The 56,452-nt window shown below is 59.0% G+C and carries 55 protein-coding genes, 1 tRNA gene and 1 pseudogene (2 of these 57 only partly in view); 43 read left to right on the plus strand and 14 right to left on the minus strand.

What is annotated here, in order from left to right; translation table 11 throughout:
- The 11 genes from DFR38_RS14355 to DFR38_RS14405 all read left to right on the plus strand — a co-directional run.
- On the plus strand, positions 1-1,050 hold the 3' portion of the coding sequence (locus DFR38_RS14355) for a glycosyltransferase family protein (RefSeq protein ID WP_082693227.1). The gene continues 261 nt to the left of window position 1, outside the view; only the last 1,050 of its 1,311 coding nucleotides appear in the window; its start codon lies beyond the left edge, outside the window; it ends in the stop codon at positions 1,048-1,050.
- Positions 1,051-1,122: 72 nt separating this feature from the next.
- On the plus strand, positions 1,123-5,010 hold the full coding sequence (locus tag DFR38_RS14360) for a glycosyltransferase (RefSeq protein ID WP_239688489.1): 3,888 nt from the start codon (positions 1,123-1,125) through the stop codon (positions 5,008-5,010).
- A 102-nt stretch (positions 5,011-5,112) separates the two neighbouring features.
- Positions 5,113-5,961 carry a flagellin N-terminal helical domain-containing protein gene (locus DFR38_RS14365; protein WP_059284349.1) on the plus strand — a complete coding sequence of 283 codons (849 nt, stop codon included), beginning with the start codon at positions 5,113-5,115 and terminating at the stop codon, positions 5,959-5,961.
- 78 nt (positions 5,962-6,039) lie between these two features.
- Positions 6,040-6,465: a flagellar protein FlaG gene (locus DFR38_RS14370; protein WP_059284350.1), complete on the plus strand. Its 426-nt coding sequence runs from the start codon at positions 6,040-6,042 to the stop codon at positions 6,463-6,465.
- A 37-nt stretch (positions 6,466-6,502) separates the two neighbouring features.
- On the plus strand, positions 6,503-7,861 hold the full coding sequence (gene fliD, locus DFR38_RS14375) for a flagellar filament capping protein FliD (RefSeq protein ID WP_059284351.1): 1,359 nt from the start codon (positions 6,503-6,505) through the stop codon (positions 7,859-7,861).
- A gap of 24 nt (positions 7,862-7,885) precedes the next feature.
- Positions 7,886-8,314, plus strand: a complete 429-nt coding sequence (gene fliS, locus DFR38_RS14380; RefSeq protein WP_059284352.1) for a flagellar export chaperone FliS — start codon at positions 7,886-7,888, stop codon at positions 8,312-8,314.
- 32 nt (positions 8,315-8,346) lie between these two features.
- A complete protein-coding gene (locus tag DFR38_RS14385) occupies positions 8,347-8,664 on the plus strand; it encodes a hypothetical protein (RefSeq protein ID WP_059284353.1) in 318 nt (105 codons plus the stop codon).
- A 65-nt stretch (positions 8,665-8,729) separates the two neighbouring features.
- A complete protein-coding gene (locus tag DFR38_RS14390; RefSeq protein ID WP_110313561.1) occupies positions 8,730-9,086 on the plus strand; it encodes a DUF2802 domain-containing protein in 357 nt (118 codons plus the stop codon).
- A complete protein-coding gene (fliK, locus tag DFR38_RS14395) occupies positions 9,083-10,129 on the plus strand; it encodes a flagellar hook-length control protein FliK (RefSeq protein WP_059284355.1) in 1,047 nt (348 codons plus the stop codon). The genes DFR38_RS14390 and fliK overlap by 4 nt, the downstream gene beginning before the upstream one ends.
- The gene (locus DFR38_RS14400; RefSeq protein ID WP_059284356.1) at positions 10,107-10,448 is read left to right on the plus strand and encodes an EscU/YscU/HrcU family type III secretion system export apparatus switch protein; all 342 of its coding nucleotides are present in this window, start codon (positions 10,107-10,109) and stop codon (positions 10,446-10,448) included. The genes fliK and DFR38_RS14400 overlap by 23 nt, the downstream gene beginning before the upstream one ends.
- A 106-nt stretch (positions 10,449-10,554) precedes the next feature.
- A complete protein-coding gene (locus tag DFR38_RS14405; protein ID WP_059284357.1) occupies positions 10,555-11,421 on the plus strand; it encodes an NAD(P)-dependent oxidoreductase in 867 nt (288 codons plus the stop codon).
- 239 nt (positions 11,422-11,660) lie between these two features.
- On the opposite strand, the gene DFR38_RS14410 is transcribed toward DFR38_RS14405, so the two are convergent.
- Entirely contained in the window at positions 11,661-11,951 is a 291-nt protein-coding gene (locus DFR38_RS14410) for a DUF1272 domain-containing protein (protein ID WP_059284358.1), read from the minus strand.
- 267 nt (positions 11,952-12,218) lie between these two features.
- On the opposite strand from DFR38_RS14410, the gene DFR38_RS14415 reads away from it, so the two are divergent.
- A complete protein-coding gene (locus DFR38_RS14415; RefSeq protein ID WP_110313562.1) occupies positions 12,219-12,458 on the plus strand; it encodes a hypothetical protein in 240 nt (79 codons plus the stop codon).
- On the opposite strand, the gene DFR38_RS14420 is transcribed toward DFR38_RS14415, so the two are convergent.
- The 3 genes from DFR38_RS14420 to DFR38_RS14430 all read right to left on the minus strand — a co-directional run bounded on the left by DFR38_RS14420 (position 12,442) and on the right by DFR38_RS14430 (position 14,885).
- The gene (locus tag DFR38_RS14420; RefSeq protein ID WP_146215985.1) at positions 12,442-12,951 is read right to left on the minus strand and encodes a hypothetical protein; all 510 of its coding nucleotides are present in this window, start codon (positions 12,949-12,951) and stop codon (positions 12,442-12,444) included. The genes DFR38_RS14415 and DFR38_RS14420 overlap by 17 nt on opposite strands.
- 216 nt (positions 12,952-13,167) lie before the next feature.
- A complete protein-coding gene (locus tag DFR38_RS14425) occupies positions 13,168-13,800 on the minus strand; it encodes a hypothetical protein (RefSeq protein WP_110313563.1) in 633 nt (210 codons plus the stop codon).
- A 218-nt stretch (positions 13,801-14,018) separates the two neighbouring features.
- Positions 14,019-14,885 carry a YicC/YloC family endoribonuclease gene (locus DFR38_RS14430; protein WP_059284362.1) on the minus strand — a complete coding sequence of 289 codons (867 nt, stop codon included), beginning with the start codon at positions 14,883-14,885 and terminating at the stop codon, positions 14,019-14,021.
- Between the two features lie 100 nt (positions 14,886-14,985).
- Between DFR38_RS14430 and DFR38_RS14435 the strand changes: the two genes are divergently transcribed.
- From DFR38_RS14435 to rph, 3 genes are all read left to right on the plus strand, one after another.
- Entirely contained in the window at positions 14,986-15,954 is a 969-nt protein-coding gene (locus DFR38_RS14435) for a serine/threonine-protein kinase (protein ID WP_059284363.1), read from the plus strand.
- Positions 15,955-15,964: 10 nt separating this feature from the next.
- Positions 15,965-16,858 carry a PP2C family protein-serine/threonine phosphatase gene (locus DFR38_RS14440; protein ID WP_059284364.1) on the plus strand — a complete coding sequence of 298 codons (894 nt, stop codon included), beginning with the start codon at positions 15,965-15,967 and terminating at the stop codon, positions 16,856-16,858.
- 117 nt (positions 16,859-16,975) lie between these two features.
- Entirely contained in the window at positions 16,976-17,692 is a 717-nt protein-coding gene (gene rph, locus DFR38_RS14445; RefSeq protein WP_059284365.1) for a ribonuclease PH, read from the plus strand.
- Between the two features lie 54 nt (positions 17,693-17,746).
- On the opposite strand, the gene DFR38_RS14450 is transcribed toward rph, so the two are convergent.
- From DFR38_RS14450 to rstA, 4 genes are all read right to left on the minus strand, one after another.
- Complete coding sequence (locus DFR38_RS14450; RefSeq protein WP_059285892.1) at positions 17,747-18,556, minus strand: trypsin-like serine peptidase; 810 nt, start codon at positions 18,554-18,556, stop codon at positions 17,747-17,749.
- 88 nt (positions 18,557-18,644) lie between these two features.
- The gene (locus DFR38_RS21445; protein ID WP_211310768.1) at positions 18,645-19,628 is read right to left on the minus strand and encodes a hypothetical protein; all 984 of its coding nucleotides are present in this window, start codon (positions 19,626-19,628) and stop codon (positions 18,645-18,647) included.
- Between the two features lie 138 nt (positions 19,629-19,766).
- Complete coding sequence (gene rstB, locus DFR38_RS14460; RefSeq protein ID WP_059285894.1) at positions 19,767-21,038, minus strand: two-component system sensor histidine kinase RstB; 1,272 nt, start codon at positions 21,036-21,038, stop codon at positions 19,767-19,769.
- A 2-nt stretch (positions 21,039-21,040) separates the two neighbouring features.
- Complete coding sequence (gene rstA / locus DFR38_RS14465) at positions 21,041-21,757, minus strand: two-component system response regulator RstA (RefSeq protein ID WP_059285895.1); 717 nt, start codon at positions 21,755-21,757, stop codon at positions 21,041-21,043.
- A 307-nt stretch (positions 21,758-22,064) separates the two neighbouring features.
- Here rstA and DFR38_RS21890 point away from each other — a divergent pair.
- From DFR38_RS21890 to cyoE, 7 genes and pseudogenes are all read left to right on the plus strand, one after another.
- A pseudogene (locus tag DFR38_RS21890) lies at positions 22,065-23,144 on the plus strand (FIST signal transduction protein); the annotation flags it as partial.
- On the plus strand, positions 23,127-23,957 hold the full coding sequence (locus DFR38_RS21895) for a methyl-accepting chemotaxis protein (protein ID WP_370540986.1): 831 nt from the start codon (positions 23,127-23,129) through the stop codon (positions 23,955-23,957). The pseudogene DFR38_RS21890 and the gene DFR38_RS21895, both read left to right, overlap by 18 nt.
- 722 nt (positions 23,958-24,679) lie before the next feature.
- Positions 24,680-25,570, plus strand: coding sequence for a ubiquinol oxidase subunit II (gene cyoA, locus DFR38_RS14475; RefSeq protein WP_239688636.1), 891 nt, complete (start codon positions 24,680-24,682; stop codon positions 25,568-25,570).
- A 3-nt stretch (positions 25,571-25,573) separates the two neighbouring features.
- Complete coding sequence (cyoB, locus tag DFR38_RS14480) at positions 25,574-27,616, plus strand: cytochrome o ubiquinol oxidase subunit I (protein WP_059285897.1); 2,043 nt, start codon at positions 25,574-25,576, stop codon at positions 27,614-27,616.
- Positions 27,617-27,630: 14 nt separating this feature from the next.
- Positions 27,631-28,242, plus strand: a complete 612-nt coding sequence (gene cyoC / locus DFR38_RS14485) for a cytochrome o ubiquinol oxidase subunit III (protein ID WP_059285898.1) — start codon at positions 27,631-27,633, stop codon at positions 28,240-28,242.
- Complete coding sequence (cyoD, locus tag DFR38_RS14490) at positions 28,242-28,565, plus strand: cytochrome o ubiquinol oxidase subunit IV (protein WP_059285899.1); 324 nt, start codon at positions 28,242-28,244, stop codon at positions 28,563-28,565. The genes cyoC and cyoD overlap by 1 nt, the downstream gene beginning before the upstream one ends.
- Positions 28,566-28,576: 11 nt before the next feature.
- Positions 28,577-29,461, plus strand: coding sequence for a heme o synthase (gene cyoE, locus DFR38_RS14495; RefSeq protein WP_059285900.1), 885 nt, complete (start codon positions 28,577-28,579; stop codon positions 29,459-29,461).
- Between the two features lie 112 nt (positions 29,462-29,573).
- On the opposite strand, the gene DFR38_RS14500 is transcribed toward cyoE, so the two are convergent.
- Positions 29,574-30,482 (minus strand): LysR family transcriptional regulator, encoded by a 909-nt coding sequence (locus DFR38_RS14500; RefSeq protein ID WP_059285901.1) that lies wholly within the window; start codon positions 30,480-30,482, stop codon positions 29,574-29,576.
- Positions 30,483-30,578: 96 nt separating this feature from the next.
- Here DFR38_RS14500 and DFR38_RS14505 point away from each other — a divergent pair, with 96 nt between their 5' ends.
- The 11 genes from DFR38_RS14505 to recG all read left to right on the plus strand — a co-directional run bounded on the left by DFR38_RS14505 (position 30,579) and on the right by recG (position 43,253).
- Positions 30,579-32,078, plus strand: coding sequence for an NADH-quinone oxidoreductase subunit L (locus DFR38_RS14505; RefSeq protein ID WP_110313565.1), 1,500 nt, complete (start codon positions 30,579-30,581; stop codon positions 32,076-32,078).
- Positions 32,071-34,443 (plus strand): YbcC family protein, encoded by a 2,373-nt coding sequence (locus tag DFR38_RS14510; RefSeq protein WP_110313566.1) that lies wholly within the window; start codon positions 32,071-32,073, stop codon positions 34,441-34,443. The genes DFR38_RS14505 and DFR38_RS14510 overlap by 8 nt, the downstream gene beginning before the upstream one ends.
- A gap of 147 nt (positions 34,444-34,590) precedes the next feature.
- Entirely contained in the window at positions 34,591-35,577 is a 987-nt protein-coding gene (locus tag DFR38_RS14515; protein WP_110313567.1) for an L-threonylcarbamoyladenylate synthase, read from the plus strand.
- A gap of 302 nt (positions 35,578-35,879) precedes the next feature.
- A complete protein-coding gene (gene dusA / locus DFR38_RS14520) occupies positions 35,880-36,863 on the plus strand; it encodes a tRNA dihydrouridine(20/20a) synthase DusA (protein ID WP_425320052.1) in 984 nt (327 codons plus the stop codon).
- Positions 36,864-36,945: 82 nt separating this feature from the next.
- On the plus strand, positions 36,946-37,539 hold the full coding sequence (gene rdgB / locus DFR38_RS14525) for an RdgB/HAM1 family non-canonical purine NTP pyrophosphatase (RefSeq protein ID WP_059286102.1): 594 nt from the start codon (positions 36,946-36,948) through the stop codon (positions 37,537-37,539).
- On the plus strand, positions 37,536-38,777 hold the full coding sequence (gene hemW / locus DFR38_RS14530) for a radical SAM family heme chaperone HemW (protein ID WP_059286101.1): 1,242 nt from the start codon (positions 37,536-37,538) through the stop codon (positions 38,775-38,777). The genes rdgB and hemW overlap by 4 nt, the downstream gene beginning before the upstream one ends.
- Positions 38,778-39,161, plus strand: coding sequence for a RidA family protein (locus DFR38_RS14535; RefSeq protein WP_059286100.1), 384 nt, complete (start codon positions 38,778-38,780; stop codon positions 39,159-39,161).
- Positions 39,162-39,304: 143 nt separating this feature from the next.
- Positions 39,305-39,742, plus strand: coding sequence for a DUF4124 domain-containing protein (locus tag DFR38_RS14540; protein WP_158527742.1), 438 nt, complete (start codon positions 39,305-39,307; stop codon positions 39,740-39,742).
- Positions 39,743-39,754: 12 nt separating this feature from the next.
- Complete coding sequence (locus DFR38_RS14545; RefSeq protein ID WP_110313569.1) at positions 39,755-40,591, plus strand: PhzF family phenazine biosynthesis protein; 837 nt, start codon at positions 39,755-39,757, stop codon at positions 40,589-40,591.
- 100 nt (positions 40,592-40,691) lie between these two features.
- The gene (locus tag DFR38_RS14550) at positions 40,692-41,129 is read left to right on the plus strand and encodes a DUF2147 domain-containing protein (protein ID WP_059284812.1); all 438 of its coding nucleotides are present in this window, start codon (positions 40,692-40,694) and stop codon (positions 41,127-41,129) included.
- A 75-nt stretch (positions 41,130-41,204) separates the two neighbouring features.
- Positions 41,205-43,253 carry an ATP-dependent DNA helicase RecG gene (gene recG / locus DFR38_RS14555; protein WP_110313570.1) on the plus strand — a complete coding sequence of 683 codons (2,049 nt, stop codon included), beginning with the start codon at positions 41,205-41,207 and terminating at the stop codon, positions 43,251-43,253.
- Positions 43,254-43,581: 328 nt separating this feature from the next.
- Here recG and DFR38_RS14560 read toward each other — a convergent pair whose 3' ends face one another.
- The 5 genes from DFR38_RS14560 to pstS all read right to left on the minus strand — a co-directional run bounded on the left by DFR38_RS14560 (position 43,582) and on the right by pstS (position 49,122).
- A complete protein-coding gene (locus DFR38_RS14560; protein WP_059284813.1) occupies positions 43,582-45,042 on the minus strand; it encodes an inorganic phosphate transporter in 1,461 nt (486 codons plus the stop codon).
- Positions 45,043-45,301: 259 nt separating this feature from the next.
- The gene (gene pstB / locus DFR38_RS14565; protein WP_059284814.1) at positions 45,302-46,066 is read right to left on the minus strand and encodes a phosphate ABC transporter ATP-binding protein PstB; all 765 of its coding nucleotides are present in this window, start codon (positions 46,064-46,066) and stop codon (positions 45,302-45,304) included.
- 12 nt (positions 46,067-46,078) lie between these two features.
- Positions 46,079-46,990, minus strand: a complete 912-nt coding sequence (gene pstA, locus DFR38_RS14570) for a phosphate ABC transporter permease PstA (protein WP_059284815.1) — start codon at positions 46,988-46,990, stop codon at positions 46,079-46,081.
- A gap of 15 nt (positions 46,991-47,005) precedes the next feature.
- Entirely contained in the window at positions 47,006-47,968 is a 963-nt protein-coding gene (gene pstC / locus DFR38_RS14575; protein WP_059284816.1) for a phosphate ABC transporter permease subunit PstC, read from the minus strand.
- A 113-nt stretch (positions 47,969-48,081) separates the two neighbouring features.
- Positions 48,082-49,122: a phosphate ABC transporter substrate-binding protein PstS gene (pstS, locus tag DFR38_RS14580; RefSeq protein WP_059284817.1), complete on the minus strand. Its 1,041-nt coding sequence runs from the start codon at positions 49,120-49,122 to the stop codon at positions 48,082-48,084.
- A 165-nt stretch (positions 49,123-49,287) separates the two neighbouring features.
- Between pstS and tpiA the strand changes: the two genes are divergently transcribed.
- The 10 genes from tpiA to nuoG form a co-directional block, all read left to right on the plus strand.
- On the plus strand, positions 49,288-50,034 hold the full coding sequence (tpiA, locus tag DFR38_RS14585; protein ID WP_082693286.1) for a triose-phosphate isomerase: 747 nt from the start codon (positions 49,288-49,290) through the stop codon (positions 50,032-50,034).
- A gap of 1 nt (position 50,035) precedes the next feature.
- Entirely contained in the window at positions 50,036-50,386 is a 351-nt protein-coding gene (gene secG / locus DFR38_RS14590; protein ID WP_059284818.1) for a preprotein translocase subunit SecG, read from the plus strand.
- 17 nt (positions 50,387-50,403) lie between these two features.
- Positions 50,404-50,489: transfer RNA gene (locus DFR38_RS14595), tRNA-Leu, on the plus strand.
- Between the two features lie 91 nt (positions 50,490-50,580).
- The gene (locus DFR38_RS14600; protein WP_059284819.1) at positions 50,581-50,937 is read left to right on the plus strand and encodes an NADH-quinone oxidoreductase subunit A; all 357 of its coding nucleotides are present in this window, start codon (positions 50,581-50,583) and stop codon (positions 50,935-50,937) included.
- Positions 50,928-51,404: a NuoB/complex I 20 kDa subunit family protein gene (locus tag DFR38_RS14605; protein ID WP_045847651.1), complete on the plus strand. Its 477-nt coding sequence runs from the start codon at positions 50,928-50,930 to the stop codon at positions 51,402-51,404. The genes DFR38_RS14600 and DFR38_RS14605 overlap by 10 nt, the downstream gene beginning before the upstream one ends.
- 11 nt (positions 51,405-51,415) lie before the next feature.
- The gene (locus DFR38_RS14610) at positions 51,416-52,012 is read left to right on the plus strand and encodes an NADH-quinone oxidoreductase subunit C (RefSeq protein ID WP_059284820.1); all 597 of its coding nucleotides are present in this window, start codon (positions 51,416-51,418) and stop codon (positions 52,010-52,012) included.
- The gene (locus DFR38_RS14615) at positions 52,005-53,258 is read left to right on the plus strand and encodes an NADH-quinone oxidoreductase subunit D (protein WP_059284821.1); all 1,254 of its coding nucleotides are present in this window, start codon (positions 52,005-52,007) and stop codon (positions 53,256-53,258) included. The genes DFR38_RS14610 and DFR38_RS14615 overlap by 8 nt, the downstream gene beginning before the upstream one ends.
- Positions 53,258-53,758, plus strand: a complete 501-nt coding sequence (nuoE, locus tag DFR38_RS14620) for an NADH-quinone oxidoreductase subunit NuoE (protein WP_059284822.1) — start codon at positions 53,258-53,260, stop codon at positions 53,756-53,758. Before DFR38_RS14615 ends, nuoE begins: the two co-directional genes overlap by 1 nt.
- On the plus strand, positions 53,758-55,053 hold the full coding sequence (nuoF, locus tag DFR38_RS14625) for an NADH-quinone oxidoreductase subunit NuoF (protein WP_059284823.1): 1,296 nt from the start codon (positions 53,758-53,760) through the stop codon (positions 55,051-55,053). The genes nuoE and nuoF overlap by 1 nt, the downstream gene beginning before the upstream one ends.
- A 3-nt stretch (positions 55,054-55,056) precedes the next feature.
- A protein-coding gene (nuoG, locus tag DFR38_RS14630) for an NADH-quinone oxidoreductase subunit NuoG (RefSeq protein ID WP_059284824.1) crosses the window boundary here: on the plus strand, positions 55,057-56,452 show its 5' portion. It continues 959 nt past the right edge of the window; only the first 1,396 of its 2,355 coding nucleotides appear in the window; it begins with the start codon at positions 55,057-55,059; the stop codon falls past the right edge of the window.

Consider the following 56,452-nt stretch of genomic DNA (forward strand, 5'->3'; position numbering starts at 1 on the left):
GAGATTAATAAGACCAGGAATCAGAGCGGTATTATTCCTTCTGAGGTCATCCATATTGGGTGGATACATGATTCCTGGTACATTGATGATAGAAGCGGAGATAAGAAATCACATTGTTATGACCAAAATTTTGGTGGCAGTGAAATAACCTATTTTTTACTCAATCCTGAGTATTTTGCGTTGGAATCGCGTCTTGGTGGGCTTTTATCATGGTCCTTGCTTAAGACAGGTGTCGATATTGATCAATATTATCCATGTGACACAATTACTAATGAGTCCGCAGCTAGTATCTGTGGCTATATACCTGAGCCATTGAGTGTCTATGATGAATTTCTCGGAATGAGTGTACTGTCTTGTTCTGGCAAGTCGCCGGTCACGGCAGGTTATCTTATTGATCGGCTGATGAATTATTACAAGGTGTCAGTTGCTAAGCACTCCGTACGAGATGTGTATCATTTTATAACTACTGAATTGAATCAGAAGCTTGGTTTGAATGTTGATGATGATTTTGTGATTAAACATTTTGGTAACCATTGGTTATTATTATTGATGGATACTGAGCTGCCAAGAATGAATGATAGATTTGCAGTGGCTGAGGGGGTTGTATCGGCAGGCTTGCAGCTGTCGATTTATGGTCCTGGGCAGTGGGAAAGGTGGCCTAAATTTAAGCCGTTTTATAAAAGAAATCTTTGCTGGTCAAGTGAGTTGGCCGATGTGTATCGAGCTACCCGTTTTAATATACATAATGGTGCGCTAGGTATGCATTCTCGGGTTCTTGATATCATGGCCTGTTCAGGGGTGGTTTTTGTCAATAAGAACTCGCATGGTAATGTAGATGATATTGAGTCAAATTTCACGGCAGGAATTGACTATATTGAGTATGAAATGGAATCCATTTCCGATGATTTGTCATTTTGGATCGGTCGAGAAAAGCAGCTGGTTGAGGTGGGTCGCAGTGCGCTGGAAAAGGTTCGTACAGGTCATCAATGGAAACATCGTGCACTTCAAATATTAACTGATATAAACGAATTGCGTCACATTGTGATGTGAAACTGATCAATTTTTATATCTGGTATATGTTTTATATATTTTTAACCCTTTAAATTTTTAGGTGGGTTGTTTATGAATCAGGGTAAGCTTCAGCATCATCTACTTGATGTAATTAACAAAAAGCCTAGGGTTTGCATCCTCACTCGTGATGGATTGGATGCAGCTTGCTTTCGTTTGCGATTGGGCGATGTATTGCAGATGATGAGCCCTGTGTTCGAAACATTTTTCTACAAAAATTCTGCACAGCTGATGCCGAATGGACAATTTCCATTCGAAAATGATGAAGAGCTTATTGCTTTTACGGATATGTTTGTCGTGCAGAGGGCATTTCCTTCGCCAGCGTACAAGCCTTTGCTGCAGAAGATTGTGGATTCTGGCAAGCCAATTATTTATGAGGTGGATGATTGGTTGATAGGTATGCCGGAGAGTCATCCGATGTATGAAGAGTTTAATACTCTTTTCCCTGTTGTTGAATGGTTGTTACCGCATTGCGCAGCAATTATTACGGCTACGGAGGCTTTGGCAAAAAAATTTGCAAAATATAATAATAATATATCGGTTGTGCCTAACCGGTTGGCTAGAGCACGCTTGCCTGCTGTAGTAAATAGAAATAATGATGTTGTTACAATTGGTTTTGCTGGAACGGGCACTCACAAAAAAGATCTGGAAAGCATTTCAAAGGCGTTAATGCGTATTTATTATGAATACGCAGGGCAGGTGCGGTTTGTATTCTGGGGCGATGTTCCTGAGGCAATGGTTGGGAAGAAGGGGGCAAGTCACATCGCCCAGTTTTTGCCGTATTCGGATTATCTTCCTCAACTATCAAACCTGAAGATTGACATTGGCATTGCCCCATTGCGTCAAGGCGATTTTAACGAAGGCAAGTCAGACCTGAAGTGGATGGAGTACACCGTCGCAGGAGCTGCGGCAGTGGTGGCAGATGTTCCTGCGTACAGCTGGCTGAAAGGAACTGGCTTGGCAACCGTCTGCGATGATGATACTGAATCTTGGTTTACTGCTATTTCGTCATTGATTGAGGACGAAGCGCTTCGCATGAGGCAAGTGGATTTGTCTCGTGAGCATATCATGAGATATCGTCTTCTCGATGATGCCATGCCGGCTATTTTCAGCATTTGGAATTCAGCTTTGCCACCTTTATTGCGCCGTTCACAACCTGCGGCTTGGGGTAAAGTCAATATTGCGCCATTGACTGGGTGTGACTTGAACGAGATTCATCGTTATCGTCTTTGGTTAAAGAAGTATAATTTCCGCGAGATACATGTTGAGCAATTGGCAGAGAGAATGATGATAGATTGGCCCAAGCAGCCAGTTTTTAATATTCTATGCATTGCTCAGGCGCATGACCTGCATCGTTTGGCGGAAAGTTTCGAAAATATGCAGAGCCAGTTATACCCACACTGGCGCCTCATTGTTATTTCGGATACACCTCAGCCGGATGCCATATTTGAAAACAATAATCAATTAGGCTGGTTGCAGATAGAGAGTGTTGAAGATCATGAGTTGTTAATTTCTGCAGTAAATGGGGTGATAGCTGATATTCCTGCAGACTGGTGTTTTTTGCTTTCTTCGGGTTTTCGTTTACAACCTCAGGCCTTGTTGAAGTTTGGTGAAGCTGCAGCTGCTAACTTATCAGCGAAAGCGATCTACTGTGACCATGATGTCGTATCCCCAATGGGAGAGCGCTTCCTTCCAAAATTCTTACCTGATTTTTCGCCAGAATATTTGCTTTCAATGGATTACATCGGAAGTGCGGTTGCCTTCTCGGTTCCTGATTTGGCACGTATTGGTGGCTTTAGAGCTTTTCCTGATGCTTATCAGTATGACGTTTTGCTCCGCTTGATGGGTACTAACGATGCTAATACCGTCGTCCACATCGATGACATGCTGCTTTCCCTGCCATGGCAGCAAGCTGCAAATCGACCGTTGGCTGCTGCATCACGCCTTGTAGCCCTTCAGGATCATGCAAGCATCCATGGCATAAATGCTGAAGTCACGGAGGGTTTGGTCCCAGGTACTTATCATTTCGAATATAAATTGTCTGGTAACCCATCTCTTAGTGTAATTATCCCGACTAAGGACAAGTTGGAGTTTCTGGTTCCGTGTGTGGATAGTCTGTTCAATAAAACAGGGTATCAAAATTTTGAACTCATTTTGGTCGATAACCAATCTGAGGATGAAGAGTCACATGAGTATTATGCTTCTCTTTTGCAGCGCTATCCAGGGCGTGTAAAACTGATCGAGTATAACCAGAGTTTTAATTTCTCTGAGCAGTGTAATCGTGGTGTTGAAGCGGCTTGTGGTGAGTATATCTTGCTGCTTAATAATGATACGGAAATCATTTTTGATAACTGGCTTGAGCGTCTGCTTGCTATTGCGCAGCAGCCTGGCGTTGGTGCAGTCGGTGCCCGTCTTTTGTACCCCGAAGTAGGGAAGATACAGCATGCAGGCATTTTGCTTGGCGTTCCTGGTTCCATGCATGGGGTAGCCGATCATGTATTTGAAGGCACGGATTTCAGTGATGGTGGCTATTTGAATCGTGCACTCACGATGCAAAATTATTCTGCGCTTACTGCAGCCTGCTTGTTGGTTAATAAGCAAGATTATCTTGCTGTCGGTGGGATGGATGCTGAAAAGCTTAAGGTTTTCTTTAATGATGTCGACTTGTGCTTGAAGCTCAAGGAAAAAGGGTTGCGCAATGTTTACAACCCCTTTGTTGTCCTATATCACCATCATGGCAAAAGTATTTGTCGTACGACTAGTGATCCACGTGTATTGCTGGAGGCTGCGGTACGTGAGCGCGATGAGCGTGAAACGATACTGCAGCGCTGGTTGCCCATGATGGCACATGATCCCGCTTATAACCGACATCTATCTCTGCGTGAAAGGAAGATGGAAGTTGAGGTGAGCCGAATTGTGTCCTGGGATAAAAAAATACATGGGCGCAAGCGTGTGTTGGGTCTGCCTGTTGTCGGGGGAAGCGGTGAGTATCGTCTTAGCCAGCCTCTTTCTGCTTTGCAGCAAGCAGGCAAGCTGGATGGTGAAATTGTGCAACCTTCACATGGCATCCTTTCGATTGCGGAGATGGCTCGCATCTCTCCTGATACCCTGTTGCTACATACGGGTATAAATGATGCCATTTATGAGGCATTGCAGGCTTATCGACAATTTTTGCCTGGGATGCGTTTTGTGTTTGGTATCGACGACTTGATTGGAGCAACTCCCGAGAAGAGCAATTTGCATGATCATTGGAAGCGCTACTTTCCTGATGCCAAGCAACGGTTGCGCAAGGTATTGAAACTGTTTGATAGCTTGATCGTATCAACAGAGCCGCTGGCTGAATTTACCAAGACCATGATCGATGATCGTCGAGTCATCCCTAATCGCTTAAGCAGGGCAAAGTGGGGTGGATTGCAGTCTTCTCGTCGCAGCGGTGCCAAACCTCGTGTAGGTTGGGTTGGTGCCTCTCAGCACCGTGGAGACCTAGAGTTGCTGTTGTCTGTCATACAGGAAACTGCTGCCGAAGTGGATTGGGTTTTCATGGGGATGTGTTTGCCGCAGTTTCGCCCGTATGTGGCCGAGGTGCATCATGCGGTTCCGTTTGAGCAGTATCCTGCCGCAGTGGCGCGGCTGAACCTTGATCTTGCCGTGGCTCCTCTCGAAATTAATGCCTTCAATGTGGCTAAAAGCAACTTGAGACTGCTGGAGTACGGTGCCATGGCTTGGCCGGTGGTGTGTTCAGATATCTTCCCCTATCAGACCAATGACGCACCTGTCTGCCGGGTGCCGAACAATCCCGCTGCTTGGGTCAGCGCGATACGTGAACGTGTGCATGACCTTGATGCGGCTGCTCAAGAAGGGGATGCCTTGCGACGGTGGGTGGAGCGTGATTACTGGCTGGAAGACCATCTGGAGGATTGGTTTGCCGCCTTGAGTGGCTAGTTGTCAAAAAAAAGCAGGCAGGGGGCTAAAGTTCGCAAACCGGGTGACGATAACTAGTCAAGGTCAGCAACTTCGCCCCCGAATGCTCTAAGGAGAATCATCATGGCACTTACCGTCAACACCAATATTGCGTCGCTCACCGCGCAGAACAACCTGAGCAACTCCAGCACCTCGCTGAATTTGTCCTTGCAACGCCTGTCCTCCGGTCTGCGCGTAAACAGTGCCAAGGATGATGCTGCCGGTCTGGCCATTTCCCAGACCCTTACCTCGGCCATTCGCGGTAACAACCAGGCCATCCGTAACGCCAATGACGGTATTTCCGTGGGCCAGACGGCTGAAGGCGCGCTGGGCCAGATTGCCAACAACCTGCAGCGTATCCGTGAAATTGCCACCCAGTCTGCCAACGGCTCGGTCAGCGACACTAACCGTTCGCAGCTGCAAAAAGAAGTGGACCAGCTGACCCAGGAAATTTCGCGTATCGTTCAAACGACTCAGTTTAACGGTACGTCTTTGCTGTCAGGTGGCTCTACACTGACTTTCCAGGTGGGTTCGTCCGGTGACGCTTCTAACCAAGTTTCCATCTCGTCAACCGATCTGACATCGGCCGGTACGCTGAATGCTTATAATTCGTCGCTGACGAATACGGGCACGATTGATGTTACTTCGCAAGCAAAGGCGTCCGGCGTATTGTCCGCGCTTGATGCTGATATCTCGGAAGTATCGAATATCCGTTCCACCTTCGGTGCGGTACAAAACCGTTTTGACGCTGTGGTGGCCAACCTGCAAAACTATGTCACCAACCTGACTGCCGCCAACAGCCGTATTGTTGACGTAGACTTCGCTGCGGAAACGGCTAACCTGACCAAGAACCAGATTCTGCAACAGGCTGGTACTTCCATCCTGAAACAGGCCAACTCGCTGTCGCAGTCGGCACTGACTCTGCTGCAGTAAGCTACACTGAAGCCATAAGCTGAAGAATCGGCCTCGGTTGGCATGCTAACCGGGGCCGTCTGCACAGGAGTAGTTGCCATGCAAATATCATCAACGAATGGTCCGGTCCTGCCTTTGGCGACCACCCCGACGGCGCGTCAGCAAAATCAGCTGATCCAGGGTAATACTGCTGATGCCACGGCAAGTTCGGTTCTGCCCAACTCGACAGCAGGCGTGACGGCGGTGGGGCAAAGCCAGGCACAAAATGCTTCCAGTGACGGAACTCAGCAAAAGAAACCCGATCCACAAGAGCTGCAGAATTCGGTCAAACAGCTGAATGATGTAGCCAAGCTTTATTCCAGTCAGTTAGAGTTCTCTGTCGATAAAGACACCAATATTCAGGTCGTCAAGGTGGTCGATCAGGAAACCAAGAAAGTGATCCGCCAGATCCCTTCGGAAGATGCCATTCGTATCGCCAAGGCAATCGGCGACTTCAAGGGTTTGCTGCTCAAGGACAAAGCCTGACGCCGATAGTATTCAGTATCCAAGGAGGTAGTGCCCAATGGCTTCCATCACGACTAGTGTCGGCTCGCTGGATGTACAGTCTATTGTCAGCCAGTTGATGACCATCGAGCAGCAGCCTCTGCAAGCCAGCCAGCAACGTTCCAGCAAATACAATACCCAACTGAGCTCGATCGGCCAGATCAGCTCGGCCCTGTCCGCCTTGCAGACGGCCTCCGGCAAGATCTCGACCGGTGCATTCCTGCAGCAATTCAAGGCCAGCTCCACGGATACCAGTATTGCCAATGTCACCACCACCACCGGTGGCGTGGCCGGCAGTTATACGCTCAACGTGACCCAGCTGGCCAAACCCCGCCAGCTGGTGTTCGACCAGTTTGCCGGCCAGGCGGTGACCGACCCCAAAGCGACCTTGAGTGGAGCGCCCACTTCGCTGACGCTCACCGTTGCCGGCAAGGATAACGTGATCAACCTGACGCCCAGTGCAACTGATACCGTCAGCCTGCAGTCCATTTCCGACCGTATCAATCAGAGCGGTGCCGGGGTGAATGCATCGGTGGTGCAAAACAATGGCCAGTACAAACTGGTGCTGGCTTCTGCCGTTTCCGGCAGTGACAATACTTTCAGTATCAAGGCTGGTGGCAGCGACTCCGGCAGCACCAGCGGCTCCAGCCTGGCTGGCCTGACGCAAAGTGCCACTGCCGCCAGCGAATCGGCCGCGGCCAGCGATGCCTTGCTGAGCGTCAACGGTGTCAGTGTCTCTTCTGGTAGCAACCATCTGACCAACGTCATTACCGGTGTCAATGTCGACATTACCAAGCTGGGGCAGGCTACCGTCACCATGGCCTCGGACAGCAGTGGCATTGCGGCTTCGCTGCAAGGTTTTGTCGATGCCTACAATCAGGTGAAATCTGCGGTAGACTCGGCACGTTCCGGCAGTCTGAAGGCCAATGCATCGGTACTGTCCATCCAGCAAAAGCTGACCGGCATCCTGAGTACGCCGGTTCCGGGTGTGGATGCCAATTCTTCCTATGCCTACCTGTCGCAGGCCGGGATTTCCATTCAGAAGGATGGCACGCTCAAGCTGGACCAGACCGCCTTCAACAAGGCGCTGAGCGCCAATCCCAGTGCGGTGGCCAATCTGTTTGGCAATACCGCCAGCACCGGCTTTGGTGATCGCCTGAGCAGAGCGGTGAATGATCTGCTCGGCCCCAATGGTGTGATTGAAACCAGCAAGACTTCCATCAATAGCCTGATTAGCTCAGAGACCAGCTATCAAACCAGCATGAGCGCCAAGCTGAGTGCACGGCAGGCTCAATATACCCAGCAATACACAGCGTTGAATGCCGTATTGTCGAAAATGCAGCAATCGACCAGCAACTTGTCCGGCCTGTTGGCCTAAGACAGATAGACACGGTAAAGAACCATGCTGAATTCCAAAATGCTCAAGCAGTTCAACAAGGCCTACGAAGATGATGCGCTAAAGGCGGCTGTGTATGGCGCCAGCCCAGTCGGCCTCGTCGTGCTACTTTATGAAGGCGCCATCAAGGCCATCGGCCAGGCCACCTATGCCATCGAATCACAGCGCTACGATGAAAAGTCCAGGTTGGTCTCCAAGACCATCGACATCATCGATGGCTTGCGTGAATCTCTGGATTTGCAGCAAGACAATGAGGCGGTAAAAAACCTGAATGACCTCTACATCTACATGAAGCAGCGTCTGAGCACTGCCAACCTGAAGAATGATCCGGAAATCCTGGCGGAAGTGCGTCGCCTGCTGGAAACCATTCTGCCGGCCTGGCAAGAGCTCAATCGTTCCAGCATGTCGACCAGTACTGCCAGCAATGCCTACTGAGTCTGCCGCGCCAGTCACCATCAGGAGTTCCCATGAACACTAGCATCCAGCCCGCGCAAATCGATGCCATGCTCGCGCGGCTGGCGGATGCCCTGGCTGCCTGCGAGGCGCAGGATTTTGAATTGGTGACCCGGCTGGCCGCCCAGCAGGAAAGCGAACTGGCGGATTTGTTGCAGCAGTTGCAGCCCATTGCCGCCCACATTCCGGCAGAAACCCGCGCTAAGCTGCATCAGCTGGTGGCACAGCGCGAGCTGTTGCAACAACAGATTGCCGACTGGATTGCCCGCATGCGCGAAGAAATGCAAACCGTCAGCCAGAACAGCCGCCTGCTCAAGACCTATTCTTTGTAAGGCTGGCTTGGGTTGTCGCCGGTTTCACCATACACTTAGAAAAAGTGCAGCGTGAGGTTCACATCATGTCCGGTTCGCTCTTTTTCTACTTGGTCGGCTTGTTACTGCTGGCGCTGGCTGTCGCCTGCGGCTACCTCTACTGGCGTCTGCATCAGCTGGAAGGCCGGCGCGATAACCTGACAGCCATGTACCTGGATCAGCATCAGCAGCAGATCAGCGCCTTGCAGCGCGATATGGCCCGACTCATGGCCCGGCTCGAACAACAGTCGCGCAGTGAGCCGGCCGTGCTCAGCCCCTACAACCAGGCCATCGAAATGATCAAGCAGGGCATGCCCGCCGCAGAAGTCGCGATGCAATGCGGCATTTCGCGCAGCGAAGCCGAACTGATCGTCTCGTTGTACCGCAATAATTCCACCTCATGATTCCATCCCTGCCGCCCGCGATCACCACCGGCACCCTGGCGCCGCAAACCGTTTCCTCCGTTCGCCTGTTGCTGGAGGGGGGACGGGCGCTGCTGGATGCCAGCGTACTGCCGGCCAAGCTGCCGCCATTGATGCTGGGCGAGCAGGTGGATGCCCAGGTTGTCGACAGCAAGGATAATGGTCAGCAGCTGTCGGTGCTGATCAAGAACAGCCTGTTCAACCTGATCGTGCCGCAAGGCATGACGGTCAGTGGCAATACCCTGTCGCTGAAAGTGGCGACACTGAGCCCGACTCTCAGCTTTGCCCTGCAGGAGCAGGGCAAGGAGATGGCGCAAGATGGCTCGGTCGAAGTGCAATTGAGCCCAGCTTCCAAGTACCTCACCGGCATGTTGCAGACCAGCAAGCCCGGCTTGCCGGCGGCCGATCTCAGCCTGGATGCCTCCACCCAGACCCCGGCCAATCTGGCACAGCATCTCAAGAACAATGTCAGCCAGAGCGGTTTGTTTTATGAATCCCACCTCAAGGAATGGCTGGATGGCCGTAACAGCCTGAACCAGGTGCAGCAAGAGCCGCAGTCGCGCCTGCTCAGCAAGCTGAATGACGAACTGGCCAGCAACGCGGCCAATAACAGCTCAGGTACGCTGAGTCCCAGAACCGTGGCACCGGAACTGGCCAACCTGGTACAGCGCCAGCTGGATATCGTGGAAAACCAGCAGCTGCAGCTCAATGGCTATGCCTGGCCGGGACAGCCCATGCAATTGCAGATCCAGCAGGAAGAAACCCATGAGCGCACCGGCAGCCTTGGTGCTGACGAGGCGGGTGTGTGGAGCACTTCCTTGTCGCTCAAGCTGCCGGCCTTGGGCGGCTTGTCAGCACGGGTGCGGCTGGTGGGCCAGAATGTGCAGGTATCCTTTGTGGCGGAAGAAGACGAGGCCGGTGGCCTGATCCAGCAACATGCTGCGCAGTTGCAAAGCGGCATGGAAGCCGCCGGGCTGACACTGGCCAACCTGATGGTGAAACATGGCACAGTCTCCCAAGACTGAAGAAGGCCGCAAGTCGGCCGTTGCCCTGGCCTACCGCGAGGGACAGCGCTCACCTACCGTGGTGGCCAAAGGCTATGGCCAGCTGGCCGAGCGCATCATTGACCGGGCCAAGGATGCGGGTGTTTTCGTGCACGATTCGCCCGAGCTGGTGTCCTTGTTGATGCAGGTTGATCTGGACCGGCATATTCCTGAAGAACTCTATCGCGCCGTCGCCGAAATTCTGGCCTTTGTCTATTTCCTGGAAAACAAGGCGACCGGTGCCGATTTCGAATTCGAATCCTGGTTGGCCGGGCGACGCAATCAACAGCCATCCGGCTGATGCCCTGCATGCCCGCTGGCCGTGTGCTTTATTCTCAATGCTTACCCTTCAAACCTGCGCTTTGCGCTAATCTTATGCTTTACCTTCGCATACAGCTGGAGTGGATATGAAAGTCGGTTATATCGGACTGGGCATCATGGGCCTGCCTTGCGTTTTGAACCTGTTGAAAGCCGGACATGCGGTCAGCGTCTGGTCGCGCCGGCCTGACAGCGCCGTAGCCGCACTGGCCGCCGGAGCCAGCTGGGCAGACAGCCCGGCACAACTGGCGGCCCAGGTGGAAGTGCTGGTCAGCAATGTCTCCGATACCGGCGATGTGGAACAGGTGCTGCTGGGCGAGCACGGCGCCGTGCATGGCGCGCAAGCGGGCTTGGTGTGCGTCGACATGAGCACCATCTCCCCGATTGGTGCGCGTGACATTGCCGCGCGTCTGGCCGCGGCTGGTGTGGATTTTCTGGATTGCCCGGTATCCGGTGGTCAGGTGGGCGCTGTGAATGGCAGCCTTACCATCATGGTGGGCGGCAAGGCCGAGGCGCTGGCCAAAGTACGGCCGGTACTGGAGGCGATGGGCAAGACCATCACCCATATCGGTGATTCCGGTGCCGGCCAGGTGGCCAAGGCCTGCAACCAGATTGCCGTTGGTGTGGGCGTGGCGGCGGTGGCCGAGGTCATGAAGCTGGCCAAGGCCTGCGGCGTTGACCCGGCACCGGTCCGCGAGGCGCTGCTGGGGGGCTTTGCCCAAAGCCGGGTACTGGATATCCATGGCCAGCGCATGATTGATGACAACTATGCCCCCGGTTTCAAGGCCCATTTGCATCTGAAAGACATGGGCATTGTGCTGGATACTGCCCGCCAGCTGGGTATTCGACTGCCAGAAGCCGAGCGCGTAGCCGGCTTGATCGGCCAGCTGGTCGAGCAAGGCGAGGGCGAACTGGACTCCGCCGCCATTGCCCGCCTGATCTGGCAGCAGAATTAAGCTGCTTGCCGGCTTGGCCGGCTCCGGGGCAGCTTGCCTGGCATGAGACGCAGAACCCCGCCTTGGCGGGGTTCTGTGCTTGCGCTGGGCCGGCGCTTGAGACCTGCTACCGCACCGGCGCCTCCTTGCCCTGAGCGGTTACGGTCTGCCTTGGCGTGCTGGGGCCGGGTTCTCGGCACAGTGTGGTCAGCGGCCGCAAGTCTGTGGGGCTGCTGCTGTGTCAGCAGGGCAGGGTCAGCTCAGTCCCGTTGCCGCTCTGCCAGCCACCGGGCGTGTTCCGCCAAGTCCACCGGGCGATACACCTCATGCTGGCTGGCCGGGTAGTGCTGCAGATCATTATCATGCCGGCCATGGCTGGCCGGGCGTAGCGGGCGCGGGCTGAAGCCACCGCCACAATTGGGACAGACCTGCTGCAGCAAGGCCACGCAGTCTGCGCAAAAGGTACATTCGAATGAACAGATGCGCGCATCGGACGATTCGGGCGGCAGCGGTGTACGGCAGTGTTCACAGTTCGGGCGAAGTTCCAGCATGTTCAAGTCTCCTGATGATCCATTCATAGCCTAACTGCCATGTTGGCGGCGGAACAGGTCAGGCCCGGACATGATGCCGCCAAAACCGGACAGCCTTGTCCGCAGGGCAGGGATGATCACGGCGGTGCCTCGCCGTGTGGCGGGGGATGGAGCGAGGTCGACCGGATGGGCTCGCGCTCGGCGCGCTGGCGCATTCCTGTGGCATGGATTGCTGAACGATATGCCGGTTGCGGTACTCTAACGCTGTCTGACAAGCAGGAGGCCGCCATGGATGCCATTGATATTCTGGTCCTGATGAAAAACCGCCAGCCGCCAGAACCCGTCAGCCTGTCCGCCATTCCCCTGCTCATGGCGCAGGCCATTGCCGAGGTTGCGGTGAAATTGACTGTGACGGAACTGGACAAGCTGGTCAGCGTCGGTGCCGCCCTGTATGCCCACGAACAGGATGCGTGCTTCAGCAGTGTCGCCGCCGACTTGCTGGCCAAGCAGCTTAACGAAGAGTCTTGAGTGGTTTGGCCGCAGGTTTTTCTGCTGGCTCGGGCAGGTACTGCACCAATAGTGCCAGTTGGGTCCGGTAGCCGTCCTCTTGCAGCAGACCCAGCCGCTCATGCCAGGTCAGGCTGTCACCGGCACGGCGCATGCCGCCGTTGCCACTGAGCAGAATCGCGGCACTGCCGCCATTGCGCCTTACCTGCTGGGCGATGGCGTGCAGCAGGCTGAGGTTGACATAGGGCTGGTCATAATCGCTGACACGCAGCATGCCCATGATGCGGTAGCGGTGTGGCGGATCGCCGGCATCCCATATTTCCACCCCGTCCACCAGCCGTTTGCTGCCACCTTCGCCATCGATCACCTTGTTGCCATTTCGATATTCGTAGCTGGTGTAGTCGGCGGTGGTGCAGGCCGCCAGCGACAGGACCAGCATGCACAGCGCAGCCGCCAGGGCAGGTATGCTGCTGCGTAGCGGGCTCGGTAACGGGGCTGGCAAGGGTTTCAACATCAAAGACGGATCCGGGGTGATGGTGGGGGCAAGCACGGATCGACATCCCTGCCGGGCAGCGCCGGCGCTCAAGGCGGGATGTGCATGCGGGGAGCGTGTTGCCTGTGTTTGCTGCAGGCATCTTAGCGCGAGTGGGCAGGCGCGGGCGGCCTGCCGGCTGGTAAAGAAATGCAAAACCGCCTGCCGTGGCGGCTGCGAGTTTGCGCGCGGCCCTGCTCAGTCACTCCAGCAGCGCAGGCCATTGGCACGCATGAAGTCCGGATTCTGTAGCAGGGACTCGGCAAAAGCGCTGTTGGCAATCAGCTGCTCCCCCCGCCGCATGAAAAGGGCGCGCATCTGCAGCCCGATGGGCTGGCCAAATTTCTTGAAGCTGATCAGGTACTGGAGCCTGAATCCCGGCGGGCTGTTGGCCGGCACGTCGAGCGTGGCCTGGGTGGCCGGGCTGTCCCAGCCCTTGCCACAGCGGGTGATCAGCTCAAACAGGCTTTGTCCGTTGGCCAGACGGATGCGTTTGGAAAAGTAAACGGCAGTCCGCACTTCATCCACCCACTGCTTTTTCGCCAGATTGGCGTCTTCTGCCAGTGCCATATTGCGCGGTATGCGGGATTTCCTCACATCCGGATCGGCATGGATAAAACGATAAAAGCGGTCGGCCTCACGGCAATTGCCACATCCACCGGCTTGCAGGAAGGCCACTTCCTCGCGTGTTGCCGCCGCTACGATCGCCACCGGTGGTGATGACGGGAGGTAGGGAACACTGTTGCTGGCCGGAATGGTGTTGAACCAGCTTCCCTCGCTACACCCGGCCAAGCCGATGCCTACCCCGATTGCCAACATGATCCGGCGCATGACTCATTCCTTTTGTGTGAGCCGGCATTCTAGGTGGCAAGCGTGGTGGATGAATAGCGTTCCGGTGTAAAGATGGTACTGCGAGTGGCAACTGGCTGCGGCCAGGATGCGTTATTCGCCTGGCACAACGTAAAGCCAAGGACATTGCCACATGGAAAAAGCCCCGACTGGCGGGGCTTCTGTTGGTTCGGTGCCACGGTGTGACACGACCTGAAAGCTTACTCGATATTCTGGATCTGCTCGCGCATCTGTTCGATCAGCACCTTGAGCTCGACCGAGGCCTGGGTGGTTTCGGTGGAGACCGATTTGGAGCCCAGAGTATTGGCTTCGCGGTTCAGTTCCTGCATCAGGAAGTCCAGGCGCTTGCCGGTCTGGCCGCCGGTCTTGAGGATGCGCTTGACTTCGCTCAGGTGGGTGGTGAGGCGGGACAGCTCTTCGTCCACGTCGATTTTCTGGGCGAACAGGGCAAATTCCTGCTTGATGCGGTCATCCTCGACATTGCCCAGCGCTTCTTGCAGGCGGCCGGACAGCTTGTTCATATAGGATTCCAGGATCAGCGGCAGCTTGGGCTTGATGCTGGCGATGATGGCTTCCATCGAGCTGACGCGTTCTTGCAGGATGAGCTTGAGCTTCTCGCCTTCGCGGCCACGCGAGGCATTGAAGTCTTCCAGGGCGGTGGCCAGGCTTTGCAGGCAAAGCTGCTGCAATACTTCGGGCGGCAGCGAGTTGCTTTTCAGGATGCCAGGCCAGCGCAGCACTTCGCCAACGGACAGGCCCTTGGCCTGCGGGGCGCGCTGTTCGACCTGGGCGGCCACCTGCAGCAGGCTGTCCAGCGCCTGGGCGTTCAGTTCCAGCGTGGTGGTGTCGGTTTCCAGCTGGTTCAGGCCGACACGGCATTCCAGCTTGCCACGGGTCACGCGAGATGACACCATCTCACGCAGCTGCGGTTCGATAACGCGCAGCTCTTCCGGCAGGCGCATCTGTACATCCAGATAGCGGTGGTTGACGGCGCGGACTTCCAGGCTGAGCAAACCGCCAGGAAAGTCTCTGCTGATGGAGGCAAAGCCTGTCATACTTAGAATCATTGTGGGTCCCCGATAAGAGATGTCAGTAAAACGATAGCGGGCCCGAATTGCTGTTGTAGCTCAATTCCGTGCCAACGAACACTATAGCAACTGCCATGTCATGACTCAATCCAGCCAACTGACTGCCTTGCCGGTAGGCTATCGCCTGGCGGAATACACCATTGTCCGCCAACTGTCCGTGGGCGGCTTCAGCGTCGTCTATCTGGCGCTGGACGATGCCGACCGCAAATACGCCATCAAGGAGTATCTGCCGCGTAATCTGGCCGAGCGCGATGAGGAAGGCATGGTGACGGTGCCGCACGAGCTGGACCGTGATGCCTTCAATCTGGGCTTGAAGTGCTTTTTTGAAGAAGGCCGCATCCTGGCTGAAATCAGCCACAGCAATGTGGTGCACGTGAGCAATTTTTTCCGGGCCAACCAGACCGTGTACATGGTGATGGAGTATGCCGATGGCCGCTCGCTGGGACGCGAGCTGGAGGTAAGCGGCGGCCGGATCGAAGAGCGACGCCTGCGCAAATGGTTTGCCGCCCTGTTGTCGGGCCTGCGCGAGGTGCATTTGCACCGGCTGCTGCATCTGGATATCAAGCCGGCCAATATCTACCTGCGCCGTGGCGGGCATCCGCTATTGCTGGATTTCGGTGCCGCACGGCAGACGCTGTCGCGGCGCGACAAGCATTTCGCCTCGATGTACACGCCCGGCTTTGCCGCGCCCGAACAGTACGAGAAGGACCAGCCGCTGGGGCCGTGGACCGATATCTACGCCATTGGTGCCTGCCTGTATGTCTGCATGGGCGGCCATACCCCGCAAATCGCCGAGCAACGGCGCGAGGCCGACAAGCTGGTGCCGGCAAGCAAGCTGTTCCGCCATTATTATTCCAGAGAGTTGCTTGAATTGACGGATCAATGCCTGAACCTGGCTCCCGATGAGCGTCCGCCCAGTGTGATGGCGATTCAAAAGCGCCTGCTGGATGCCGATTACAGTGAGCCCGAACCGATGCCCGAATCCGCCCTGGCCGCCAAGCGGCTGGTGGGCTGGATCAAGGGGCTGGCCGGCGGCCGTTCTTCCTGAGGAGTTGTCGATGAAACTATCCATTTTTCAGGAAAGCCGGATCGGCGGCCGCAGCTACAACCAGGACCGCCAGGTGATTGCCCATTCGCGTGAGGCGGTGATGCTGGTGGTGGCTGATGGCATGGGTGGGCATTTGCAGGGCGAGGTGGCGGCCCAGATCACCATCGACCTGATGAGCGAACTGTTTTACCAGCAAGCCACGCCCACGCTGTCGCATCCCAACCGTTTCCTGGTCAATGCCATCAGTTCGACCCATCAGGCCATTCTGGACTATGCGGCGGACCAGCGCCTGCCGGAAATTCCCAGTACCACGGTGGTGGCAGCCATCATCCAGCAAGGCATGCTGTACTGGTGCCATGTGGGCGATTCGCGGCTGTATTTGCTGGATAACAAGCAGGGCATGCGTTTGCGCTCGCGCGATCACTCCCAGGTACAGCGGCTGATCGATCAGGGCAAGCTGACTGAAGAGGGGGCGCGCACCCACCCGGAACGCAACAAGATTTACAACTGCCTGGGTGCCACCAGCGATCCGGATATCGATATCGGTGAAAAGCAGTTCCTGCAAGCCGGCGCGTCCATCGTGCTGTGCTCGGATGGCTTGTGGTCGCAGATCAGTGATAGCGAAATGGAAAAGGTGTTCATCGGCCGCGCAGTGGGGCAGGTGATGCCGGCGCTGATGAATGTGGCCGAGCGCCGTGCCGGCAGTAGCGGTGACAATCTGTCGGCGGTGGCGATTACCCTGCTGGATGATGCTGCCGACATCAGTGGCAAGGCCGATGCGCTGGATACGCTGCTGACGCCGCCACGTCATGCCGGACGGGTGATTCTGGACCCGAACCTGGAACTGATGCACAAGGAAATCCTGGCCAGCCGTGTGGCAGCGCCTTCCGGCAAGCAAAGCTGAGGGCTGCGCTGGCCATTTATCAACCCGGCGCTGCCCCATGGGCAGCGTTATTGTTTTCAGGCCGGTGGTGAGTGCAGAGCGCCTGCCACCTGATGCCGTTTTATATTGGAAAGAACAATGCGACCCTCACAACGCAATAGCGATGCCCTGCGCGAAATCCGCCTGACCCGCCATTACACCAAGCATGCCGAAGGTTCGGTACTGGTGGAGTTTGGCGATACCAAAGTCATCTGCACCGCCAGTGTGGATGAGTCGGTGCCCGGCTTCCTCAAGGGCAAGGGCAAGGGCTGGGTGACTGCCGAATACGGCATGCTGCCGCGCTCGACTGGCAGCCGCATGCGCCGGGAGGCGGCCGCGGGCAAGCAAAGCGGTCGCACCCAGGAAATCCAGCGCCTGATCGGCCGCTCGCTGCGGGCCGTGGTGGACATGGAAAAACTGGGCGAACGGCAGATCCAGATCGATTGCGACGTCATCCAGGCGGATGGTGGCACCCGCACCGCCAGCATTACCGGCGCTTTTGTGGCCCTGCACGATGCCATCAGCGGTCTGCTGGCCCAGGGCAAGCTGAGTGAAAGCCCCTTGCGCGATTTTGTTGCCGCCATCTCGGTGGGCATTCACCAGGGCGAGGTGGTGCTGGATCTGGATTATCTGGAAGACTCCGACTGCGAAACCGACATGAATGTGGTGATGACCGGCAACGGCCGCTTTGTCGAAGTGCAGGGGACGGCGGAGGGTGAGCCGTTTTCGGAAGAGGAAATGGCCAGCATGATGCGCCTGGCCAAGCAAGGCATTGCCGAGCTGATCAGCTTGCAGAAGCAGGCCCTGGGCGTGTAAGCCACCGCGCTTGCGGCGCTGCAGTAAGCACAAGGGGCCAGCTTGGCCCCTTGATCATTTCTTGCGCTTGCCTTGCTGGATGAACTGTTGCAGTTGCTGGTAGAACAGGGGGCTGGCGAGCGCCATATTGTCTTCCTTGTGGCGGCGAGCCGGGCTGGGCGCCGAACTTTGTATGCCAACCAGCGTCATGCGGCCGTTGAGTCGCGCCAGCATGGGCGAGCCGCTATTGCCCTCCAGCGTGTCACAGCGGTGGGTCAGCCGGCCATCCGCCAGCAGGCCGGTGGCCTGGCAGTTGTTGTGCACCAGCAGGTGATTCAGGTCATCCAGCGGATATCCGCCATTGGTGACTTTCCAGTTGGCCGCCTGCAATTGTTGCTTCAGCGCCGCACTGTCGCCGGCAAAGACCGGTATCACCCCGCGGCTGCGTCCCAGTGGCTGGCTTAGCCGGACAAAGGCAAAGTCGCGGTTGGCGATTTTTTTCGGGATATACGTGCCATCCGGGCGGTGTTCCAGCCCGGCCAGAAAGCCCTTGTCGACCTGCACCTCGCTGATGCCGCTTTGCTCGGCATATTCATTGCCTGACAGCCCCACGGTAAAGCTGATGGCCGGGTCGAACTTGCCATGCTTGTTGATGAAGCAATGGCCTGCGGTGACGACCACATCCTCGGCCACCAGGGTGGCGGTGCACACCTGGTGGCTGCGGGTTTCCAGCTGGCCGACCGGCTGCCATTGTGCGCTGTCGGGGTCGGTCTTGACGCGTTCATCCTTGCCAAAAAACAGGATGAGCTGTTCGGCCGTGGGTTTGGCCTGTGCGGCGAGGGGAAGCAGACACAGACTCAGGGCAAGCAGGGGAGTGCGCAACATAGGGTCGTTTCCAATGCAATCGGGGCGCCGAAGCGCCCCGAAGGTAAGACGGACAGCCAACCGGGGTCAGCTGTCGTATCCGTGCAAATTACTTGGCAGCGGAAGCGGCTTTTTTAGCCTTTTTTGCCGGAGCGGAAGCTTCAGCAGCTTGGGCTTTCTGAGCGGAAGCGTCTGCTTTCTTGGCAGCGTGCTTTTTAGCGTGGTGCTTTTTGGCAGCGTGCTTTTTGGCCGGAGCGGAAGCGTCAGCAGCCTGAGCCTTTTGAGCGGAAGCGTCTACCTTCTTGGCAGCGTGCTTCTTGGCGTGCTTTTTGTGAGCTTTCTTGGCCGGAGCGGAAGCGTCAGCAGCCTGGGCTTTCTGAGCGGAAGCGTCTTTCTTGGCTACTTTCTTGGCCTTGGCTTTCTTGGCCGGGGCGGAAGCGTCAGCAGCCTGGGCTTTTTGAGCGGAAGCGTCTGCTTTCTTGGCAGCGTGCTTCTTGGCGTGCTTTTTGTGAGCCTTCTTGGCCGGAGCGGAAGCGTCAGCAGCTTGAGCCTTTTGAGCGGAAGCGTCTACCTTCTTGGCAGCGTGCTTCTTGGCGTGCTTTTTGTGAGCTTTCTTGGCCGGAGCGGAAGCGTCAGCAGCCTGGGCTTTCTGAGCGGAAGCGTCTTTCTTGGCTACTTTCTTGGCTTTCTTGGCCGGAGCGGAAGCTTCAGCAGCCTGAGCTTTCTGAGCAGAAGCGTCTTTCTTGGCTACTTTCTTGGCTTTCTTGGCCGGTGCGGAGGCTTCAGCAGCTTGAGCTTTCTGAGCGGAAGCGTCTTTCTTGGCTACTTTCTTGGCTTTCTTGGCCGGAGCGGAAGCTTCAGCAGCCTGAGCTTTCTGAGCAGAAGCGTCTTTCTTGGCTACTTTCTTGGCTTTCTTGGCCGGAGCGGAAGCTTCTGCGGCTTGAGCCTTCTGAGCGGAAGCGTCTTTCTTTACTTTCTTCTCAGCCTTCTTGGCCTTGTGGATAGCAACCGGAGCGGAGGTATCAGCGGCGAAGGCAGCAGTGGAGGTCAGGCCAAAGGCGGCGGTCAGAGCGAGCAGAGCCAGCTTTTTCATTTTTGTAAAACTCCTAAGTTCATCTTGAAAATCAAGTTTGAAGGCGGACAGATAGTCCTATTCAGGGGGGCATCCTAACGGTGCTGCACAGCAACGTCTACCCGTGCCATGTTTCTCAATGTAACCAAATGTACATTCTCATGTTGGCCAACGAAGAATGAATCTCGCTCCACCCAGCGGTGATTTCTCCACCAGCACTTCACCGTGATGCAGGCGGGCGATGCCGGCGACAATCGCCAGGCCCAGACCATGGCCGCCAGTCTTGCGGCCACGGCTTTCATCCAGCCGGATAAAGGGATCGAACACGCGGGCGCGATCCGACTCCGGAATGCCGGGGCCGTCGTCATCCACCATGATGATGCAGTTGCGGTTTTCCACACACACCGTGGTCTGGATGGTGCTCGCGGCATAGCGCCGGGCGTTGGACAGGAAGTTGTCGAGTGCGCGGGTGACCAGATACTGGTCGGCCAGAAAGTCGAGCTCCTGGCCCGGTGGTTCCAGCCAGTTCAGCTCCGGGGCCAGCGTGGCCTGTTCGTGGATGCGTTCCTTGGCCCAGGCGATGGCATTGAACTGGTTCAGTTGCAGCGGGGCTTCCGGCCGGTCCAGCTTGGCATGGAACAACAGTTCCTCTACCAGCGAGTCGATGGCGTCCAGGTCTTTTTCAATGGCTTTCTTGGCCGGCGAGTCTTCTTCGCCTTCCAGCAGGGCCAGCCGGTAGCGCAGCCGTGCCAGCGGCGTGCGCAGTTCGTGCGCCACCGCATTGGTCAGTGCCTTCTTGCTGGCCAGCAAGGCGGCGATGCTGTCTGCCATGTGGTTGAAGGCTGCCGCTACCTGGCGCACGCCGGAGCGGCTGGGCAGGTGGACCCGTGCCGAGAAATCGCCACCCGCCAGCTTGCCGGCGGTTTTTTCCAGGGTGACCAGGTCTTTCCAGTGCGGCTGCATCCACAGGAAGACCGGTATCGCCAGCGACAGGCCCAGCAAGGCCAGCAAGGCGTAATCCACCGATTTGAGCTGATGCAGGAAGAACAGGTAGCGCAGCGGCCCGGCCACCAGCAGGTAGTTGCTGTCTTCGATCTTCTGCAGGAACAGGTATTTGTCCTCCAGCATCACGATCTCGCCGCGATTGAGCGCTTCTTCCGATTCCTCATCCAGCAGGTAGTTGCTTTGCTTTTCCACTGTCACCTTGAAGGTGAAGTCATGGTTGGAGCTTTGCAGCGTTTCCGTCCAGCGGTCCTCCGGCACACCGTGCAGGTCGGCCTCGATCAGGGACAGCGTGGTACGCAGGAGGTCGGACAGATAGCGTTCGCCCACATCGTCCACCGCCTGCTTGTAAACCGCGCCCACCATCACGACCGCCACCATGAAGCAGGTGACCAGCAGCAGGTAAAACTGGATAAACAGACGCCGCATGCTTATTCCCAGCCGGACAGCGAGAACAGATAACCGCGGTTGCGCACGGTCTTGATGCGGAAGGGTTCGGTGGGGTTGTCACCCAGTTTCTTGCGCAGGCGGGAGATGGCCACGTCGATGCTGCGGTCCAGCCCGTCATAGCTGACGCCGCGCATTTCCTTGAGCAGGATGTCGCGGTTGAGCGTTTCGCCGGCATGGCTGGCCAACAGCCACAGCAAGTCGAAGTCCGAGGTGGACAGGGCCACTTTCTCCCGTCCCAGGATCACGTCGCGACTGACCGGATCGATGGACAGCTGGCCGAATACCAGCTTGCGCTGGGTCTTGATCGGTGCGGCTTCGGCAGCGGCCTGGGCCGGCCGCATATTGCGCAATTGCGAGCGCAATCTGGCCACCAGCACCGATGGCGGGGTGGTTTTCAGAATGTAGTCGTTGGCGCCCAGCTCCAGTCCCAGAATCTGGTTCATGTCGCTGTCCAGCGAGGTGAGCATGATGATGGGGCCGTCAAAGTTCGGCCGTAATTCGCGGCAGATCGACAGGCCGTCCTTGCCCGGCAGCATGATGTCCAGCAACACCATGTCCGGCGCCTCGCGCTCAATGGTGGCCAGGGCGGTATCGCCACGCGGCTCGATTACCACGTCCATCTCGTGGCGGGACAGAAAGTCGCTGATCAGCTCGGCCAGGTCGGGGTCGTCTTCCACAAACACGATACGGTAAGTCATGCCATGCAATCCATCGGGTTGATTCAATACCGGGGGAGTATGGCGCTTGACGACGGCAGACTCAACCTTGGTGCATGGCGGGTCGCAGCGGGTTTTCGCTCACAACTTGAGAATAACCATAATAAGCACGAGATTTTTCTTGCTACTATCAAGGTGGTTCATGTTGTTTGCATGTAAATGATAATTAGTCAAAACAATGCATCGGGAGAGTGGGATGTTCTTCAAGCGTAACAAGACGACAAATGCCAGCTTGTCCAACCCTGGCGCGCAGCAGCCCATCCAGTTGGTGCGCACGCGCAGCAGCAGTATGGATAATGATCTGCGTGCGGCCAGCCGCAGCGACATCCGGCTGGTGCTGGGTTTCATCAATCCGGCGGCCAATCTGGACCAGGTGGCCCGCAGTGCTGCGGCGGCCTTTCCCGGTGCCAAGGTGGTGCTGACCACCACTGCCGGTGAGCTATGCTCGGCCAAGGCGGGCGATGCGCTCTACCTGCCGGCCAATCCCGGCTGGGACAGCATGGTATTTCAGCTGTTCGACCAGCAGGTGCTGGCCGACGTGCATGTGGCCAGCGTGCCGTTGGCCTGCGAGGACATCAAGTCCGGCCAGCCCAAGCTGGGCCATGATGAGCGGGTGCGCCGTCTGGTGGACAATCTTGCACGGGTGCAGCCTTCCTTCTCCATGAACTATCAGGAAGGCTTTGTGCTGACCCTGGTGGATGGCCTGTCCAATAGCGAAAGCTATCTGATGGAAGCCATTTACGAGTCGGACCGTTTCCCCTACCTGTTTATCGGCGGCTCGGCCGGTGGGCCGCTGGATTTCAGCATGACCCGCCTGCATGATGGCCAGAGTGCGCGCGATGGCCATGCCGTGCTGGTATTCATCAAGCTGGCACCGGCCTATCGCTACGGTGTGTTCAAGTCGCAGAACTTCCAGGATACCGGCACCAGCTTCACCATTGCCAAGGCCAGTTCCGAATTGCGCCGGGTCGAGTCGGTATTCGACCGTGACGGCAAGGTGTGCAATGTGGTGGAGGTGCTGGCGCGCCATTTCTCCTGTCAGCCTGGCGAAGTGGCAGAGCGGCTGGGCAAGTTCAGTTTCGGCATCAAGCTGAAAAACGAGATGTATGTGCGCTCCGTGCTGGGGGTCGATGCCGAACGCGGTGTGCTGCAATTTGCTTGCGACCTGTCGTTTGGTGAGGAACTGCACCTGCTCAAGCAAGAGGGCCTGGTCGAGCGCACGCAAAGCGACTTTTCCCGTTTCAGCCAGAACAAGCCGGCAGCGATTGGCGGTTTGCTCAACGACTGCATCCTGCGTCGCCTCAACAACAGCGGCGTGCTGGCCAACAGCAATGTCTACGGCAATATCCCGGTGGCCGGTTTCTCCTCCTTTGGCGAGCTGCTGGGGGTGAACATCAACCAGACCCAGACTGCCGTGTTCTTCTATCCGGCGGTGGAAAACTTCCAGGACGACTTCGTGCAGCGGTTCCCGGTGCACTACGCCAACTTCAAGAATTACTTCTATAGTCGTGAAGTGTCGCGTGCCCGCTGGATCGACCGCATGAAGACCCAGGTGATCCACGAGCTGCAGGGTTACAAGAGCTTTGCCAGCCAGCTGATGGAAAGCCTGCCCTTGTTCCGCCAGGCCTCGGCCGAGCTGGTGACGCACCTGATCGCCATCCAGCAGGAAATCGCCCGTTTTTCCGATAGCGTGGAGCAGGGCAACAAGACCTCCAGCAATGTCAGCTTGCGCATCGTCGAGCTGGAAAAAGACGCGCGCCAGATTGGCGACGTGATGCTGATGATCAAGAAGATTGCCGAACAGACCAATTTGCTGGCGCTGAACGCGGCCATCGAGGCGGCGCGGGCTGGCGAGGCTGGTCGTGGTTTTGCCGTGGTGGCCGATGAAGTGCGCAAGCTGGCCAACAACACCCAGTCCAATCTGGATGCCACCGGAGGTGCGGTGGAACATGTGATGAGCGGGGTGCAGCAGGTGGGGATGGACATGCGCGAGATGAATGAGCATGTCGGCAGCTTTGCCCAGGAAATGCAGCAGGTGATGGACTTGCTGGCCAAGCTGGCAGCGTCCTCTGGCAGCAGCCAGCAGCAACTGGACCAGATGGTGCACAGCACGGGCGAGCTGTACGAGCGCATGCGCAAGGTGGATCAGGATCTGGAGGCCATTCTGGAGCTCGAACGCTGATCCGCGCTGCACCAGCAGCCTCGCCGGCGCGATGCCGGCTGCACTACCGACCACACCGCCGTCTTGCTTGCAAGCGGCGGTTTTTCATGGTGGGCAGTGGGGGAAGGGGCTGGCTGCCTGTCTTTTTTTTGTAACTAATTGCAACAATCCGTGTGCTGCATTGCACACAACATGCGAAAGGCGTAAGTCATTGCTGCGCCTAGCATGGCGGCGCTATTTTGATATTGACATAAATCAAGTTTGCACCATTTTGATGCAGCTTTTCTGGCCATGCTCGACCTTGACGTCTTGCTCTCGGCAACAAAACTGATTTTTAATAACGCGCCCGTCACTGTGACAAATTGTCGCAGCCTTGTCAGCCTCTGCGTGTGCACTGCGGCATGAGGCGGTTGCCGGCCAGGCAGTCTGGCCGCACGGCGCTCACCTCATTCGGCCTGGCGACAGGCAGCACCCGCGCAGCCTGTCCACCCGTGCGCACCTGGCCGGATGCCGTGCCGGCGGGAGGATTCAGCAGTGGGGATGGAATGATATTCATTACGGGTGGAGTGGCCAGCGCCGGCACTCTGCCCGCCGGGTCGGCCCTGGTGCCGGCTTCTGCATCACTGGCAGTGCCCGTCCGTGCACTGTCATCCGCGCCAAGGCGCGGGCAACGAATCTTTAACCCGTAAAGTCGTATGATGAGAAACTTTAGACCCACCCGCCTGTTGTGGGGACTCTCGCCCGTGCTGGCTGTACTGCTCTCGGGGTGTCAAGGTGGCATTCTTGACCCCAAAGGACAGGTAGCGGCGGATGAAAAGTCCCTGATCATCACGGCCACCCTGCTGATGTTGCTGGTTGTCATCCCGGTCATCGTGATGACTTTCCTGTTTGCCTGGAAGTATCGCGCCAGCAACAAGGACGCCATCTACACCCCCAAGTGGTCGCACTCCAACAAGATCGAGGCCGTTGTCTGGATCATTCCCATCATCATCGTGGCCTGTCTGGCGGTGGTGACCTGGAACACCACCCACAAGCTCGACCCCTACCGCCCGCTGGATTCGGACAAGAAGCCGATCAATGTGCAAGTGGTGGCGATGAACTGGAAGTGGCTGTTCATCTACCCGGATCTGCACATCGCCAGTGTCAACCAGCTGGCCTTCCCCAAGAATGTACCGGTGAATTTCCGCATCACCTCCGATGCCGCGATGAACTCCTTCTTCATCCCGCAACTGGGTGGGCAGATTTACGCCATGGCCGGCATGGAAACCAAGCTGCATCTGATCGCCAATGAAGCCGGCACCTACAAGGGCATGTCGTCCAACTACAGCGGCGCCGGTTTCTCCGGCATGAAGTTCAATGCCATCGCCACCGAAACCCCCGAGCAGTTTGATGCCTGGGTGCAGAAGGTGCGTGCTGCTGGCAAGCCGTTGAATGCCGATGCTTACCTCGCCCTGGCCAAGCCGAGCGAAAACAATGCCGTGGCCTACTACGCCATGCCGGAACCGCGTCTGTTCGATGCCGTGCTGCACAAATACATGGCAGGCCGCCAGTCGCTGGCCGCCACCGACGACGAACTGAAGCTGGCCGCGCTGACCAAGCGTCTGTGCGAAACCCCGGCCGTCAAGGAGCAATAATCGATGTTGTTAGGCAAACTGACTCTGGATGCCATCCCCTACAAGGAACCCATCATCGTCGCCGCGCTGTCCGGCGCCGGCCTGCTGGGCCTGGTGGTGCTGGCGCTCATTACCAAGTTCGGTAAATGGGGCTATTTGTGGAAAGAGTGGCTGACTTCGGTCGACCACAAGAAGATTGGCGTGATGTATATCGTCGTCGCCATGATCATGCTGCTGCGCGGCTTTGCTGACGCCCTGATGATGCGTACCCAGCTGGCGTTGGCCACCGACGGGCACCTGGGGGTATTTCCACCAGAACACTACGACCAGATCTTCACCGCCCACGGTGTGATCATGATCATCTTCATGGCCATGCCTTTCATGACCGGTCTGATGAACATCGTGGTGCCGCTGCAAATCGGCGCGCGTGACGTGGCCTTCCCCTTCCTGAACTCGCTGAGCTTCTGGCTGCTGGTGTCGGCGGTGATCCTGGTCAACCTGTCGCTGGGTGTGGGCAACTTTGCCCGTACCGGCTGGGTGGCCTATCCGCCGCTGTCCGAGCTGGGCTTCAGTCCGGATGTGGGGGTGGATTACTACACCTGGGCGCTACAGATATCCGGGATAGGGACGACGCTAACGGCGATCAACTTCCTGGTGACCATCATCAAGATGCGTGCACCGGGCATGAAGCTGATGCAGATGCCCATCTTTACCTGGACCTGCACCTGGGCCAACGTGCTGATCGTGGCTTCCTTCCCGATTCTGACCGGCGCCCTGGCCATGCTGAGCCTGGACCGTTACCTGGACTTTCACTTCTTTACCGCGGAAGCCGGTGGTAACGCCATGATGTACCTGAACCTGTTCTGGGCCTGGGGTCACCCCGAGGTTTACATTCTGGTGCTGCCGGCTTTCGGTATCTTCTCCGAAGTCATCTCCACCTTCTCCGGCAAGCGCCTGTTTGGCCATACCTCGATGATCATCGCCAGTGGCGTGATCTCGGTACTGGGCTTCATGGTGTGGCTGCACCACTTCTTCACCATGGGTTCCGGTGCGGACGTCAACGCCTTCTTCGGTATTGCCACCATGGTGATTTCGGTACCGACCGGGGTGAAGCTGTTCAACTGGCTGTTCACCATGTATCGGGGTCGTATCCGCTTTACCCCGCCGGTATTGTGGACCCTGGGCTTCATGGTGACCTTCTCCATCGGCGGCATGACCGGCGTGCTGATGGCGGTGCCGGGTGCCGACTTTGTGCTGCACAACAGCCTGTTCCTGATCGCCCACTTCCACAACACCATTATCGGTGGTGCGGTATTCGGCTATCTGGCTGGCTTCTCCTACTGGTTCCCCAAGGCTTTCGGCTTCAAGCTGAATGAAAAGCTGGGCAAGGCGGCCTTCTGGTTCTGGCAGAGCGGTTTCTTCTTTGCCTTCATCCCGCTGTACATCCTGGGCTTCCTGGGCATGACCCGTCGTCTGAACCATACCAACAATCCGGCATGGGACCCATGGCTGTACCTGGCTTGCGTGGGCGCGGTGCTGATTGCCTGCGGCATTGCCTGCCAGCTGCTGCAGCTGTATGTCAGCGTTCGTGACCGCAAGCAGAACATGGACGTGACCGGTGACCCGTGGAATGGCCATACCCTGGAATGGTCCACTTCCTCGCCGCCGCCGTTCTACAACTTTGCCGTTGTGCCGCATGTGCATGATATCGACGCCTTCACCGACATGAAGGAAAAGGGCGTGGCCTACAAGGTGCCGCAGCACTACGCACCGATCCACATGCCGAGCAATACCGCCACCGGCGTGTACATCGGTGGTTTCACCACCCTGCTGGGTTTTGCCCTGATCTGGCATATCTGGTGGCTGGCGATTGTCGGCCTGGTCGGCATCATCGGCGCCATGCTGGCCCGTGCTTACGACAACAATCTGGACTACTACGTGCAGCCGGATGAAATCGAAAGCATCGAGCGTGCCCACTTCGAACAGATGGGCATTGATGTGGACAACTACAGCGAACGCGATGCTGAAAAGCCGCGTCGTGGCAGCCGTCCCACCACTACCGCCTAACAGGTTGAGCCAAGATGAGTACTTATGTAGAGCACGCGCACGACGCGCATGACGACCACGAGCACCACGACAGCGGTTCGCAAACCGTGCTGGGCTTCTGGTTCTATCTGATGACCGACTGCATCCTGTTCGCCACGGCTTTTGCGGCGTACGCGGTGCTGTACCGCAACGTCGCCACCGGCGTTTCGGGCAAGGAAATCTTCGAGCTGCCTTATGTGATGGGTGAAACCGCAGCGCTGCTGCTGTCCTCCATCACCTACGGCTTTGCCATGATTGCCGGTTACAAGGGCAACAAGTCGGCCGTGCTGGGCTGGCTGGCAGTGACCTTCGCCTGCGGCGCGGTGTTCATCGGCATGGAAGTGAACGAGTTTCACCACCTGATCGCCGAAGGCCACGGCCCCAATGTCAGCGCCTTCCTGTCGTCCTTCTTCGGTCTGGTGGGCCTGCACGGCCTGCACGTCACTGCCGGCCTGCTGTGGATGACGGTGATGATGATCGAAGTGGCCAAGACCGGCCTGACCGGCCGCGCCATGACCCGCCTGAACTGCCTCAGCCTGTTCTGGCACTTCCTCGACATCGTGTGGATCTGCGTATTCACCGTCGTGTATCTGAAAGGAGCCATGTGATGAGTCAGGCACATGAGCACGCCGCCGACCACGGCAGCGTAAAAAGCTATCTGGTGGGCTTTGTGCTGGCTGTCATCCTCACCGCCATCCCCTTCTGGATGGTGATGAGTCACAGCTTCACCAAGCAGGCCACCATGATCGGCATCTTCGGCTTTGCCGTGGTGCAGATCATCGTGCACCTCAAATACTTCCTGCATCTGAACTTCACCAAGGAAGGCAAGCTCAACAGCTTCTCCTTCCTGTTCACCGCGATGATCATCGTGATGCTGGTTGGCCTGTCGGTGTGGATCATCTCCACCGCCGATGCGCTGATGCTGCGCTGAGCCGGGACGTGATGAAGCTCAAGCGCTATTTGCAGGTGACCAAGCCGGGGATCATCTTCGGCAATCTCATCTCTACCGTGGGCGGTTTTCTGCTGGCAACGCAGGGTCGGCTGGACTGGACCCTGCTGCTGGCCACGGTGGCGGGATTGTCGCTGGTGGTGGCCTCCGGCTGCGCCATCAACAACTGCATCGACCGCGATATCGACGCGCGCATGGCCCGTACGCAAAAGCGGGTGCTGGTAACCGGCGACATGAGTCCCAAGGCGGCACTGGCACACGGTTTCGTGCTGGGCGCGGCAGGCTTTGCCACGCTGGCCATCTGGACCAACGTGCTGGCGCTGTGCTGTGCGCTGTTCGGTTTCCTGATCTATGTCGGTGTGTACAGCCTGTACATGAAGCGCAAGTCGGTTTACGGCACCCTGGTGGGCAGCCTGTCCGGCGCGGTACCGCCGGTGGCGGGTTACTGTGCCGCCAGCGGCCGCTTTGACAGCGGTGCCGCCATCCTGCTGCTGATGTTCTGCCTGTGGCAGATGCCGCACTCCTACGCCATCGCCATCTTCCGCTTCAAGGATTACGAAGCTGCGAAGATTCCGGTGCTGCCGGTGGTGAAGGGCATTTCCGAGGCCAAGCAGCAGATCGTGCTGTACATCCTGGCTTTTGCCGTGGCGACGCTGCTGCTGGTGTTCTACGGCTATGCCGGTTACGGCTATCTGGCGGTGGCCTGTGCCACCAGCCTGTGGTGGCTGAAGATGGCGCTGTCCGGCTACAAGGAAAGCACTGACGACCGCGTCTGGGCGCGCCAGGTGTTCTTCTTCTCCATCATCACCGTCACCGCCTTGTCGGTGATGATGGCGGTGGATGGCCAGGTGCCGGCGCATATCGGCTGGATGCTGTAAACCATTTGCCATGCCATCCGCAAACCTCCGCTGACCGGCCATGCCGGGGCGGAGGTTTTTTCTTGCCTGCCGTGCGCGCTCTTCTGCGCAGGCTGGCGGGCCGTGGGGCGGCTCAGTCGGATGCTGTCTCCGGATGCATTCCTTGCTCCGTGCTGGCCATGCGCAGCAAATCCTGCAGCAAGGGCGACAGATACTGGCGTTGCACGGTGATGGCGTAGAAAGTCTCCTCGACGCGCGGCACCACGCAGTATTGCTGCAGCAGCCCCTTGTCCAGCTCGTCGCGCACCACAATCGCCGGCAGCAGCGCCACACAGCCGGCATCGCGCGCCAATAGCCGCAACATGGCCATATCGTCCACTTCGGCACGGATGGCCGGCTGCAAGGCCAGCTCCTCACACAACAGATCAAAGCGCAGGCGGATTTCGCTCTTGCGGCTGGGAGCCAGCAAGGGCAGGGCCGGCAGATCGCGTTCGAACTGGAATACCTGGCCTGCCGGCAAGGGCGGCCCGACCAGCACCACCGGCTGGCGCGCCAGGGTGCGGCAGCGCCAGGATTGCTTGTCATTGCCCAGGGCCGGCCGGTTGGATAGCACCACATCCAGCTCGTGCGTCTTCAGCCTTTGCAGCAGCTCGTCCAGGCTGCCGGCCTCCAATACCAGGCGCACTGCGGCTTCTTGCAGCACCGGCTGCAAGAACCACTCCTGAAAATTGCGCGAGAGCGTGGCCACGCTGCCGATGCGCAAGGTGTTGCGGCCCACGCCGGATGCTGCGCTGGCCAGCAGCTCGTTGCCCAGCGCGAAAATCTCCTCGGCATAGCCCATCACCACCGCACCCAGCTCGGTCAGTTGCAGCTTGCGGCCTTCGCGCAGAAACAGCGGCTGGCCCAGTTGCTCCTCCAGCTGGCGGATTTGCGCGGACAGGGCCGACTGCGACACATGCAGTCGCTCCGCGGCGCGTGTCAGGTGGCCTTCGCTGGCTACCGCCCAGAAGTAATGCAGATGGTGGTAATTGAGTCGGCTCATTATTCTTTATTAAAGAATGAAAACTAATATTTAATCTATTTTACTGAACATATTGTCTCAGGCAAAGTGCCGGCAGGATCAATACCGGAGCCCATCATGCCTCTTGCCCTGCTTAATGCACTGCCATTCGCCATCGCGCTGCTCTGGCTGCTGCCCGCCCTGTGGCCTGGCCGGGCCTTGTCGCCTCACTGGCAGCTGGGTGAAAGCGTCGCCCTGGCAGGTGGCCTGTTGCTGCTTGCCTTGCTATACCAGCCCACGCCGGCCCCGTGGTTCGCCGCCGCCTGGCTGATGCAGGCGCTGATCCAGCTGCTGGGCTGGATGGTGCTGCGCTATGCGCGGCGTTACCTGCAGGGCGAGCCGGGACAGCCGCGCTTTTTGCGCGCCATCGGCTGCCTGCTGGCGGCGGTGACGGTGGTGGTGCAAGCCAGCCATCTCTTGCTGATGGTGCTGGCCTGGATAGCCTGCAGCCTGGCCTTGCAAACCCTGCTTACCTTTTATCCGCAGCGGCCCGCCGCGCAGCTGGCTGCGCAGCGCGAATGGCGCGCCAGCCGCCTGGCCGAGCTCTTGCTGCTGGGGGCCTTGCTGCTGTGGCTCGTGGCCGGTGGCAGCCTCAGCCTGTTGCCCGGCGCATCGTCCACGCTGGCCGAAGGCAGGCAAGGCTATGCCGTGGCGGCCGGCTTGTTGCTGGCGGCAGCGGTGGCGATCAAGACCGCGCAACTGCCGTTTCACGGCTGGCTGACCCAGGTGATGGAGGCGCCGACGCCGATTTCTGCCTTGCTGCATGCCGGCGTGGTCAACCTGGGGGGCATGGTGCTGATCAAGGCAGCCCCGCTGCTGCAAGCCGCCCCGCCAGCCAACACCCTGCTGATGCTGTGGGGTGGCGGCAGTGCACTGCTGAGCTGCGTGGTGATGCTCACCCGCATCAGCATCAAGCTGCGTCTGGCCTGGTCCACCTGCGCGCAAATGGGCTTCATGTTGCTGGAAATCGGCATGGGCTGGTACTCGCTGGCGCTGCTGCACCTGCTGGCGCACTCCTTCTACAAGGCCCATGCCTTTCTGCTGGCCGGCGAAACCGCCCGCGACAGCGCGGCACGGCGTCTGGCCGGCGAGCAAGACGCCGACAGCCCCTGGGCTCACTTGGCGCGGGGACTGCTGGCGGTGCTGTGGCTGGCGGCAGCGCAATGGCTGTGGCAGCGCTGGCTTCCCGCCGCCGCACTGCCGCCGCTGTTCTGCCTGGCCATGGGGCTGGGCATGGGTCTGCTGCTGCGCAGTGGGGCCGGCCTGCTGCTGGTGCTGCTGTTGAGCCAGAGCTATCTGCTGCTGCACGCCCTGGCCGCGACCATCCTGCCGCTGCATGGCCCGACACCGGCGCTGTATGTGCAGGGCGTGCTGGCGGCAATGTTCCTGGCCACGTTTTGGCTGCAAGGCCACTTGTTGCGTCATCCAGACGGTGCGCTGGCCCGCCGCATCTATCCGCATGCCTTTGCCGGTTTCCACCTCGATGAATGGTGGTGCATGCTGGGGCGGCGTCAGCCGCGCCCGCCCATTTCCCTGGCCCTGAGCTGGCCGCAACTGCAGGAGAACCGTCGTGGCTGAACAACACACTGCCTGGCAGCAGGCCATTACACAGGCCCTGGCCACGATTGCCCCGGCCTGGCCGCTGGACAGCCTGGTGGCCAGCTCGCCCTATTGGGGGCTGCGTGAGCAGCGCTTCGAGCAGGCCGCCGACACGCTGCGCCAGGTGGCGGACAGCCCGCTGCACCTGGCGCACAGCGAATATCTGGCGGCCTGGCGGCGCGGCGACATCACCGCCAGTGCGCTGGAAGCCGCACTGACGGAAGCAGGCTGGCAGCAGGGCGCAGCCGCCTGGCTGGACAGCGCGCCTGAGGCTGTCGATCTGCCGCTGGCGCCGCGGCTGCTGGCCGCCTGGCAGCGCGAGGCAGCAGGTCCGCTGGCCGCACAATCCTGGAGCGATGTCATCATCCAGCAAGTCAGCCAGTATTGCGCCGCCAGCTTCGACCGTGACCAGGCCAACTGGCACCTCGAGCATGACGGCGGCCTCTATGCCGCCTGGCTGGCGCAGATGCGTCATCCGTATGGCCTGAGCAGCTCGCCGCTGCGGCGCGAACAAATCCGGCAGCGTTCCCGGCAATTGCCCGAGGATGCCGAGGCCATGCTGCTTGCCGGTCTGGAACAGCTGCAAGCCCGGCCGCAATGGCTGACGCCGTGGCTGCAGGCATTGTTGATGCGCAATAACGGCTGGGCCGCCTGGTGTGCCTATCTGGGTTGGCAAGCCGGCCTGCAGGGCAGGACTGACGACAATCTGCGCCAGTTGCTGGCCATCCAGCTGGCCTGGGAATGCCTGCTCGACGATGGCGCACGCGGTCCGGACAGCGCCTGGGCAGACTGGCAGCGTGATTGGGAAAGGCTGCCGCAGTGCAGCGCCGACGCACGGGCATTGATCTGGCAGCGTGCGCACGAGCTGTCGCTGCATGCACCGCTCACCCGCGCGCTCTGTACTGCCGATGCCGCCGAAGTGGCCACGCGCCCCTCATTGCAAGCGGTGTTCTGCATCGACGTGCGTTCCGAACCACTGCGCCGCGCGCTGGAGGAAACCGTTGCCGACAGCCGCAGTTATGGCTTTGCCGGCTTTTTCGGCCTGCCGCTGGCCTACCGCCTGCCGGGTGGCACGGTCAGCCAGCCACGGCTGCCGGTGCTGCTGGCGCCGGGCTGGGAGGTGCAGGTGCCGGAGGCGAAAACATCCACGCCAACGCGTCGTGGCTGGCAGGCGTTTCAGCGCTCGCCACTGGGCGGCTTTGCCCTGGTGGAAAGCATCGGTCTTGGCAAGCTGGCCACGCTGGCGCGGCGCAGCAAGGCCCGCAGCCTGCCGCCGGGGCTGTCGCAGCTCGATCCCTGGCTGACGCCGCAGACGGCCAAGGCACTGCCGCAAGACCGGCTTGATCTGGCGCAACGTGTGGCCATCGTCGCCGGCCTGCTGCCGGGCATGGGCTTGTCCGGACCGCTGGCACCCTGGGTGCTGCTGGTCGGCCATGCCAGCCATGTCAGCAATAATCCGCAGGCTGCGGCGCTGCAATGCGGTGCTTGCGGCGGGCATGGCGGTCACCAGCATGTACGGCTGCTGGCCAGCTGGCTGAATGACCCGGCGCTGCGCCAGCAGCTGGCGGAACAGGGCCGTGCCATCCCGGCCGATACGGTTTTCCTGCCCGCACTGCACCTGACGCACAGCGACGAAATCCTGCTGCTGGATGGTGAAACACTGGCCGCCGAGGCGAGTGGGCGCCTGCCCGGCCTGCAGTCCGCATTACAGGCTGCCTCGGCCCTGGCACGGCGTCGCCGCGCGGAACAGGTCGGTCTTTCCTCCTCCGCCGACGACGCCACCCTGTTGCGGCAAATGCGCCAGAAAGGCGACGACTGGGCGGAAACGCGGCCGGAATGGGGGCTGGCCGGCAATGCGCTGTTCATTGCCGCCGCGCGCGCCAAGAGCAAGCGGCTTGATCTGGGGGGGCGTGCCTTCCTGCATGAATACGACTGGCGTGCCGATGCCGATGGCCGCGTCTTGCAGGGCATCCTGGCCGCGCCCATGGTGGTGGCGCACTGGATCAACATGCAGTATTTCGCCTCCACGGTGGACCCGCGCCGTTTTGGTAGCGGCAACAAGCTGCTGCACAATGTGGTGGGGGGGCGCATCGGCGTATTCGAAGGCAATAGCGGCGATTTGCGCATCGGCCTGGCCTGGCAGTCGCTGCATGACGGTCAGCGCCTGCGCCATGCACCGCTGCGTCTGGCCGCCTGCATCGATGCGCCGCCGGACAAGCTGGCCGCCGCGCTGCTGGCGCAGCCCATCCCCCGGCAACTGGTGGAAAACGGCTGGCTGCATCTTTACTGCGTGCATGGCGCAACACCGCTGCGCTGGCATGCCAATGGCTGGCAGCATGACTGAGCTGCGGGTGGTGCTGTTTGCCCAGGCTGACAAGCAGGCTGCCAGCCGGCGCTTGTCCCCACTGCCGGTGCCGGCAGCCGCTACCCGCTCACCCGTTAAAGGCGGCAGGGTCGCCGCAATACTGCATTACCGGAATCACATCGCATCATGAAATCACTTCCTCCCACTTCCGCCGGACTGGATCAGGCCGCGGCGCTGTTGCGCGCCGGCGAGCTGGTGGCCGTTCCTACCGAAACCGTTTACGGGCTGGCGGCCGATGCCACCCAGCCCGATGCGGTGGCCGCGATTTTCCGCGCCAAGAACCGGCCTGCCGATCACCCGCTGATTGTCCATCTGGGCGGCCTTGCGCAACTGCCGCAATGGGCGGAGCGCATTCCGGACTGTGCCTGGCCGGTGATCGAAGCCTTCTGGCCCGGCCCACTGACCCTGGTGCTGCCCGCCAGTGCCAGGGTGCCGGCCATTGTCAACGCCGGACAGGAGACGGTGGCCTTGCGCTGGTCCAGCCATCCCTTGTTGCAAGCCTTGCTGGACCGGCTGCAACGCCCGGTGGCCGCGCCATCGGCCAACCCCTTCTGCCGCATCAGTCCCACCTCCGCCGCGCATGTGCGCGCCCATATGGCAGGCCGCATTGCCGCCGTGGTGGAGGGGGGGCCGTGCAGCGTGGGCATCGAATCCACCATTCTCGATCTCAGCAGCGCACGGCCGGCCATCCTGCGTCCCGGCGCCATCAGCGCCGCCATGTTGCAGCCTTACCTCGACCTGGCCGAGAGTGCTGCGCCCGACGCGCCACGGGTGCCGGGCAATCTGGCCGCGCATTATGCGCCGCGCCAGCCCTGCTACCGGCTGGAAGCCTCGCAGATGCAGGCGCATGCCGATGACCGTGGCTGGCAGCAGGCTGCCGTACTGGCCATGGGAGCACCGGCCCAGCCTTGCGGCTGGTTCAAGCGCATGCCGGCCACGCCGGACGGCTACGCCCAGGCCTTGTATGCCGCCTTGCACGAGGCCGATGCCAGTGGCTGCGCCGCGGTGTGGATCGTATTGCCACCGGATCAGGCCGCCTGGCGGGCAGTGCGCGACCGACTGCTGCGGGCGGCGCGGCCGTGGTGCCCATCCGGTGGCAGCCATGCCGGCTAGGTGCCAAGCCGGGCCAGCCGACCCGGCGGCGGCTGCCGCGCAGGATTATCTTGCCGCCACGCTTGACCCGCACTTGTACGCGATAGGATAATTCTCCGTTTTTTCAACTGCTTAGTCATGCTTGCCGCCGCAGCTGCCATCGAGGCCGCCCCTCTGCCTGACGGGTGTCATCTCGCTGAAATTGAGGCAGTTTTTGAGGGCAGCTTCCTGACGAAAGCAGGCACATACCGGTCGCAATGAACAGTCATCAGATTACCGCCAGTCGCCTTGAAAGCCCCGCCCAGGCAGGAGGGCTCTCCCCATTGCCCGCCCGCCGCCTGTCAGTCGCGCCCATGCTGGACTGGACCGACCGCCACTACCGCTACTTTGCCCGGCAAATCAGCCGCCATACCTGGCTGTATACCGAAATGGTCACCACCGGTGCACTGCTGTATGGCGATGTGGAGCGGCATTTGCGCTTTGACGAGGCCGAACACCCCGTCGCCCTGCAACTGGGTGGCTCCGAGCCAGCCGAGCTGGCCCAGTGCGCGCGGCTGGCGCAGCAGTGGGGCTATGACGAGGTCAACCTCAACGTCGGCTGCCCCTCCGAGCGGGTACAGAAGGGGGCCTTTGGTGCCTGCCTGATGGCCGAGCCGCAACTGGTGGCCGACTGCGTCAAGGCCATGTGTGATGTGGTGGACATCGATGTCACCGTCAAGCACCGCATCGGCATCGACCAGATCGAGCATTACGACTATCTGGCAGGCTTTGTCGACCAGGTGGCTGCCGCTGGCTGCAGCACTTTTATCGTGCATGCGCGCAATGCCATCCTCAAGGGCCTCAGCCCCAAGGAAAACCGCGAAATCCCGCCGCTTAAATATGACTACGTCTACCGCCTGAAACAGGAAAGACCGGAGCTGGAAATCCTGATCAACGGTGGCATCAAGACCAATGCCGACATCGCCGAACACCTGCGCCATGTCGACGGCGTGATGGTGGGGCGCGAGGCTTATCACAATCCCTGGCTGATGGCGGAGTGGGATGCCGCTTTCTATGGTGATGACAGCAGCGCGGTCAGCCGCCAGCAGGTGGTGGAAGCCATGCTGCCGTATATCCGCGCCCGTCTGGCCGAGGGCCACAAGTTGCGTAATATTGCCCGCCATATACTGGGCCTGTTCCAGGGCATGCCGGGGGCACGGCAGTGGCGACGCATGCTGTCCGACGCCAAGCTGCTGGATGGCGCAGACGAAGGTCTGCTGCTGCAGGCATTGGCGGCCATGCCGTCCCGCGTGTCCGACACCGAATAATCCGTGCTGACAGCAGGGTGGACGCGGCATGGTTGGCCGCTTACCCTGCTGTTCTGCTCTGTACGCAACAGGATGAATCCACATGTTCGACAAACTGGTATTGGCCAGCAATAACGCCGGCAAGCTCAAGGAATTTTCCGCGCTGCTGGCACCGCTGGGTGTCACCGTCATTCCGCAGGGGCAGCTCAATGTGCCGGAGTGCCCGGAGCCGCATTACACCTTTCTGGAAAACGCGCTGGAAAAAGCCCGTCACGCCAGCCACGTCACCGGCCTGCCGGCGCTGGCCGACGATTCCGGCATTTGTGTGGAGGCGCTGGGTGGCAAGCCCGGTGTGTTATCGGCGCGCTATGCCGGCGAGCCCAAATCGGACGAGCGCAACAACGCCAAGCTGATTGAAAAACTGCAAGGCAAGGCCAATCGCCGCGCCTGGTATTACTGCGTGCTGGTACTGGTGCGCCATGCCGACGACCCGCAACCGCTGGTGGCCGATGGCATGTGGTATGGCGAAGTGCAGGATACGGCGGCAGGCGAGGGCGGTTTCGGTTACGACCCCTACTTCTACCTGCCGGAATTCGGCTGCACCGTGGCGCAGCTGGCGGCCGAGGACAAGAATCGCGTCAGCCATCGTGGCAAGGCCATGCAGACTTTGCAGGCCAAATTGCGTGAGCTGGCATGAGTGTGATTGACCTGTCCGGGCTGAAAGGTGGCCTGCGTGAACTGCCGCCGCTGTCGCTATATATCCATTTCCCCTGGTGCGTGCGCAAATGTCCGTATTGCGATTTCAACTCGCACGAGCTGAAAAGCAGTAACGGCCAGACCGTGCAGTGGAATCCGCAAGCAGGCGTCGCCAGCGGCGGTTTCGATGAAATGGCCTATGTGCAAACCCTGCTGCGCGATCTGGAATACAGCCTGCCCGCCATCTGGGGCCGCAGCGTCAGCACCATTTTCATGGGCGGCGGTACGCCCAGCCTGTTTTCGGCGCAGGCCATGGACACCCTGCTGGCGGGTATTCGCGCCCGGCTTCGGCTGTCGCCGGAGGCGGAAATCACCATGGAAGCCAACCCCGGTACTTTCGAAGCGGAAAAATTCCGTGGCTACCGCGAGGCCGGTATCAACCGCCTGTCTATCGGTATTCAAAGTTTCAATCCGCAGCATCTGCAAGTGCTGGGGAGGATTCATGATGGTGATGAAGCACGCCGCGCCATCGACATCGCGCTGTCCTGCTTCGACAACGTCAATCTCGACCTGATGTACGCCTTGCCTGGTCAGACGCTGGAACAGGCATTGCAGGATATCGACACCGCCTTGTCGCATGGCATCACCCACCTGTCGGCTTATCACCTCACCATCGAGCCCAACACGCTGTACGCTGTGCGTACGCCGCAAAACCTGCCGGATGACGAGGTGTCGGCTGACATGCAGGAGGCCATCGAGGCGCGGCTGGCCGCTGCCGGTTTCGAACATTACGAAACTTCAGCCTTTGCCCGACCCGGCAAGCGCAGCCGCCATAACGTCAATTACTGGCAGTTTGGCGACTATCTGGGCATCGGTGCCGGCGCGCACGGCAAGATCAGCAGCCACGAGGGCATTGTGCGCGAAATGCGTCACAAGCAACCGGCGGCCTATATCCAGGCGGTGGCCGACGGCCAGCCGGTACAGAGCAGCCGCAAGGTAAAGCGCGACGAATTGCCGTTTGAATTCATGATGAACCTGCTGCGCTTGACCGGCGGTTTTGAAACGCGCCTGTTCACCGAGCGCACCGGTTTGCCTGTATCCTGTATCCGCAATGAATTGCAGCAGGCCATCCAGCAAGGATTGCTGGAGCAGGATGCCACCACCATTCGCCCCACTTTGCAGGGGCAACGTTTTCTCAATGACCTGTTAACCCTGTTTCTCGGGGACGGAGACCAGTAAATGACCAAAGAAATCATCCATACCGAACATGCCCCGGCCGCCATCGGTGCTTACTCCCAGGCCGTGAAGGCTGGCAACACCGTTTACCTGTCCGGCCAGATCCCGCTGGACCCGGCCAGCATGACCGTGGTGGAAGGTGGCTTTGCCGCTGAAACCCATCAGGTATTCAAGAACCTGAAAGCCGTGTGCGAAGCTGCCGGCGGCAGCCTGGATCAGATCGTCAAGCTCAATGCCTACCTGACCGACCTGTCCAACTTCGCTACCTTTAACGAAATCATGGGCCAGTACTTCAGCCAGCCTTACCCGGCACGTGCTGCCGTGGGCGTGGCCAGCCTGCCCAAGGGCGTACAAGTGGAAGCCGAAGCGGTACTGTTCCTGGGCTGATTTTTCGCTCTGGACGCACAGAAACAGGCGATTGCGGTCGCCTGTTTTTTATTTGCGCAGCGGCCTGCCTGATGGCGCAGCAGCCAGCACAGGCGGAATCGGCTCTTATCAGGAGTCCGAACCCTCCTGCCGGAGTGCTGGCCATGTCGCGAGTTCTTGTCTTGTTATGCGGGTTGCTGCTGCCGGCCGGGTTAGCGGCGGCGGTATTCAAGTGCATTGGTCCCCAAGGGCAGCACAGTTATCAGGACCATCCCTGTCCGGCCGATCATGTTGCGCACACGCTGCACGGTGGCAGCTTCAGCCTGGTGACGCGTGAACCCTACCAGCTGCGGGCCTTGCAAGACAGCCGGCAGCAAACTGCCAGACAAGCCGGCACCCTGCAGCAGGAGCAAGCCAAGGCGCAGCAGTTGCGCCAGCGCCAGCTTGTGCAGCAGCGCAAACATTGCAGCCGCCTGCACAACAGACATCACACACTGCAGCGCCAGCTGTCGCGCAGTCGTTCTGCCTTGCAAACACAGCGTTTGCAAAGCCGGCTTGCCAGCCTGAGCAAGGACTTGCACGATGCGGCTTGCCCATCCTGAACCGAGACCGCCATGCCGCGCTACACCTATGAAATCGTCAATGTCTTTGCCGAAAGCACCTTTGGCGGCAATCCGCTGGCCGTGTTCTGCCAGGCCGAGGGGCTGAGCGAGCTGGAAATGCAGCTGCTGGCGCGACAGATGAATTTATCGGAAAGCGTATTCCTGCTGCCTTCCACGCAGGCGGCTGCCCATTTGCGCATTTTCACGCCCGCACACGAACTCCCTTTTGCGGGCCATCCCACCCTCGGCGCTGCCAGCGTGCTGCATCGCAGGCAAGCCCTGGGAGATGCTTTCTCCTTGCAGACGGCCGCCGGGGTGATTCCCATCCGCCAGCAGGACGGTTTGTTCACCCTGCAAGCCAATGCCGCCAGCGAGCGCCCCTCCGGCCTCAGTGCCGCACAAGCGGCCGCCATGCTGGGCCTGCCGGCGCAGGCGGTGCTGGCCGCGCCCAGCTGGCTGAATACCGGCAGCGAGCAGTTGCTGATCGCCGCGGCCAGCCGCGATGCAGTGTTGGCCGCGCGCCCGGTGGCCGAGCTGTTTTTGCGCGATGCCTGCCTGTATCCCGGCCGCAGCGTGGCCTATCTGTGGCATGAGGCGGAGGGGGTGGCGACCGTGCGGCTGTTTTATGGCCAGGATGGTGCGGTGCTGGAGGATCCGGGCACCGGCTCGGCCTGTGCCAATCTGGGTGGCTGGTGCAGCCTGCACCAGCGCTATCCGCTGCAATGGCGGGTGGAGCAGGGGGCCGTGTTGCAGCGCCCCAATGTATTGCACTTGACGGTGGATGAGGCGCGTCGTATTTATGTCGGCGGTAAGGTTGTGGCGCTGGCGCAGGGCGTGTTCACTTTGTGAAACAAGCGTATGACTTGACGCAATGCCGACCCCTTGGCATGCTAGAGTTGCAGCTCCAAACTAGCGTTTCATAAAGACAGACAACACGAGGAAAGACATCATGAGCAAGTTGTGGAAAGCGGCCGCCCTGGCCCTTGGATTGGCCGCATTGTCGCACAGCGTACTGGCTGACAGCCCGATCGGCAGCTGGAAGACCATCGACGATGACACCAAGCAAGCCAAGGCGGTGGTACAGATTGCCGAAGGCGCCAACGGCGAATTGTCCGGCAAGATCGTCAAGCTGTTCCAGAACCCGGAAGTGGTGTGCGAGGCCTGCGATGGCGACCGCAAGGGCAAGCCGGTCAACGGCATGACCATTCTGTGGGGGCTGAAGAAAGATGGTGACAGCTGGGCCAACGGCAAGATTCTTGATCCGCATAACGGCAAGGTGTACAGCGCCAAGATGAAGCTGGTGGAAGGTGGCAAAAAGCTGGAAGTGCGCGGCTTCCTCGGCGTGTCGCTGCTGGGACGCACCCAGGTGTGGGAACGTCAGCAATAATCCTGTCCGCTGCGACAGTCAGGGCGGAGTGCCGGCAGCGGCCTCCGCCTTGTTTTTTGGGTACAATCGGCGCTGATGACCCATGCCAACGACCTCGCCGGCCAGCCGCTCAATGTAGCGCCAGCCCTGGCCAAGAAACTCGAAAAACTCGGCCTGCGCCGGCGCTTTGACCTGGTGTTGCACCTGCCGCTGCGCTACGAAGACGAAACCCATCTCTACCCGATCACGGCCGCGCCCTACGGCCAGCCGGTGCTGGTGGAGGGGCGGGTGATTGCGCACGAAGTCCAATTCCGTCCGCGCAAGCAGCTGCTGGTGCGTATCGAAGACGCCAGCGGCGTGCTGCTGCTGCGCTTCATCCATTTTTATCCCAGCCAGCTCAAGCAGTTTGCCGATGGCGCGCTGCTGCGTGCCATGGGCGAGATCCGTCGTGGTTTTCATGGTGACGAGATGGTGCACCCGAAAACCCGCGAAGTGGTTGATGGCACACCGCTGGCGGAAAGCCTGACGCCGGTCTATCCCACCGTCAATGGCGTGACCCAGCCCATGCTGCGCAAGCTGATCCGCAGCGAACTGCAAAGCCTGCCATTGCCGGAAACCCTGCCACCCTCCGTCATTGCCCATTTGCAGCTGCAAAGCTTTGCCGATGCCGTGCGGCTCTTGCATTCACCGCCACCGGAATACAGTGCCAGCCAGCTGAGCGAGCCGGCCTTGCCGGCCTGGCAAAGGCTGAAGTTTGACGAGCTGATGGCGCAGCAGCTGTCGATGCGTCTGGCTTATCGCGCCAGACGGCAGGGCCGGGCCCCGGTGGTGCGTGGCAGTGGTCGCCTGCGCGAAGCCATGTTTGCCAGCTTGCCCTTCCATCTCACCGCGGCACAGCGCAAGGTGCTGGACGAAATCGATACCGATCTGGCACAGGCCCACCCCATGCATCGCTTGTTGCAAGGTGATGTGGGCAGCGGCAAAACCGTGGTAGCCGCATTGGCCGCACTCACCGCCATCGAGGCCGGATTCCAGGTAGCACTGATGGCCCCCACGGAAATCCTGGCCGAGCAGCATTATCGCAAGCTGTCCGGCTGGCTGGAGCCCTTGGGGCTGACGGTGAGCTGGCTCTCCGGCAGCCTGCGCAAAAAGCAGAAAGCACTGGCGCTGGAGCAGATGGCCAGTGGTGCGGCCCATCTGGTGGTGGGAACGCATGCGCTGTTTCAGGACGGGGTGGATTTCGCCCGGCTGGGGCTGGCCATTGTCGATGAGCAGCACCGTTTCGGGGTCGGACAGCGGCTGGCACTCAAGCAAAAGGGCCAGGAACCGCATCAGCTGATGATGTCGGCCACGCCGATTCCGCGCACCCTGGCCATGAGTTTTTACGCCGATCTGGATGTATCGGTGATCGACGAATTACCACCGGGCCGTACCCCGATAGTCACCAAGCTGATCAACAGCAGTCGGCGCGAAGAAGTCGTCGATTTCGTGCACAAGACCTGCAGCGAAGGTCAGCAGGTGTACTGGGTGTGCCCGCTGATCGAGGAGTCGGAAACCCTGCAGCTGCAGACGGCAGTGGAAACCCACCGCCAGTTGGCCGCCCAGCTGGGGCAGTGGCATGTCGGCCTGCTGCACGGCCGGATGAAAGCGGATGAAAAGGCGGCGGTCATGGCCGCTTTTGGCAGTAACCAGCTGCAAATCCTGGTGGCCACCACCGTCATCGAAGTCGGCGTGGATGTGCCCAATGCCTCGCTGATGGTGATCGAGCATGCCGAGCGCATGGGGCTGGCCCAGTTGCACCAGCTGCGTGGCCGGGTAGGGCGCGGCAGTGCCCGCAGTGTCTGCATGCTGCTGTTTGAAAATCCGCTGTCTGATGTGGCCAAGGCACGCTTGAAAGTCATTTACGAGAATGTCGATGGTTTCGAGATCGCCCGCCAGGATTTGCTGATTCGTGGGCCGGGTGAATTCCTGGGTGCCCGGCAAAGCGGCGTGCCCATGCTGCGTTTTGCCAATCTGGAAGAGGATATTGCCCTGCTGGAGGCGGCACGGGAGCTGGCACCGGAAATCCTCTCGCGCTGGCCGGAAGCGGCAGAAGCCCATCTGGAGCGCTGGCTGTCTGGCCGCGAACAGTTTCTTACCGCATGAATCCCGTCAGAGCAGCGGCACAGACAGCTGGATGGGCGGATGCCTTGGTGGGCGCAGCGCCTTGTCGCGAGCGACCGCTGCAACATCCGCGCAGCGCAGGTCTGGGCCGGGCAAAAAAAGCGCCTCATCCGTAGGGATGAGGCGTCAAGGGATTGCTGCAAACAACAAAGGAGAAACCATGATGAAACGTGATTATATTAGCAAATAATAAATTTATGAATCAATGCTGGAGAATCACTTGCTTGATGCAGGTCAAGCGCGATCCGGCATGATGAGCATCATAGAAAAAGCCGCCCGTGGGCGGCTTGATCGATAGCAGCAGGCCGTATTACTTCAGCCAGTTGCTGGCCAGGTAGTACAGGCCGCCAGACAACAGCATGGCTACCGGCATGGTAAACAACCAGGCCAGCAGAATGGAGCGCACGGTAGACCACTGCAGGCCGGCCTTGTCGGCCACCATGGTACCGGCCACGCCGCTGGACAACACATGCGTGGTCGAAACCGGCAAGCCAAACTGACTGGCCAGGCCGATGGATACCGCGGCAGTCAGCTGGGCCGACATCCCCTGGGCATAGGTCATGTCTTTCTTGCCGATGCCTTCACCAACAGTCTTCACCACGCGACGCCAGCCAATCATGGTGCCGCCGCCCAGAGCCAGCGCCACCGCGATGATGACCCAGGTCGGGGCGTATTCGGTGGTGACGGTCAGATCTTTGCGCAGATTGTTCAGCAACTGCTTGTCATCGCTGCTCAGATTGGGCAGGGAGCCCGCCTTCTTCGCGGCATCGTCCAGGCAGAGCAGGTCGGTGCGGACGTCCCAGCGCTTGCTATCCGGCAGATTGCGATACGTGCTGCCATCGCCCAGGGCGGCAATCAGCTTGTCCGCCGTTTGCAGGGTATCGCGCGGGCGGCAATCGTGGATATTGCTGCCGGCGGCAGCCGGCTTGAACATGCTATCCAGTTCGTTCTGATGACGATTGTAGAACTGTTGCAGATGCAGGGCGGCATCGCGGGTGCGTTCGATCTGGTAAGGCGTGCTGTCCAGATTCAGTACATATTTCGCCGGGACGATGCCGATCAGCACCAGCATGATCAGGCCGACCCCTTTTTGGCCGTCATTCGAACCATGCGAGAAGCTCACGCCCATGGAGCTGACGATCAGCATGAAGCGCATCCAGAACGGCGGGTGCTTGCGCCCCTCAACCTGCTGCCGCTGGAAAGGCGTCTTGTGCATATTGCTTTGCGGACGGGCACGGCGCAGGGCCAGTACCAGCAGGCCGGACAACAGTGCACCGACCAGCGGCGAACACAGCAGCGAGGCACCGACATCAATCGCCTTGCCCCAGTTGACACCTTGTGCCAGCGGCGTGCCGTTGATCAGGCTGTTGGCCAGGCCCACGCCGAGAATGGCACCAATCAGGGTATGCGAGCTGGAGGCGGGCAAACCGAAATACCAGGTACCCAGATTCCAGGCAATGGCGGCGGCCAGCAGGGCGAACACCATGGCCATGCCGCGAGCGGTATTGACCGAAACCAGCAGATCCACTGGCAGCAGATGCACGATGGCATAGGCGACGGCCAGGCCGCCGGTCAATACGCCGAGAAAGTTGAACACGCCAGAGGCAAACACCGCCAGCCGGGGCTTCATCGACTGGGTATAAATGACGGTGGCAACGGCATTGGCCGTATCGTGAAAACCGTTGATGAACTCGAAGGCCAGGACAAAGCCCAGCGACAAAATCAGGGTGATGGCCACATGAGTGTCCAGCCCTGCAAAGAGGTCCAGCATGATCGTGAAAATCGTGTGAAGGAAAGCCGGGATTGTTGAGTCCAGGCCGGTATGCGTCAAGTAAATGAAACAAAAAAAACCGGGCTTGTCGTATTCCCGTCGCGTGAAAGTGGCCCTTCTTGACAGGGCGGGTTTTCACCCGGTTTTTTCAGGCTTTGTCCGCAGTCTGTCGCACGCTTTCATGCTGAAAACGGCTGCCCTGCAAAACAACACCCCGCGTGCATGACAGCAGGCGGGGTGTCGCTGGGGGAGGACAGAATCAGCCGAATTTGCCGGTGATGTAATCCTCGGTAGCCTTTTGTTTTGGCGCCGTGAAGATATTGTCGGTTTCGCCGAATTCCACCAGCTCGCCCAGATACATATAAGCGGTGAAGTCGGACACCCGGGCCGCCTGCTGCATATTGTGCGTCACGATGGCGATGGTGTAGTCCTCTTTCAGTTCATGAATGAGTTCTTCGATGTGCGCCGTGGAAATCGGGTCCAGTGCCGAGGTCGGTTCGTCCAGCAGCAGCACTTCCGGGCGCGAGGCGACCGCACGGGCAATGCACAGACGCTGCTGCTGACCACCGGACAGCGAGTTACCCGACTGTTTCAGCTTGTCCTTCACTTCATCCCACAGCGCAGCCTTGCGCAGCGCCCACTCCACCCGGTCGTCCATTTCGGTCTTGGCCAGCTTCTCGTACAGCTTCACCCCGAAGGTGATGTTGTCGTAGATGGACATCGGGAAAGGAGTCGGCTTCTGGAACACCATGCCCACCTTGGCGCGCAGCAGGTTGATATCCACATCACGGCCCAGGATGTTGTTGCCGTCCAGCAGGATTTCACCTTCGGAGCGCAGCCCCGGATACAGCTCGTACATGCGGTTGAAGGTGCGCAGCAGGGTCGATTTACCGCAACCGGACGGGCCGATGAAGGCCGTGACCATGCGCGGGGCAATATCCAGATTGATGTTCTTCAATGCGTGGAAGTTGCCGTAGAAAAAGTTCAGATTCTTGACCTGAAGCTTGACGTTGTTATCAGCCATAGTCGTCATGCCTTAATGCGATTGGGTTTTCTGGCTGCCCATCCAGCGGGCAAGGATATTAAGCGTCAACACGCTCAGGGTAATCAGCAACGCACCGGTCCAGGCCAGGGTGTGCCAGTCTTCATACGGGCTCATGGCAAACTGGAAAATCACGATGGGCAGGTTGGCCATCGGCTGGTTCATATTGCTGTTGAAGAACTGGTTGTTCAGCGCGGTAAACAGCAAGGGCGCGGTTTCACCCGAAATACGGGCAATGGCCAGCAGGATGCCGGTCAGCACGCCGGCCTTGGCCGAACGCAGGGTCACATAGAGGGTGATTTTCCACTGCGGTGCCCCCAGTGCGGCAGCGGCTTCGCGCAGGGTGTTGGGCACCAGGCGCAGCATGTTTTCCGTGGTGCGTACCACAACCGGAATCACCAGCAGTGCCAGTGCCAGCGAGCCGGCCCAGCCGGAGAAGTGCCCGACGCTGACAACATACACTTCATAGACAAACAGGCCGATCACGATGGACGGTGCCGACAGCAGGATGTCGTTGATGAAGCGGGTGGCCGGTGCCAGCCAGCCGCGCTGACCGAACTCCGCCAGGTAAATGCCCGCCAGGATGCCGATCGGCGTGCCGATCAGCGTGCCGAAAAGGGTCATGGCCAGGCTGCCGTAAATGGCATTGGCCAGACCGCCCTGGGCGCCGGGAGGCGGCGTGCTCTGGGTGAACACCTGCATATTGATGCCGGACAGGCCGTGCTGCAGCAGGGTGATCAGAATCCAGAACAGCCAGAACAGGCCAAAAGCCATCGTCAGGGTGGATGCACCCATATTGAAGGCATTCACCAGACGGCGACGACGATAGATAGAAGTATTCATGGTGCTGCTGCTTCCGCTGCGATCCTGAACATTCAGGGATTCGCTCAATGTGCTGTTAGCCATGATGATAGCGCCTTGTCAGGATGCCTTGCCTTCCTGTTTCTGCAGACGCAGCAACAGGAGCTTGGCGCAGGCCAGTACGACGAAGGTGATGAAGAACAGGATCAGACCCAGTTCGATCAGCGAGGCCATGTGGAATTCTCCGGTGGCTTCGGCAAATTCGTTGGCCAGTGCCGAGGAAATCGACTGGCCCGGCTCGAACAGGCCAACGGCAAAGCGCGAGGAGTTGCCGATCACGAAGGTCACCGCCATGGTTTCACCCAGGGCGCGGCCCAGACCCAGCATGATGCCGCCCACCACGCCGGTCTTGGTGTAGGGCAGAACCACGTAGCGCACGACTTCCCAGGTGGTGGAGCCCAGACCGTAGGCCGACTCCTTGAGCATGGTCGGCACCACTTCAAACACATCACGCATGACCGAGGCGATGAAGGGAATCACCATCACCGCCAGGATCAGCCCGGCAGTAAAGACCCCAATCCCCATCGGCGCGCCCTGGAACAGCAGGCCGATCAGCGGAATATCCCCCAGGTTGTCGATCAGTACCGGCTGGACGTGGTCGGCAAACAAGGGGGCAAACACAAACAGGCCCCACATGCCGTAAATGATGGAGGGAATGCCGGCCAGGAGTTCGACCGCAATACCCAGCGGACGCTTGAGCACGTTGGGGCAAAGCTCGGTCAGAAACACGGCAATGCCGAAGCTGACGGGCACACCAATCAGCAGGGCGATCACCGAAGTGGCCAGGGTGCCGAATACCGGCACCAGCGCGCCGAATTTCTGCCCGACCGGATCCCAGTCGCTATCGACCAGAAAGCTCCAGCCAAAACGGCTCAGGCTGGGCATGGCACCAATAATGAGGGAAATCAGGATGCCCACCAGCAAGGCCAATACCAAAAAGGCAAAGCAGCGAGTGGAAAGCCTGAAGATATTGTCTAGCAGCATCTGGCGCTGCATTTGCTGGTTATTGCTGAACTTTTCCATGAGGATACTCGGTCGTGTCTCAGACAAAAAGCCGGGGTTGCTCACCCCGGCCTTGGTGCCACACCGGCAGCTGCATCAGCTTGCGCGCTGCTGGCCGGTGTCGCCATGCTCACTCAGTTCAGAACCGGCTTGCCGCTGGCGTCGGTGATCTGCTTCCAGCTGGTGTGAATCACGGCTTTCACGCTATCCGGCATCGGGATGTAATCCAGTTCCAGCGCGGTCTTGTCGCCATTCTTGTAAGCCCAGTCGAAGAACTTCAGCACTTCGGTACCCTGTGCCGGCTTGTCCTGTTTCTTGTGCATCAGGATGAAAGTGGCACCGGAAATAGGCCAGCTATCCTTGCCCGGCTGATTGGTAAGGATCAGGTAGAAACCTGGTGCTTTTTTCCAATCTGCGTTGGCAGCGGCAGCCTTGAAGGTTTTTTCGTCCGGAGCAACAAAGTTGCCGGATTCATTCTTCAGTTGACCGTATGTCAGTTTGTTTTGTTTGGCGTAGGCATATTCAACATAACCGATGGCACCCTTGATGCGGGTTACATAGTTGGCCACGCCTTCGTTACCCTTGCCACCCACACCGGTCGGCCAGTTTACAGCGGTATTGGAGCCCACTTTGCTGGACCATTCGCTGGAAACCTTGGACAGGTAGTTGGTGAAGATGAAGCTGGTACCCGAGCCATCGGAACGACGTACCACGGTGATCTTCTGATCCGGCAGCTTCACGCCCGGGTTCAGGCCGGCAATAGCCGGGTCATTCCACTTCGAGACCTTGCCCAGGAAGATGTCAGCCAGCAAGGAACCGGTAAACTTCACCTGGCCGGCGGCGATGCCGGGAACATTGATAACCGGTACAACACCACCGATTACCGTCGGGAACTGGGTCAGGCCGGACTTTTCCAGCTCTTCCGGCTTCAGCGGCATGTCGGAAGCACCGAAATCAACAGTCTTGGACTGGATTTGCTTGATGCCGCCACCAGAACCGATGGACTGGTAGTTCATGCTGTTGTTGGTCGTAGCCTTGTAGTTGGTTGCCCATTTTGCATACAAGGGGTAGGGGAAGGTTGCGCCAGCGCCGGTGATGTCGGCAGCCATAGCTGCGCCAGCGAAGAAGCCGGCGGACAAGGCCAGCGAGGCGACCAGACGTACGGACTGTTTCATGCTTGCTCCTGAATTATTAGGGTAAGGCCCTGCGAGGTGTTGAGGCGCATCCTATCCCTTGTAGTTTTCAGAAATATTACAAGTCGTGGAAAAGCAGATTGCGGAGTTTTGACGACGCCGGGACTAGGGATATAATCCGCAGCACTTCAATGGAGGCACCCGGACATGGCAGGCAAGCTGATTATCGGAAACTGGAAAATGAACACCCGTGCGCAAAGCGCACAATCCCTGCTGGATGCCTTGCTGGAACAGCCGGCATGTGATCAGCCCTGGGTCGGGGTGGCCGCGCCTGCGGTGTATCTGGCAGCCCTCGGTGCACGTCTGCAGGGGCGCGCCATCCGTCTGGCGGCACAGGATGTCAGTGCCTTTGCCAGCGACGGGGCGTACACCGGCGAAGTCTCCGCCGCCATGCTGCAGGATATCGGCTGCGCTTACGTCCTGGTGGGGCATTCCGAGCGTCGACAGTATTTCGCCGAGAGCAATCCGCAGTTGCTGGCCAAGATGAACAATGCCATGGCTGCAGGTCTGGTGCCGGTGCTGTGCGTGGGCGAAACGCTGGAACAGCGCGAGCAGGGCAGCTACCTGGCAGTGATCCATCAGCAATTGTCCATACTGGCTGATATCGCGGCCGGCGAGTACCTGATTGCCTACGAACCGGTATGGGCCATCGGCACCGGCAAGGTGGCGACACTGGAGCAGATTGCTGAAATCCACAGCGCCATCAAAACGTGGTGCTTGCAAAATGCCAAGCCATCCGCTAGTATTCGCGTCCTCTACGGCGGCAGTGTAAAGGCAGAGAATGCCGAGTCAATCCTGATGACAGACAATGTCGATGGAGCCCTTGTTGGTGGGGCATCTCTGGACGCCGGATCATTCAGGATGATTTGCCAGGCCGCAGGAAAATTGATATAGTATGGAACTTATTAAGACGCTTATTTGGGTTGTTAACCTGCTCTCCGCAGTGACGATTATCGTCCTTGTCCTCATGCAGCATGGCAAGGGTGCGGATATGGGTGCAGCTTTCGGCAGCGGCGCTTCCGGAAGTCTGTTTGGTGCGTCTGGCTCTGCGAATTTTCTGAGTAGAACCACTGCGATTGCAGCGGTTGTATTCTTCTCCACGAGTCTCACCCTTGTTTATCTGTCGGGGGGCGGAAAAACGGATCTGGGTGTGATGGGTGGCAAGGTTGAACAAGTTGCGCCGCAAATCCCGGTCGGGGCAACCACTGGCAAAGCTTCGGGCACGACGTCAAAAATTCCGGAGTGACAGTAAAGTTATATTGTGCCGACATGGTGAAATTGGTAGACACGCTATCTTGAGGGGGTAGTGGCCGTAGGCTGTGTGAGTTCGAGTCTCACTGTCGGCACCACCATTCAAAAATAGGCCACCGGGATTCCGGTGGCCTATTTTATTTGGAGCCAAGGAGGGTAATTCCTCCTTTTTTTGGGGGTGTACGGGAAATGCTGCAAAATTATTTTCCCATTCTGTTGTTTGTCATCGTCGGATTGTTGGTTGGCGTGGGTCCTATTGTCCTTGGCAAGGTCCTCGCACCCAATCGTCCTGACCCTGAGAAACTCTCTCCTTATGAGTGCGGATTCGAGGCCTTCGAAGATGCACGCATGAAATTTGACGTTCGCTACTACCTCATTGCCATTCTTTTCATTCTGTTCGATCTGGAAATTGCATTTCTGTTTCCCTGGGCCGTGGTCCTGAAAGAACTGGGTGCATATGGCTTTGGTGTAATGGTGGAATTCCTGGGCGTGTTGACCCTGGGTTTCGTCTACATGTGGAAAAAGGGAGCGCTGGAATGGGAGTAGAAGGTATTCTGGAAAAAGGCTTCGTGACCACGACGGCCGACAAGCTCATCAACTACACCCGTACCGGTTCGCTGTGGCCGATGACCTTTGGTCTGGCCTGCTGTGCCGTGGAAATGATGCACGCTGGTGCCGCACGTTACGACCTGGACCGTTTCGGCATCGTTTTCCGTCCCAGTCCCCGTCAGTCTGACCTGATGATCGTGGCCGGTACGTTGTGCAACAAGATGGCACCGGCACTGCGCAAGGTGTATGACCAGATGGCGGAACCGCGCTGGGTCATCTCCATGGGCTCCTGTGCCAACGGTGGTGGCTACTACCACTACTCCTACTCCGTCGTCCGTGGCTGTGACCGCATCGTGCCGGTCGATGTCTACGTGCCAGGCTGTCCACCGACTGCCGAAGCACTGCTGTATGGCATCATCCAGCTGCAGAACAAGATCAAACGCACCTCCACCATCGCCCGATAAGGTAAGTACTTATGGCCTCCAAGAAAATGGAAGCATTGGGATCGGTCGTCGAGCGGGTGCTGGGCGACAAGCTTGTTTCAAGCACGCTGGCCCTCGATGAACTGACCATCGTCTGCAAGGCGGCAGATCTGATCACCGTGGCCACCACGCTGCGTGATCATGCTGAACTTTCTTTCGAACAACTGATCGACCTGTGCGGTATGGACTACAGCGCCTACCGTGACGAGCCGTGGGATGGCCCGCGCTTTGCCGTGGTCTACCACCTGCTGTCGCTCAAGCACAATCTGCGCATCCGCTTGCGCGTCTTTGCCGAAGACGACAGCTTCCCGCTGCTCGCCTCGGTCAATCCGGTATGGAATGCCGCCAACTGGTTCGAGCGCGAAGCCTTCGACCTGTTCGGCATCGTGTTTGAAGGTCACCCTGACCTGCGTCGCATCCTGACCGACTATGGCTTTGTCGGCCATCCCTTCCGCAAGGACTTCCCGCTGTCCGGTCATGTGGAAATGCGCTATGACCCGACCCAGCAGCGCGTGATCTATCAGCCGGTCACCATTGAGCCGCGCGAAATCACTCCGCGCATCATTCGTGAGGAGAACTACGGTGGCTGAGATCCGTAACTACACGCTGAACTTCGGTCCCCAGCACCCGGCAGCCCACGGCGTATTGCGTCTGGTGCTGGAGCTGGATGGTGAAGTGATCCAGCGTGCCGACCCGCATATCGGCCTGTTGCATCGCGGCACCGAGAAACTGGCTGAAAGCAAGACTTTCATCCAGTCGCTGCCGTATATGGATCGTCTGGACTACGTGTCCATGATGTGCAACGAGCACGCCTACTGCCTGGCCATCGAAAAGCTGCTGCAGATCGAAGTGCCGCTGCGCGCGCAATACATCCGCGTGATGTTTGCCGAAATCACCCGTATCCTGAACCACCTGCTGTGGATTGGCGCGCACGCCATCGACATCGGCGCCATGACCATGTTCCTGTACGCTTTCCGTGAGCGTGAGGACCTGATGGACTGCTACGAAGCCGTGTCCGGTGCCCGCATGCACGCCGCCTACTTCCGCCCGGGTGGCGTATACCGTGACCTGCCGGACTCCATGCCGCAGTACACCGTATCCAAGATCAAGAATGCCAAGGAACTGGCGCGTCTGAATGAAGGCCGCAAGGGTTCCATGCTGGACTTCATTGACGACTTCACCAAGCGCTTCCCGACCTACGTCGACGAATACGAAACCCTGCTGACCGATAACCGTATCTGGAAGCAGCGTACGGTCGGTATCGGCGTGGTCAGCCCGGAACGTGCCAAGAATCTGGGCTTCTCCGGCCCGATGCTGCGTGGTTCCGGCATCGAGTGGGACCTGCGCAAGAAACAGCCCTACGATGTTTACGACCGTCTGGACTTTGATATTCCGGTGGGCAAGGGTGGCGACAGCTATGATCGCTATCTGGTGCGCGTCGAGGAAATGCGCCAGTCCAACCGTATCATCCAGCAGTGCGTGGCCTGGCTGCGTGCCAATCCGGGTCCGGTCATCACCGACAACCATAAAGTGGCTCCGCCGTCCCGCGAGGGCATGAAGTCGAATATGGAAGACCTGATCCACCACTTCAAGCTGTTTACCGAAGGCATGCATGTGCCGGAAGGCGAAGCTTACGCCGCGGTAGAACATCCTAAGGGTGAGTTCGGTATCTATCTGGTATCCGATGGCGCCAACAAGCCGTACCGACTGAAAATCCGTGCCCCGGGTTTTGCCCATCTGGCAGCCCTGAATGAAATGGCCACGGGCCACATGATCGCCGACGTGGTGGCCATCATCGGTACCCAGGATATCGTGTTTGGGGAGATCGACCGCTAATGCTATCCGCACAATCACTCGCCGCCATTGATCGCGAAGTCGCCAAATACCCGGCCGACCAGAAACGCTCGGCGGTCATGGGCGCGCTGCGCATTGCCCTGGTGGAGCGCCGTGAAACCGGCAAGACACCGGAAGAGCGTTGCCTGAATACCGAGGTGATCGAATTCGTTGCCAACTACCTGCAAATCCCGCCGGTAGCTGCCTACGAAGTCGCCACCTTCTACAACATGTACGACATGAAGCCGGTTGGCCAGTACAAGATTACTGTGTGTACCAACCTGCCCTGTGCCTTGTCCGGTGGCGTGAATGCCGCCGCGTACATCTCCAAGAAGCTGGGCATCGCCATTGGCGAAACCAGTGCTGACGGCAAGTACACCTTGCTGGAAGGGGAGTGCATGGGTGCCTGCGGCGATGCGCCGGTCTTGCTGGTGAACAACCACAAGATGTGCAGCTTCATGACGCCCGAAGCAATCGACAAGAAACTGGCGGAGTTGAACTAATGGCAGTCTTCGTCAATGGTGTGATTTTCGACGGCATCGATACCTCTGCACAGGACTGCTGGAAGCTGGAGGCCTATGTGGCCCGTGGCGGCTATCAGGCCCTGCGTCGCATCATCGAATCCAAGATGGCGCAGGAGGACGTGATTGCCGAAGTGAAGAATTCCGGTCTGCGCGGTCGTGGCGGTGCGGGCTTCCCCACCGGCCTGAAGTGGAGCTTCATGCCGCGCTCCTTCCCGGGCGACAAATACGTGGTGTGCAACACCGACGAGGGTGAGCCGGGTACCTTCAAGGACCGCGACATCCTGCGCTTCAATCCGCATGCGCTGATCGAAGGCATGATCATCGCCGGCTACGCCATGGGAACCAAGGCAGGCTACAACTACATCCACGGTGAAATCTTCGAAGAGTACGAACTGTTCGAAGCCGCACTGGATGAAGCCCGCCAGGCTGGTTTCCTGGGCAAGAACATCCTCGGCAGCGACTTCAGCTTCGACCTGTTCGCCCATCATGGCTATGGTGCCTACATCTGTGGTGAGGAAACCGCGCTGCTGGAATCGCTGGAAGGCAAAAAAGGCCAGCCGCGCTTCAAGCCGCCGTTCCCGGCCAGCTTCGGTCTGTACGGCAAGCCCACCACCATCAACAACACCGAGTCCTTTGCCTCCGTGCCTTTCATCATCCGTGATGGCGCACAGAAGTTCCTGGAAGCGGGCAAGCCGAACAATGGCGGTACCAAGCTGTTCTCGGTTTCCGGTCATGTGAATCGTCCGGGCAACTACGAGATCCCGCTGGGCACCCCGTTCTCGGTACTGCTGGAAATGGCTGGCGGCATGCGTGATGGTAAAAAGCTCAAGGCGGTGATTCCGGGTGGTTCTTCCGCTCCGATCCTGCCCGGCGACGTCATGATGCAATGCACCATGGACTACGACAGTATCGCCAAGGCCGGCTCCATGCTGGGTTCCGGCGCTGTCATCGTGATGAATGAAGACGTGTGTATGGTGAAGGCGCTGGAGCGTCTGGCCTACTTCTATCACGAGGAATCCTGCGGCCAGTGTACGCCGTGCCGCGAAGGCACCGGCTGGCTGTACAAGGTGATCCATCGCATCGCCAACGGCGAAGGCCGTCCGGGCGATCTGGAGCTCCTGGATTCGGTAGGCAATAACATGGCCGGCCGTACCATCTGTGCACTGGCAGATGCTGCCGTGTTCCCGGTTCGCAGTTTCACCAAGCACTTCCGCAATGAGTTCGAGTATCTCATCGAACACAAGAAGCCCTTGGTGGACCACAAATGGTGTTGAGCGATGCTTGAAATCGAAATCGACGGTAAAAAACTGACTGTCCCGCAAGGCAGTACCGTGATGGATGCCGCCCATTCCGTGGGCACCTACATCCCTCACTTCTGCTACCACAAGAAACTGTCCATCGCGGCCAACTGCCGCATGTGTCTGGTGGAAGTGGAAAAAGCACCCAAGCCTCTGCCCGCCTGCGCTACGCCGGTGACCGACGGCATGAAGGTGCATACCCATTCCGACATGGCCAAGAAGGCGCAAGCCGGCGTGATGGAATTCCTGCTGATCAATCACCCGCTGGATTGCCCGATCTGCGATCAGGGCGGCGAATGTCAGCTGCAGGATCTGGCCGTAGGCTACGGCAACTCTTCTTCCCGCTACCAGGAAGAAAAGCGCAGCGTAGTCGGCAAGGACATGGGTCCGCTGGTATCCGCTGAAGAAATGTCGCGCTGCATTCACTGCACCCGCTGCGTACGCTTCACCGAAGAAATCGGCGGCTTCCAGGAAATCGGCATGGCCAACCGCAGCGAATTCTCGGAAATCATGCCCTACCTGGGCAAGACCGTGAATTCGGAAATCTCCGGTAACGTCATCGACCTCTGCCCGGTCGGCGCGCTGACTTCCAAGCCTTTCCGTTACAGCACCCGTGCCTGGGAGCTGTCCCGCCGCAAGTCGGTCAGCCCGCACGATGGTCTGGGCTCCAACCTGATCGTTCAGGTGAAGGCCAACGAAGTGATGCGCGTGCTGCCGCTGGAAAACGAAGCCATCAACGAATGCTGGATCGCCGACCGCGACCGCTTCTCGTATGAAGGCCTGAATTCCGCCGAGCGTCTGCAAAAGCCGATGATCAAGTTCGACGGCAAGTGGCACGAGACCGACTGGGAAACCGCGCTGGCCTACGTGGTGAAGGGCCTGAACGGCGTATCCGCCGATCACGGCAAGGATGCCATCGGCTTCCTCACCAGCCCGCATTCGACGACTGAAGAACTGTATCTGGCGCAAAAGCTGGCCCGTGCCTTTGGTGTCAACAACATCGACTACCGTCTGCGCCGCAGTGACTTCTCCGCCGATGCCGCCCAGCAGGGTGCGCAGTGGCTGGGTTCCAGCATTGCCGAGCTGACCGCTGCCAAGTCCATCCTGGTAGTGGGCAGCACCCAGCGCAAGGAACAGCCGCTGCTGGCCTCGCAATTGCGTCAGGCCGTGAAGAAGGGCAGTGCGCTCAACGTGATCCACGTGGCGGACGATGCGCTGCTGACTGCAGTCAATGCCAAGCTGATCGTTTCGCCGCTGGCGCTGGTCAACGCGCTGGCCCAGGTGCTGAAGGCTGTGGTTGAGATCAAGTCGGCTCAATCTACCATCGATCTGGCTGCCGTTGCCGCCAGCGAAGAGGCACAAGCCATTGCGGCCA

The sequence above is a fragment of the Aquitalea magnusonii genome (assembly GCF_003202035.1).
In the GTDB taxonomy this organism is placed as follows: Bacteria; Pseudomonadota; Gammaproteobacteria; order Burkholderiales; family Chromobacteriaceae; genus Aquitalea; species Aquitalea magnusonii.

Excerpts from the sequence above, each read along its gene's own strand:
- DFR38_RS14360 (WP_239688489.1), top strand. The coding sequence starts at position 1,123 with ATGAATCAGGGTAAGCTTCAGCATCATCTACTTGATGTAATTAACAAA.
- DFR38_RS14365 (WP_059284349.1), top strand. The coding sequence starts at position 5,113 with ATGGCACTTACCGTCAACACCAATATTGCGTCGCTCACCGCGCAGAAC.
- DFR38_RS14370 (WP_059284350.1), top strand. The coding sequence starts at position 6,040 with ATGCAAATATCATCAACGAATGGTCCGGTCCTGCCTTTGGCGACCACC.
- fliD (WP_059284351.1), top strand. The coding sequence starts at position 6,503 with ATGGCTTCCATCACGACTAGTGTCGGCTCGCTGGATGTACAGTCTATT.
- fliS (WP_059284352.1), top strand. The coding sequence starts at position 7,886 with ATGCTGAATTCCAAAATGCTCAAGCAGTTCAACAAGGCCTACGAAGAT.
- DFR38_RS14385 (WP_059284353.1), top strand. The coding sequence starts at position 8,347 with ATGAACACTAGCATCCAGCCCGCGCAAATCGATGCCATGCTCGCGCGG.
- DFR38_RS14390 (WP_110313561.1), top strand. The coding sequence starts at position 8,730 with ATGTCCGGTTCGCTCTTTTTCTACTTGGTCGGCTTGTTACTGCTGGCG.
- fliK (WP_059284355.1), top strand. The coding sequence starts at position 9,083 with ATGATTCCATCCCTGCCGCCCGCGATCACCACCGGCACCCTGGCGCCG.
- DFR38_RS14400 (WP_059284356.1), top strand. The coding sequence starts at position 10,107 with ATGGCACAGTCTCCCAAGACTGAAGAAGGCCGCAAGTCGGCCGTTGCC.
- DFR38_RS14405 (WP_059284357.1), top strand. The coding sequence starts at position 10,555 with ATGAAAGTCGGTTATATCGGACTGGGCATCATGGGCCTGCCTTGCGTT.
- DFR38_RS14410 (WP_059284358.1), bottom strand. The coding sequence starts at position 11,951 with ATGCTGGAACTTCGCCCGAACTGTGAACACTGCCGTACACCGCTGCCG.
- DFR38_RS14415 (WP_110313562.1), top strand. The coding sequence starts at position 12,219 with ATGGATGCCATTGATATTCTGGTCCTGATGAAAAACCGCCAGCCGCCA.
- DFR38_RS14420 (WP_146215985.1), bottom strand. The coding sequence starts at position 12,951 with ATGTTGAAACCCTTGCCAGCCCCGTTACCGAGCCCGCTACGCAGCAGC.
- DFR38_RS14425 (WP_110313563.1), bottom strand. The coding sequence starts at position 13,800 with ATGCGCCGGATCATGTTGGCAATCGGGGTAGGCATCGGCTTGGCCGGG.
- DFR38_RS14430 (WP_059284362.1), bottom strand. The coding sequence starts at position 14,885 with ATGATTCTAAGTATGACAGGCTTTGCCTCCATCAGCAGAGACTTTCCT.
- DFR38_RS14435 (WP_059284363.1), top strand. The coding sequence starts at position 14,986 with ATGACTCAATCCAGCCAACTGACTGCCTTGCCGGTAGGCTATCGCCTG.
- DFR38_RS14440 (WP_059284364.1), top strand. The coding sequence starts at position 15,965 with ATGAAACTATCCATTTTTCAGGAAAGCCGGATCGGCGGCCGCAGCTAC.
- rph (WP_059284365.1), top strand. The coding sequence starts at position 16,976 with ATGCGACCCTCACAACGCAATAGCGATGCCCTGCGCGAAATCCGCCTG.
- DFR38_RS14450 (WP_059285892.1), bottom strand. The coding sequence starts at position 18,556 with ATGTTGCGCACTCCCCTGCTTGCCCTGAGTCTGTGTCTGCTTCCCCTC.
- DFR38_RS21445 (WP_211310768.1), bottom strand. The coding sequence starts at position 19,628 with ATGAAAAAGCTGGCTCTGCTCGCTCTGACCGCCGCCTTTGGCCTGACC.
- rstB (WP_059285894.1), bottom strand. The coding sequence starts at position 21,038 with ATGCGGCGTCTGTTTATCCAGTTTTACCTGCTGCTGGTCACCTGCTTC.
- rstA (WP_059285895.1), bottom strand. The coding sequence starts at position 21,757 with ATGACTTACCGTATCGTGTTTGTGGAAGACGACCCCGACCTGGCCGAG.
- cyoB (WP_059285897.1), top strand. The coding sequence starts at position 25,574 with ATGTTGTTAGGCAAACTGACTCTGGATGCCATCCCCTACAAGGAACCC.
- cyoC (WP_059285898.1), top strand. The coding sequence starts at position 27,631 with ATGAGTACTTATGTAGAGCACGCGCACGACGCGCATGACGACCACGAG.
- cyoD (WP_059285899.1), top strand. The coding sequence starts at position 28,242 with ATGAGTCAGGCACATGAGCACGCCGCCGACCACGGCAGCGTAAAAAGC.
- cyoE (WP_059285900.1), top strand. The coding sequence starts at position 28,577 with ATGAAGCTCAAGCGCTATTTGCAGGTGACCAAGCCGGGGATCATCTTC.
- DFR38_RS14500 (WP_059285901.1), bottom strand. The coding sequence starts at position 30,482 with ATGAGCCGACTCAATTACCACCATCTGCATTACTTCTGGGCGGTAGCC.
- DFR38_RS14505 (WP_110313565.1), top strand. The coding sequence starts at position 30,579 with ATGCCTCTTGCCCTGCTTAATGCACTGCCATTCGCCATCGCGCTGCTC.
- DFR38_RS14515 (WP_110313567.1), top strand. The coding sequence starts at position 34,591 with ATGAAATCACTTCCTCCCACTTCCGCCGGACTGGATCAGGCCGCGGCG.
- rdgB (WP_059286102.1), top strand. The coding sequence starts at position 36,946 with ATGTTCGACAAACTGGTATTGGCCAGCAATAACGCCGGCAAGCTCAAG.
- hemW (WP_059286101.1), top strand. The coding sequence starts at position 37,536 with ATGAGTGTGATTGACCTGTCCGGGCTGAAAGGTGGCCTGCGTGAACTG.
- DFR38_RS14535 (WP_059286100.1), top strand. The coding sequence starts at position 38,778 with ATGACCAAAGAAATCATCCATACCGAACATGCCCCGGCCGCCATCGGT.
- DFR38_RS14540 (WP_158527742.1), top strand. The coding sequence starts at position 39,305 with ATGTCGCGAGTTCTTGTCTTGTTATGCGGGTTGCTGCTGCCGGCCGGG.
- DFR38_RS14545 (WP_110313569.1), top strand. The coding sequence starts at position 39,755 with ATGCCGCGCTACACCTATGAAATCGTCAATGTCTTTGCCGAAAGCACC.
- DFR38_RS14550 (WP_059284812.1), top strand. The coding sequence starts at position 40,692 with ATGAGCAAGTTGTGGAAAGCGGCCGCCCTGGCCCTTGGATTGGCCGCA.
- recG (WP_110313570.1), top strand. The coding sequence starts at position 41,205 with ATGACCCATGCCAACGACCTCGCCGGCCAGCCGCTCAATGTAGCGCCA.
- DFR38_RS14560 (WP_059284813.1), bottom strand. The coding sequence starts at position 45,042 with ATGCTGGACCTCTTTGCAGGGCTGGACACTCATGTGGCCATCACCCTG.
- pstB (WP_059284814.1), bottom strand. The coding sequence starts at position 46,066 with ATGGCTGATAACAACGTCAAGCTTCAGGTCAAGAATCTGAACTTTTTC.
- pstA (WP_059284815.1), bottom strand. The coding sequence starts at position 46,990 with ATGGCTAACAGCACATTGAGCGAATCCCTGAATGTTCAGGATCGCAGC.
- pstC (WP_059284816.1), bottom strand. The coding sequence starts at position 47,968 with ATGGAAAAGTTCAGCAATAACCAGCAAATGCAGCGCCAGATGCTGCTA.
- pstS (WP_059284817.1), bottom strand. The coding sequence starts at position 49,122 with ATGAAACAGTCCGTACGTCTGGTCGCCTCGCTGGCCTTGTCCGCCGGC.
- tpiA (WP_082693286.1), top strand. The coding sequence starts at position 49,288 with ATGGCAGGCAAGCTGATTATCGGAAACTGGAAAATGAACACCCGTGCG.
- secG (WP_059284818.1), top strand. The coding sequence starts at position 50,036 with ATGGAACTTATTAAGACGCTTATTTGGGTTGTTAACCTGCTCTCCGCA.
- DFR38_RS14600 (WP_059284819.1), top strand. The coding sequence starts at position 50,581 with ATGCTGCAAAATTATTTTCCCATTCTGTTGTTTGTCATCGTCGGATTG.
- DFR38_RS14605 (WP_045847651.1), top strand. The coding sequence starts at position 50,928 with ATGGGAGTAGAAGGTATTCTGGAAAAAGGCTTCGTGACCACGACGGCC.
- DFR38_RS14610 (WP_059284820.1), top strand. The coding sequence starts at position 51,416 with ATGGCCTCCAAGAAAATGGAAGCATTGGGATCGGTCGTCGAGCGGGTG.
- nuoE (WP_059284822.1), top strand. The coding sequence starts at position 53,258 with ATGCTATCCGCACAATCACTCGCCGCCATTGATCGCGAAGTCGCCAAA.
- nuoF (WP_059284823.1), top strand. The coding sequence starts at position 53,758 with ATGGCAGTCTTCGTCAATGGTGTGATTTTCGACGGCATCGATACCTCT.